Raw genomic sequence first — 54125 nt, forward strand, 5'->3', positions numbered from 1 at the left:
GTGCGCAACGCGCTCTACATGGCCACGCTCGTCGGCGTCAGGCGCAACCCTGTTCTCCAGGCCGTCTACGACGGCCTTGTGCTGAAGGGGCGTCCCAAGAAACTCGCCCTGATCGCCTGCGCCCGCCGGCTCCTCACCATCCTCAACGCCATCCTGCACACCAGGACACCCTGGCGGAGCCCCCTATGACACGCTTGTCAAACAAGACGGTCGCTCCGGTTTTCCAGGCTTTCGCTAGATGACCGGCGGGCCGCCTTCGCGGCCTCGGCACGAGTCAATCGCTCGTGCCGTTGGCATGATGCGCCGGGTTTATCGCGTGATTCAGACCTTCGGCGCCTGCCCACCTGCGGTCATCACGCTCATGTCCAGGCCCAATCGTAGACGTTCCACGTGATGTCCGTGACGTACTGGTTCGGAGTCGGACCCTGCAATTGCTTGCGCTTCAGATGCCCCTGCACCGACCCGCCCTGCGCGGCGAAGGGCACCTCCTCATGCAGGATGGCCTGGATCTGCTTGTAGGTGGTGATGCGGTCCGCCTGCTCGGTCTGCGTCACGCCGAGTTCGAGCAGGCGATCGACCTCCGCATTCTCGTACTGCACGTAGTTCGATCCCTGGCGGTGCTTCACGGGGATCATCTTCGAATGACAGCGCGCGGTGTAGTCGGGATCGAGGCCGACGGTCGGATCCCAGGCGACCAGCAGCGTGTCGAAGCGAGACTGCGTGGTGTATTCGCCCCACACGACCGAGGCCGGCATGTTGCGGATTTCCATCTCCACGCCGATCGCCTTCCAGTTCTGCTGGAACAGCGCCTGGCAGCCCTGGCGCGCGACATTGCCCGCGGTGGTGGACATGGTGAATTTCAGCTGCACGCCGTCCTTGGCGCGGATTCCGTCCGCGCCCTTGCGCCAGCCGGCTTCGTCCAGCAGGCGCTCGGCACCGGCCGCATCGTTGGTGTAGTCGCGCAGGTCGCGATTGTAGGCCCAATGCGTCGGCTGCAGGTAGGACAGCGTGCGCGGCCAGGTGCCGAAGTAGATGTCGTCAATCGACTTCTGCATCTGCGTCGCCATGGTGAGCGCCTTGCGGACGCGCGCATCGGCGAACTGAGGTCTACCGCAATTGTAGTAGATGAACTGCACGTTGGGCGTCGGATTGAGCAGGAAGTCGCGATCGGGGAAGGCGCGCGCTTCCGTAAATCGATCGGGCGGCACGCCACCGAGTGCGAAGTAGTCCACCTCCCCTGTCCGCGCCTGGCCATAGGCCGCCATCTGGTCCGGTACGAATTTGTGGATGAACTGCCGCACCTTGGCCGGGCCACGATGATAGTTCGGGTTGCGCTCATAGATCATGTGACTGCCGGCGGTGCGAGTGCGCAGGATGTAGGCGCCGGTGCCGATCGGCTGGCTGTTGAAGGCCGCGGTCTGGATGTTCGCCTCGCGCCCCAGGATGTGCTGCGGGACGATGTGCATGTTCTGCCATGCCCAGAGGAAGGGCAGGAAGGGACGCGACAGCTCCATCTCGATCGTGAAGTCGTCCTTCACGCGGAAGGCCTTGATCAGGTCGAAGCCCGACCGGCTGCGCACCGCGACCGCCGGGTTCATGATGGTCTGGTAGGTGAACTCGACATCCTTGGCGGTGAAGGGCTGGCCGTCGGACCATTTCACATCGCGCTTCAGGTTGACCGTCCAGGTCAGGCCGTCCGCGGAGATGCCGCCATTCTGCCGCGACGGCACCTGGACCGCCAGGTTCGGTATGAAATCGCCCTTGTCGTTCACGTCCCACAGCGCATCGAAGATGCACGCCTCGGGCACGTTCTCGGTGCCGGCATTCACATACAGCAGCGGGTTGAACTGCACCGGTTCCTGCGTCATCGCAAGGATGATGCGGTCGCGATTGATCGACTGCCCCCAGACGGTGGGCGCGGCGAGCATCGTCGCGGCACCGGCGGAACCGGCCAGCACGCCGCGGCGGGTGATCCTGATGGTCATGTCGCGAGCCTCCTTCTTGTCGTTGATTACGGATCCATGCGCAGGCGTGGGTCGAGCGCATCGCGCAGCCCATCGCCCAGGAAGTTGAAGCCCATCACGGTCAGGGTGATCGCCGCACCGGGCAGGATCGCCAGCCAGGGCACGGTGTCGAAATACCCCTGCGCGTTGGTGAGCATATTGCCCCAGGAGGCAAGCGGCGGCTGCACGCCGTAGCCGAGATAGGAGATGTAGCTCTCCATCAGCACGGCGGAGGCGACCTTCAGCGTCGCTGCCACCAGGATCGGCGCGGCGGCATTGGGCAGCAATTCGCGAAACATGATGCGCGCCCGGGATGCACCGAGCGCGCGCGCGGCCGCGACGAAATCCTGTTCCTTCAGATGCAGGATCTCGGCGCGCACGATGCGGCTGACCTCCATCCAGGATGTCAGGCCGATGATCAGTGAGATGGACAGCAGCGTCGGCGGCACGAAGGCGGCGACCACCAGCAGCAGGAAGACCTGCGGGAAGCACAGCATGGTGTCGACGAAGCGCATCAGCGCGGTATCGACCAGGCCGCCGATGAACCCCGCGGTGATGCCGATCAGCGCGCCGGTCATCACCGTGGTGATCATCGCCACCAGGCCGACCGTCAGCGAGACCCGGCCGCCATAGAGCAGGCGCGACAGCGTATCACGGCCGAGCTCGTCCGTCCCCAGCGGGAAGCGCCAATCGGCGAAGGGTGGCCGGAAGCGGAGCCCGGTTTCCAGCAGTGTCGGGTCCTGCGGCGCGAGCATGGGCGCGAACAGCGCCGAGGCCAGCAGCAGCGCCACCACGAAGCCGCCGGCCAGCGCCAGCCGATGATGGCGGAAGCGCGACCAGATGCGCCCGGCCTGCCCTTGCGGCGCGGCGGCGGTCGCGCTCATGACAGCCGCACCCGTGGATCGACCGCGGCGATGGCGATGTCCGCGAGCAGATTGCCGACGATGACGAAGATGGCGGTGAACATCATCATCCCCATCAGCACCGGATACTCCTTCATGTTCAGCGCATCGACGAACAGCCGCCCCATGCCGGGCCAGCCAAAGATGGTCTCGGTCACCAGCGCGCCGGAGAACAGGAAGGGCAGTTCCACACCCAGCAGCGCGATCAGCGGCTTGGCGGCGTTGGGGAAGGCATGGCGCAGCAGCCGCGCGGCCGGCGGCACACCCTTGGCGCGCGCGGTGCGCATGAAATCCTGATGCATCACCTCGAGGAAGGCGGAGCGCGAATAGCGGCTCCAGGTCGCGGTGATGACCAGCGCCAGCACCATGGTCGGCAGTATCAGGTGGCGCAGCAGGGACAGGATGTTGCCTTCCTCCCCCAATTCCCACATGCCGCCCGACGGCAACCAACGCAATTCGATGGCGAAGATGAAGATCGCCATCAGCCCGAACCAGAAGGTCGGGAAGGACAGTGCGAACAGCGCGCCGGTCGTCGCCAGCACGTCGAACACCGAATACCGCTTCACCGCGCCGAGCACGCCGACCGACAACCCGAGCACGATGGCCACCGACAGCGCCGAGCCCATCAGCAGAAGCGTCGCCGGCAGCCGTTCCAGGATCACGTCCAGCACGGGCCGCCCGCCGAAGAAGGTATAGCCCCAATTGCCGGAAAAGATGCCTGACGCCCATTTGACGTACTGGATGTGCAACGGCTGATCGAGGCCGAAAATGATCTTGATGCGCTCGATATCCTGCACCTGGATCGTCGGGTTCAGCGTGTAGATGGCGAGCGGCCCGCCCGGCGCGAGATGCATCAGTCCGAAGCCGATCACCGACACGCCGATCAGCAGCGGGATCGCCTGCAACAGGCGGCGCGCGACGAAGCCGATCATGGCGTCACCAGATGGCAGGCCACCGCATGGCCCGGTGCGATGATGCGCGATGCCGGCGCTTCCTGCCCGCAACGCGCGATCGCCATCGGACAGCGCGGATGGAAATGGCAGCCACTCGGCGGGCGCGCGGGGCTCGGCACGTCGCCCTGCGGCACCTGGCGCGCGCGGCGGCGACCCGGCACCGGTTCCGGCACCGCGGACAGCAGCGCCTGGGTGTAGGGATGCCGCGCATTGAAGAACAGCGCCTCGCGCGGCGCGGTTTCCACCACCCGGCCGAGATACATCACCGCCACCCGATCCGCGACATGGCTGACCACGGCAAGGTTGTGCGAGATCATGATATAGGCGAGCCCGAGTTCCGCCTGGAGCCGCTTCATCAGGTTGATGATCTGCGCCTGGATGGAGACGTCGAGCGCGCTGACCGGCTCATCGCCGATCACCAGTTCCGGCCGCAGCGCGAGCGCGCGCGCAATGCCGATGCGCTGGCGCTGGCCGCCACTGAATTCGTGCGGGTAGCGTCGGGCGGCTTCAGGCGGCAGGCCCACGGTGCGCAGCAATTCGGCGACGCGGTCGGGACGGTCCTTCGCGTCGCCGATGCGATGGATCTCGAAGGGCGCGGCGAGGATGCCGCCCACGCTCATCCGTGGGTTGAGGCTGGCATAGGGGTCCTGGAAGACGATCTGCATGCGCCGTCGAAACGGTGCGAGCGCGCGCGGCGTATGCTTCGCGATGTCTTCTCCGCCGAAGCGGATCGACCCGGCGGTTGGTTCGACCAGGCGCAGGATCGCCTTGCCCGTGGTGGTCTTGCCGCAGCCGCTTTCACCGACCAGCGCCAGCGTCTCCCCGCGCGCCACTTCGAGGTCCACGCCATCCACCGCGCGCACCGTTCCTGTGCGCCGGCGCAGCAGGGCGGAGCGGATGGGGAAATGGACTTCAAGGCCCGCGACCCGGAGCAGCGGTTCAGCCATGGACGGGATTCCAGCAGGCGACGCGATGGCCCGGCGTGATCTCGGCCAGCGGGGGCGGCTCGGCCGCACAGCCGGAAATGGCACGGCCGCAGCGCGGCATGAAGGCGCAACCGATCGGGCGGTCGGCCGGGCCGGGCACCATCCCAGGAATTTCCGGCAAGGTCGGCGACGGCGTGCGCTCAATGCGCGGGATGGAGGCGAGCAGCCCGCGCGCATAGGGGTGACGCGGCGCAGCGAACAGCGCGGCAACGGGCGCTTCCTCGACGATCCGCCCGGCATACATCACCGCGACGCGGTGCGCCGTCTCGGCAATCACGGCCAGGTCGTGGGTGATCAGCAGGATGGCGCTGCCCATCTCCCGCTGCAATTCGGCAAGCAGTTCCAGGATCTGCGCCTGCACCGTGACATCAAGCGCGGTGGTCGGCTCATCCGCAACCACAACCAACGGGCGACAGGCGAGCGCAATGGCGATCATCGCGCGTTGCCGCATCCCCCCCGACAGCAGATGCGGATAGGCGCGCGCCACCCGCGCCGGGTCGGGGATGCCGACCAGGCGCAGCATCTCCTCCGCCCGCGCCGCGGCGGCCCGCGACGGCAAGCCAAGATGGCGGATCAGGGGCTCGGCGATCTGCCGCCCCACCGTCATCACCGGGTTCAGCGAGGTCATCGGTTCCTGGAAGACCATCGAGATCGCGTGGCCGCGCAGGGCGGACATCTGTGATTCGGTCAGCCGCATCAGGTCCGTGCCATCAAGCAGCACTTCGCCCCGCGGCAGGTGGTCCAGCGGTGGTTCCAGCAGGCGCATCAGCGTCAGAGCCGTCAACGTCTTGCCGCTGCCGCTCTCACCCACCAGGCCTAGCGTCTCGCCGCGATGCAGATCGAAGGAGATGCCGTCCACCGCGCGCAGCACATGCGGCGGCACCGGAATGTGCAGTGTCAGGTCGCGGACGCTCAGCAGCGGTGTCCCGACGGCCGCCCCCCTATGGTCCGGGAGGGTCGCCGCGTCACTCACGAGATCACCAGGCCAGAACCGGCGCCGGCTTCAAGCAGCCAATGGAAGAACGGTTCCGCCAATGTCGAGAAGACGGTGAGGTCAAAGCTCGGCGCGTCGTCGGTCTGATGCAGCAGACAGCCGATCTGAGCGATGGTCGTGCTGGCGGCGCGACCGGGGCCGAAGACGCGCGGATGCAGGTCGATGCGGCAGCCGCGCGCCAGGACCTCCCGTGCGGGAGGGCCGGCGATGGTAATGGTGGTGCGGCCGTGGCTCTGGTCCTCGACGGCGGCGAGGCCGGCGAAGGCCACGGCGGCGCGGTCGGCAAGGCCAGGTTCCGCCGCGGTCAGCAGATAGGCACCGGGCTGGACCCAGATGATGGTGACCGCACCGCCTGTCGTCGCATGGCTCGGTGCGGGGGGCGCCGTACCGAAGGCCTGCACCATGGCAGCGGCGAAAGCGGCGTCGGCGCCACGCCGAACCATCAACTGCACGATGTCGCGTCGCGGCAGGCTGACGCGCAGCGATTGGGGGCCCGCGGCGCCGCGCAGCCCCGGCATGGCGATTGCGGCGAGCGGATGCATCGGTTCAGGCGCGGACACGGAGGTTCTCCGGATCATAACCATGTGGGGAGACGACCCTTACCGGCACCTCCTCGCCCAGCAACGGATTGGCCGCGAGGATCGTGCTGCCGATGCGCGCTTCACCCTCGCGCAACATGCCGAGGCCGATCCAGCCCGGATCCACGACGGATTGCGTCGCACTGGTGATCCAGCCCTGATCGGTGCCATCCACCAGAAGATGCGATCCGGCACGTATCTGCCTTTCGGGATCGGCGCTGCGTAACCCGACCAGCCGGGGGCGCGACGGATCGGTCAGGCCGGGGCGCTGCGCCAGGACGCGGCCGATGAAGTCGCCCTTCTTCTTGAGCATGCGCCCCAGGCCGAGGTCATGTGCGGTGGTCTGGCCATTCAGTTCAGACCCCGCGACATGCCCTTTCTCGATGCGCAACAGGCCAAGTGCTTCGACGCCATAAGGTTCGATGCCGTGCGCAGCGCCTGCCGCCATGGCGGCCTGCCAGACATGCGCGGCGTAGCCGGCGGGCATGGCGATCTCGTAGGCCAACTCACCGGAGAAGGAGATCCGGAACAGCCGCGCTTTCACGCCCGCAGCGACGCAGTCGGCCACGGCCATGAAGGGGAAGGCATCGTTCGACAGGTCGATGCCTTGCACGATCCCGGCAATGACGTCACGCGCCTTCGGTCCGGCGATCGCGATCGCTGCCCATTGGTCCGTCACGCTGGCGAGGCTGACGTCGAGGTCCGGCCAGGCGCTGGCCAGGTGGAATTCCAGATGCTGCATCACCGGCCCGGCCTGCGCCGTGGTGGTGGTGACGAAGAAGCGCTCGGGCCCGATGCGGCTGGTCGTGCCGTCGTCGAACACGATGCCATCCTCCCGCAGCATCAGCCCGTAGCGCGCACGCCCGACCGGCAGCGTGGAGAAGGTGTTGGCATAGACGCGATCGAGGAAAGTCGCCGCACCCGGCCCCTCCACCGCGATCTTGCCGAGCGTCGAGACATCGCAGATGCCCACACGGTCGCGCACCGCACGCGCCTCACGCTTCACGCTGGCCCAGGCATCGACGTCCTCGGGCTTCGGGTAATAGGCCGGCCGCTTCCAGATGCCGGCATCCATCCAGACGGTGCCGTGGGCATCGTGGGTCGCGTGCAGCGAGGTCCGACGCACGGGTTGGAAATGCTGGCCGACCTCACCGCCCGCCATGGCACCCCAGGTGATCGGCGCCGTGTAGGGGCGGAAGCGTGGCAAGCCGACCTTGGCGACGGGTTCGCCCCGTGCCTCGGCGAGCACCGCCGCGCCGACGATGCCGCCAGTCTTGCCCTGGTCCGTGCCCATGGCGTGGGTGGTGTAGCGCTTGGCGTGCTCGATATGGCTGAAGCCCTCGCGATGGGCGAGCCGTATGTCATTCGCGGTGACGTCGTCCTGGAGGTCAACGAACGCCTTGCCGCCACCCTTCACCTCCCAAACCGGATGCGGGCGATGGTCGGGCGCGGCGGTCTCCGGCAGCGCGACATCCGGTGCCGCCGTGAAGCCTGCGGCGACGGCCGCGTCACGCCCTGCGGCCGCGCCATCCGCCGCCGCGGCGCCGATCCCGTTCACGCCACGGCAGGCGCCGGCGCTGCGTTCGCGCTGCACCGGCATGCGCGGGATGAAGGTGTGCAACGCCTCATCCCAGGCAAGCGTCGCGCCCGACATGGAGGCGAGATGCACCGCCGGATTCCAGCCGCCGGAGATCATCAGCAGATCGACAGGCACGGCATCGTTCCGCCCGCCGCTGCCCGCCGCGCCAATGGCGATGCCACGCAAGGCGTTGCCGCCCACCGTGCCGCTGACCACGCTGCCGGACTTGACGGTGAAGCCGGCCTCTCGCGCGCGCTGCATCGCCGGGCTGTCACGACGCGGGTCGATGATGGCGGCGATCCGTGCACCCGTTTCGGCCAGCGCGAAGGCGGAATCATAGGCGCCGTCATGCGTCGCGAAGAGCGCGGCCGCTTCCCCCGCCCGCACGCCATAGCGGCGGACATATGTGCGGGCAGCGCCAGCCAGCATGACGCCTGGGCGGTCATTGCCGGGGAATGCGATCAATCGTTCATGCGCGCCGGTGGCGAGCACCACTTCCTTCGCACGGATCGTCCAGTATCGCTGGCGCGGCGTATGCGGTGGCGGCTGCGGCAGGTGGTCCGCGGTGCGTTCCATCGCGCCCAGCACGCCCTGGTCGTAGAAGCCGAAGACGGTGGTGCGCGGCATCACCGTCACGTCCGGCATGGCATCCAGCGCCGCGATGGTCTCACGTCGCCAGGCATCGAGGCCCGGTTCATTCAACAGGTCGCCGCCCAACAGGAAATCCTGCTCCGCCAGGATCACCCGCGCGCCGGTCGCTCCCGCCGCCCGCGCAGCCGCCAGCCCCGCCGCGCCGGCGCCGACCACCAGCACGTCGCAATGGGCGTGCGCCGCTTCGTAGTGATCCGGATCAGGCAGGCCAGATGCGCTGCCGAGACCCGCGGCCTTGCGGATCATCGGTTCATAGACCCGCTCCCAGAAGGCGGCGGGCCACATGAAGGTCTTGTAGTAGAAGCCCGCGCCGAGCCAGGGCGACAGCAGCCCGTTCACCGACATCCAGTCGAAGGCGAGCGAACCGCGCCGGTTCTGGCTGGTCGCGCTCAGCCCATCGAACAGTTCGGCCACCGTCGCGCGGGTGTTGGGTTCGCGCCGCGCGCCTTCGCGCAAGTCGACCAGAGCGTTCGGCTCCTCGACGCCGGCGGAGAAAATGCCGCGCGGTCGGTGGTACTTGAAGGATCGGCCGACCAGCCGCTCCCCATTGGCGAGCAGCGCCGAAGCGAGCGTGTCGCCGGCATGCCCTTCCAGGCGACGACCATCGAAGGTGAAGGCCAGCCGGGTCGCGCGATCGACATGGCCGCCGGCGGCAAGGCGGTGCGGCTGCGTCATGCCTGCGGCACCTCCAGCGTCTCCGTCGCGGTGGCGACGGCGCGGATCTCATGCGTCACGGTGTGGCGCAACACCTTGAGGAATGCGCGGCAGCCGCTGTTGTGCTGCCACCATTCCACCTGCCAGCCCCGCGGATTGGCGCGCAGGTACAGGTAGTCGTGGAAGGCGTCGACGCCCGCGTCGGGCCCCGGGCGGGTCACCGTTGCATCGCCGCGATAGGTGAACTCGACCTCGTCGCGCGGGCCGCAATGGGGGCACGGAATGCGCATCTACTGCGCCCAGAAGAAGGGGCCGTTGCCCCGTTCGTCGAGCATGCGGCCCTCGCGGAAACGGTCCAGCGTATGTGCGGCGTTGAGCCGGTGCGGCTCATCCTTCGCGATGGTCCAGGCGTGGCACCAGCCCGACCCCGGCGTCGCCTTGAACCCGCCATAGCACCAGCCAGCGGTCATATAGAGCCCCTGCACCGGCGTCTTGCAGATGTAGAAGGACCCGTCCGGCGTCATGTCCATCACCCCGGCCCAGGACCGCAATCCGCGCAGCCGGCCGAGTGCCGGGATCATGCTGACACCGGCGGCGTAGACGTGTTCGGCTTCCCGCAGCGTGCCGCGCTGGCCATAGGACGGGTATCCATCCAGCCCGCCGCCGAAGACCAATCCGCCCTTGTCCGACTGGCTGACATAGAAGTGCCCGGCACCGAAGGTAACGACGCAGTCGATCAGCGGCTTCAGCCCCTCACTGACGAAGGCCTGGAGGAGATGCGTCTCGATCGGCACGTCGAAGCCGGCCATGGTCGTCAGCGTGCTCGTGCTGCCGGCGACGGCCAGCCCGACCTTCGGCGCGCGGATCTCGCCGCGCGTCGTGCGCACGCCGTGGATGGCACCACCTTCCACGATCATGCCGGTGACTTCGCAATGCTCGATGATGTCGACACCGCGCGCATCCGCCGCATGGGCGAAGCCCCAGGCCACCGCATCATGCCGCGCCGTGCCGCCGCGCCGTTGCAGCAGTCCGCCCATCACCGGGTATCGCCCGTTGTCGAGATCGACGATCGGGCACATCGCCTTCACGCCGTCGCGATCCAGCAACTCGGCATCGATGCCGTTCAGTCGCATGGAATTGCCGCGCCGCATGGCCGCATTGCGCTGCGCATCGTTGTGGAACAGGTTGATGACGCCGCGCTGGCTCATCATCACGTTGTAGCCGAGCGACTGCTCCAACCCCTCCCACAGCTTCAGCGAGTGCTCGTAGAAGTTGTTGTTCTCGGGCAGCATGTAGTTCGACCGCACGATGGTCGTGTTGCGCCCGGTATTGCCCTGGCCGATCAGCCCGCGCTCCAGCACGGCGACGTTGCGGATGCCATGCACCTCCGCCAGGTAGAAGGCGGTGGCGAGGCCATGCCCGCCCCCGCCGACGACGATGACGTCATAGGCCGGCTTCGGCGCCGCCTTGCGCCAGGCAGGCTTCCAGCCGCTGTTGCCGCGGAGCCCCTCACCAAGAATGCGTAGCGCCGAGTACCCTGCCATCGGGATCCTTCGATCATGGCCGGCTCAACGTTAGGGTCGTGAATTCGCCGCTGGCAAGACAGTGAGGGGTGACGCGCTGCGCATTTCCGGCAAGGATGCCCTCAATGGAAGCAGGAACGCGATGCCCTTGAGGCATCCGCGCCGGGAGGAACAAGGATGACCGCATTCCGCAGGGGGCTGTTCTGCGCCGCCGCATTTGCCCTCGCGCCGTTCGCGACCCAGGCGCAGACATATCCCGATCGCCCGATCGCCATCGTCGCGGGCGCTGCGGCCGGCGGGCCGACCGATGTTATTTCCCGTATCGTGGCCGAGGCCATGGCGCGCCACTTGCCGCAGCCCGTGGTGGTGGAGAATACGCCACCCGCCAATGTCGGCGCGCAGCGCGTCGCTCAGGCACGACCCGACGGCTACACGCTGCTGATGTCGAATGTGGGCCTCGCCGCCGGCGCCACGCTGTTCCGCCGGCTGTCCTTCGATACCGCGACCGCCTTCGCGCCGCTCGGCCTGGTGTCCGATGCCGCGATGACCATCATCGCGCGCCCCGAGTATCCGGCCGAGGACATGCGCGGCCTGCTTGCCGACATCAATCGCCGTGGGGAAGCCCTGAACATCGGCACGGCGGGCCTCGCCTCGGCAGCCAATCTGTGTGCCCTGCTGATGCAGCAGCAGGCGCAGAGCCGGATGACCATCGTCGCCTTCCGCGGCACGGCCCCGGCGATCACGGAACTGATGGCCGGGCGCCTTGACCTGCTGTGCGACCAGGCGACCAACACCGCGCCCTTCATCCGCGAGAATCGTGTCCGCGCTTTCGCGGTGACCAGCCCGGCCCGGTTGGCGGGGCTGCCGACCATCCCGACCACCGCCGAGTCCGGTGCGCCGATCATCGCCATGAGCACCTGGCATGGGCTGTTCGCCCCGGCCGGCACGCCGGAGGCGATCCAGCAGCGCATCAACGCCGCGCTGGTCGCAGCCCTGCAGGATGAGCGGCTACGCGCCCGCTTCGCCGAATTGCAGACCGATACCGCAACGCCGGAACGCGCCAGCATCGCCTTCCATCGCCGCTACCACCTGGAGGAGATCGAGCGCTGGCGCCCCATCATCCAGGCTGCCGGCGCCTACGCGGATTAGCCGTCGTCGCCGCGGATCCCGGCTGCGGCGATCACCTGCGCGAAGCGGGTCTCGGAGTTGGCGAGATTCGCTTCGAAGGCCTGCGAGGTCGTGGCGCGGATGACGAAGCCGAGCGCCTGGAGACGGTCACGCACCACCGCTTCGGCCAGTGCGATACGCCACGCCTCCTCCAGCGCAGCGACAGCAGCGTCCGGGGTGCCTGCGGGGACCAGGACGCCTTGCGTGCTCGGCACATCGAAGCCTGGTGCGACAGATTCACTGTAGGACGGCACGTCCGGCATCGCCGGATCGCGTTCGCGCGTCGAGACTGCAAGCGGGATCAGGCGACCTTCCCGCACATGCGTCGTCACCGCCGGCAGGGTGATGATCATCGCATCGACCTGGCCGGCCAGCAGATCCAGAGTCGCCGGCCCGCCGCCACGATAGGGCACATGCGTCACGCTGACGCCAAGCTCGCGATTGACCATCTCGCTGATGATGTGCGCGATGCCGCCGATGCCTGGCACGGCCAGCGTCACGCGGTCCCCGCGCGACCGAAGCGCGGCAAAGTATCCCTGCACGTCGGTGATGCCCGAACGCGGATGGGTCACCAGCAGCTGCGCCGCGCTGACCGTCATGGTCACGGCACGCAGGTTCGGCCGCGCCTTGCCGTGGCGCGCGCCGGCCAGGATATCCTGCAACACAAGCCCGTCGCCGGAGGCAACGAGCATGTTGTGTCCATCCGGTGCGGCGCGACCCATCTGCAGGGCCGCCACGCGACCGGCACCGCCGCCCTGATTTTCGACGATCACTGACTGACCGAGCAGCGCCGTCAGCGGACCCTGCGCGGCACGGGCATGGATGTCGAGCGTACCGCCCGGCGCGGCGGCCACCAGCACGCGCATGGGCTGGGATGCGCGCCAATCCGCCGCAGTCGCCGGCGACGCCAGCAGCGCTGCGCCCCCGGCCGCCAGCAATTCCCTGCGCTTCATGGTGCCTTCCCCCCGAAACATACCGGCCGGGATGCGTCCTGGCATCCCGGCCGGGCCTGTTTCAGGCCTGCTCGAGCCGCTCGGTCACCCGCGGCGGCGACATCGGCAGCGCGTAGAAGCGCTTGCCAAGCGCGTCATGGACGGCATTGGCGATCGCCGCGAGCGGCGGCACGATCGGTGCCTCGCCCACGCCGCGCACGCCCTGCGGGTGCTTGGAGTTCGGGATCTCGATGACCAGCGCCTCGATCATCGGCACGTCGGAGCAGACCGGCATGCGATAGTCGAGGAAGCCGGCGTTATCGACGCGGCCGTTCTTGTCGTAGAGATATTCCTCCGACAATGCCCAGCCGATGCCCTGCACCACGCCACCCTGGATCTGCCCTTCGACATAGCCGGGGTGCAGCGCGCGCCCGACATCCTGCGCGGCGGTGTAGCGCAGCACACGGACAATGCCGAGATCGACGTCCACCTCGACATCCACGCAATGCGTGGCGAAGCCGGGATCGGCGCCGGTGGTGTTGAGCTGGACCTGGGTGCCGATCGGCCCGCCCATCTCGTTCGCCTTGGCGGCGAGATCCTTGAGGCTCAGTGGCGGGAACTTGCCCGCATTGTCGCCGGCCGGCAGGGCCATGCCGTCTTCCCACTTCACCGCCTCGGCATCGATCTTCCAGATCTTCGCCGCGCGATCCTTCAGCTGGCCGATCACCTTCTCGCAGGACGCCGTCGCCACCATCGCGGAAGCGAAGGTCACGCGGCTGCCGCCCGTGAGGTTCGAGAAGCCGATGGTCTGCGTGTCGCCGATGATGACGTTGACGCGCGAATGCTCGATGCCGAGCAGCTCCGCGACGACGTTGGCGATGGACGCACGGCTGCCGCCGACATCCGGATGGCCGGTGGTGACAACGACGTTGCCGTCCTCGGTGATATTCACCTGGACGGAGGATTCGCCGCCGGCATTGTACCAGAAGCCGGAGGCGACGCCGCGGCCGCGCTTCACGCCCGGCGCGGGATTCTTGTCGAGCGGCGCCTTGTAGTGCGGGTGCTTGCGGATGGCGTCCACCGTCTCGATGAAGGTGACGTCACCGAAGACCGGCCCGTAGATCGCCTTGTCGCCCGGCTTGGTGCTGTTGCGGATGCGCATGTCGAGCGGATCGAGGCCAAGCTTCTCGGCGATCTCGTCCAGCACGCATTCGGTCGCGAAGGCGCCGAGCGGCGCGCCGGGCGCCCGATAGGCCGCGACCTTCGAACGGTTCGACACCACGTCATAGCCGGTCGACAGGATGTTCGGGATCGCATAGGCGGCGAAGGAACACCCCACCGGCCCGCGCAGCGGCGAACCCGGCAGCCCGCCGGCCTGCAGGTAGAAGGTCCCTTGCGCTGCAACCAGCGTCCCGTCCTTCTTCGCGCCGATCTTGACGGTGGACAGCGAACCCGGCGCCGGGCCGGTCGCGCGCATCACATCATCGCGCGACATCACGATCTTCACCGGGCGGCCCGACTTCTTGGACAGCATCACCGCGACAGGCTCGAGATAGACGATGGTCTTGCCGCCGAAGCCGCCACCGATCTCGGCCGGGAAGGCGCGGATGTTGCTCTGCGGGATGTCCGTCAGCAGCGAGGTCATCGCCCGGACCATGAACTGGCCCTGCGAGGACGACCAGATCGTCACCCGCCCATCCGCCGCATAGGACACCGTGCAGGCGTGCGGTTCGATGTAGCCCTGGTGGACCGGGCGGGAGGTGAAGGTGCGCTCGACGATGATGTCGGCCTCGGCGAAGCCCTTCTCCACATCGCCGGTCTTCAGCACCATGGTGCCGGCGATGTTGGACGGCTTGCCCTCATGCCGCACCCAGTCGTGCAGGATCGGCGCGTCGGGCTTGATGGCGTCTTCGATCTCGATCGCGTGCGGCAGCACCTCGTAGTCCACGACGATCAGCTTGCAGGCCTCGGCGGCCACATCCTCGCTGATGGCGGCGACTGCGGCGACCGGATGGCCGTGGAACAGCGCCTTTTCCTTCGCCAGGATGTTGCGCGCCATCCAGCGCATGTCCTGGATGCCGAGCATCACGGACTTGTCGATCGGGAAGTCCACCAGGTCCTTCGCCGTGACCACGGCCTTCACGCCGGGCAGCGCCTCGGCCTTGGAGGTGTCGATCGACCTGATGACCGCATGCGCGTGCGGGCTGCGCAGAACCTTGCCCCAGATCATGCCGGACACGCTGTTGTCGGCGGCATAGGCGGCGCGGCCGGTGACCTTGTCGGCACCGTCGGGGCGGATCGTGCGGGCACCGATCCACTTGTTGGACATGTCGTTCATCGCGCGGCCTCCCTCATGTCAGCGGCCGTCTCCATGACGGCGCGCACGATCTTGTCGTAGCCGGTGCAGCGGCAGAGATTGCCCGCCAGGTAGAAGCGCACCTCATGCTCGGTCGGATCGGGGTTCTTCTCGAGCAGCGAGCGCGCCGCCATCAGCACGCCCGGCGTGCAGATGCCGCATTGCAGCGCGGCCATCTCCAGGAACTTCTGCTGCAGCGGATGCAGCGTCTCGCCATGGGCCATGCCTTCGATGGTCGCGATCTCATGCCCCTCGGCCTCGGCAGCGAGCATCAGGCACGAACAGACCAGCCGGCCATCGACGGTGATCGAACAGGCGCCGCAATCGCCGGTGCCGCAGCCTTCCTTGGTGCCGGTCAAGCCGAGCGGCCCGCGCAGCACATCCAGCATGCTGGCCGAAGGATCGCAGAGGAACTCCATCGGCTCCCCATTGATCGACGTGGTGACATGCATCTTGGACATGGTCTCAGTTCCCCCCGGCGCGTGCGGCGGCGATCGCCACCACGCGCTTCAGCAGCACCCCCGCCACCTTGGTCCGGTAGGCAATGGTGCCGCGCTTGTCATTGATTGGCTTGCAGGCGGCGCGGCAGGCCGCCGCGGCCGCTTCCACCGCCGCATCCTCGAGCCGCGATCCGATCAGCGCCTTGGCCGCATCCTCGACCAGCAGCACGGTTGGCGCCACGGCACCGAGGCCGACACGGGCGGCCTTCACCACGCCGCCCTCCATCGTCAGGCTCACGCCGAGGCCGACCACGGCGATGTCCATCTCGGTACGCGGGATCATGCGCAGATAGGCGTCCGACGCCCCCTTGGGCCGCGCCGGCAGGGTGAAGGACACGACGATCTCGCCCGGGGCCAGGTTGGTGCGCCCCGGCCCGGCCGGCACCGCTTCCACCGGCATGTCCCGACGCCCGTTCGGGCCTTGCACGGTGACCACCGCGCCAGCCGCGACCATGGCCGGCACGCTGTCGCCCGCCGGGGAGGAATTGCACAGGTTGCCGCCGGGCGAGGCACGGCCCTGCACCTGCTTGGACCCGATCAGGTTGATCGCCTCCAGCACGCCGGGCCAGGCCTTGCCGAAGGCCTTGTGTTCGCCAAGCACGGCACCGGAGACCGCCGCGCCGATGCGGAAGGCGCCGCCGCCAAGGTCCTCGATTGCCGTCATCTCGGCGATCTTCTTGATGTCGATGATGGTGCCAGGTTTCGCCACGCCGTTGCGCATCTGCACCAGCAGGTCGGTCCCACCCGCCAGGATGCGCGCCGCGCCGGCGGCTGCGGCATAGGCGCCCACGGCCTCATCGAGCGTCTTCGGCGCCAGGTATCGGATATCTGTCATTCCTGCTTCCCATCCCGTTGCATCCCGTTGGCCCGGGAATGCCAGACATGGCCGTGCGAGGTTCACAGCCAGCGGGGAAAGGCTAAGCCGCCACGGCGCCGCAGCATAGCCCCCTGCATGTCCCGGTTGACACCGCCCGGCCAGGGGCTAGGCCTTGCAGGTCAGCAGAGGGAAACGACCATGGCACGCCATCTCAAGCGCAGCCGCGATGCCGAGGCGCGGGCCGAGGACGACGCGAAGGTCCGTGCCACGGTCGAAGGCATCCTCGCCGACATCGCCGCGCGCGGCGATGCTGCGGTGCGGGAGATGTCGATCCGCTTCGACAAATGGGACCGCGCCGATTTTCGCCTGACGGACGCCGAGATCCGCGACTGCCTGGCGCAGCTGTCGCCCCGCGACCTCGACGACATCCGCTTCGCACAGGAACAGGTCCGCAACTTCGCGCAGCACCAGAAGGACGCTTTGCGCGATATCGAGGTGGAAACGCTGCCGGGCGTGGTCCTTGGCCACAGGAACATCCCCGTGAACTCGGTCGGCTGCTACGTGCCGGGGGGCAAGTATCCTCTGCTGGCGTCCGCCCACATGTCGGTGGTGACGGCCAAGGTCGCCGGTTGCCAGCGCATCATCACCTGCGCGCCACCATTCGAGGGCCGGCCTGCGCCGGCGATCGTCGCGGCACAGCACATGGCCGGGGCGGATGTCATCTACTGCCTCGGCGGCATCCAGGCAGTCGGCGCCATGGCGCTTGGCACGGCCAGCATCGAGGCCGTGGACATGCTGGTCGGGCCGGGCAACGCCTTCGTCGCAGAGGCGAAGCGACAATTGTACGGCCGCGTCGGCATCGACCTGTTCGCCGGACCGACCGAGACGCTGGTCATCGCCGATGAGACGGTGGACGGCGAACTCTGCGCCACCGATCTGCTCGGCCAGGCGGAGCATGGGCCGAACTCCCCGGCCATCCTGCTGACCAATTCCGAGAAGCTCGCCCGTGAGACGATGACCGAGGTCGAGCGCCTGCTGACCATCCTTCCCACCGCCGCCGTCGCCCGGAAAGCCTGGGAGGACTACGGCGAGGTGATCGTCTGCGAGGATGAGGACGAGATGGTCCGCGAGGCGGACCGCATCGCCTCCGAGCATGTGCAGGTCATGACGCGCGACCCGGACTATTTCCTCGCGAGGATGACCAACTACGGCGCGCTGTTCCTCGGGCCGCGCACCAACGTCTCCTTCGGGGACAAGGTGATTGGCACCAACCACACCCTGCCCACGAAGAAGGCAGCCCGCTACACGGGCGGCCTGTGGGTCGGCAAGTTCCTCAAGACCGTCACCTATCAGCGCGTCCTCACCGATGAGGCATCGGCGAGGATCGGCGAATACTGCTCGCGGCTGTGCATGCTGGAAGGCTTCGCGGGCCATGCCGAACAGGCCAATATCCGCGTGCGCCGCTATGGCGGGCGCAACATCCCCTACGCCACCGCGGCGGATTGAACCGATGCGATTGCCGAAGACGCCGAGCCTTCGCCTGGACGGCCGACGCGCGCTGGTCACCGGCGCCGGGCGCGGGATCGGCCTGGCCGCCGCCGCGGCGCTGGCGGAGGCGGGCGCGCATGTCACGCTGGTCGCGCGCAGCGCTGCCGAGATCGAGGACGCCGCGACCGCAATCCGCGCCGCCGGCGGTGCGGCGGACGCGTTGACGCTCGACGTGCTGGACGTGGTGGCGGCGCGGAATGCCATCGCCGCGGCCGAACCCTTCGACGTGCTGGTGAACAATGCCGGCACCAACCGGCCCAAGCCCTTCACCGATGTCACGCTGGACGACTACGACGCGGTGATGGACCTCAACCTGCGCTCGGCCTTCTTCGTTGCCCAGGCGGTGGCGATGCGGCTGGTCGCTGCAGGCCAAGCGGGGTCCATCATCAATATCTCATCGCAGATGGGCCATGTCGGCGGGGCGAACCGGACCATCTACTGCGCGTCGAAATGGGGCATGGAGGGGATGACCAAGGCGATGGCGATCGATCTCGCCACGCATAGAATTCGCGTGAATACGGTCTGCCCAACCTTCATCGAGACACCACTCACCCGGCCCTTCTTCCAGGATGCCGCCTTCAAGGCGAACGTGCTGTCCAGAATCAAGCTCGGCCGCATCGGCCAGGTCGAGGACCTGATGGGAGCGATTCTGTTCCTCGCCGGCGACGCCGCGGGGCTAATGACGGGTTCGTCGATCGTGGTCGATGGCGGCTGGACCGCCGAATAGGGAGAACAACGCCGTGAACCACTGCATCGTCGAGGATGAAGGCCGGCTACGCATCGTCACGCTGAACCGGCCCGAGGTGATGAACGCCCTGCACAGCGAGGCGCATCAGGAGCTCGACCAGGTCTGGAACGACTTCGCCGCCAACCCCGATCTCTGGGTCGCGATCGTCACCGGCGCGGGCGACCGCGCCTTCTCCGCTGGCAACGACCTGAAGGTACAGGCGGCCGGCAAGCGTGGGCCGTCGCCGGCCTCGGGCTTCGCCGGACTGACCAAGCGCTACGACCTCGACAAGCCTGTGATCGCCGCGGTGAACGGCATCGCCATGGGTGGCGGCTTCGAGATCGCGCTGGCCTGCGACCTGATCATCGCCGCGGAGAATGCCATCTTCGCATTGCCGGAACCGCGGGTCGGGCTGATCGCCGGCGCCGGTGGCGTGCATCGGCTGCCGCGCATGATCGGGCAGAAGCATGCGCTGGGGATGATCCTGACCGGGCGGCGTGTCGGCGCGGAAGAAGGCCGAGCGCTCGGCTTCGTCAACGAGGTGGTGCCGCAGGGCCAGTCGCTGGAAGCCGCGAAGCGCTGGGCCGGGCTGATACTGGAATGCTCGCCGCTTGCGGTGCGCGCCTCCAAGCAGGCGGTCTATGCCGGGATGGACAAGCCGACCCTGCAGGAGGCGATCGGCACAATCTACCCCGCGCAGCAACGCAACATCGACAGCGAGGACTACATCGAAGGCCCCAGGGCCTTCGCCGAGAAGCGCAAGCCGGCCTGGAAGAACCGCTAGATCCGCTCTCGTTCGCCTTGGCTCACCACGGCGGCTCCAGCCTTCTGTTTTTTCGAGCATCTTCACCCGATCAGGTGATTCCACCTGATCGGGATCTGCTCTAGCGGAACAGCCGCCCGCAGGCGATCGACGCCGTCGGCACATCGAGCCGCCGCAGCGCCGCCCAGAGCGAGGCCTGGTTGGAGGTGATCACCGGGCAATCGAGCGCCTGCTCCAGCGCCGCGATCTGGTCGAGCACGAGCAGGTTGGTGCAGGAGATGAAGACCGCGTCGCAGCCGGCGATGGCGTCGCGGTTGCGCAACACCAGCGCCGCCACGTCCTGCGAGGAGATGGCGCGGATCTCCTCGCTCAGCGCGCAGCGGAAGGAATCATAGGCAGGCACTTCGAAGCCATGATGCGCGAGGAACTTCACCTCATGCTGATTCATGTCCTCGGGATAGGGCGTGACCATGAAGACACGCCGCGCGCCGACCGCGCGCAGCGCCTCGAGCACGGCGGTGGAGGTGGTGAAGGCCGGCACGCCGATCAGGCCAGTGATGCGTTCAGCGATCTTCGCCTCATTGCCGAAGCCGTCGAGGAAGGACCCGCTGGTGCAGCCATACATGACGACATCCGGCCGCGCATAGGCGAGGTCGGTCGCGGCGCGCATCGCACTCTCGCCCATGGCGAGCAGCGATTCCTTGGTCAGCCGTGCCTCGGGGCGCGACAGGCGATTGTGGCTGGTGACCACGCCGTCGGGCAGATAGCGGGGCAGTTCCCGTTCCAGCGCGACATTCGCGGGCGGAGCGATGACACCGATGCGTTTGACCTCGTTGTCCATCGCCCCCTCCGTGATTCAGCGCGCGGCGCGGCGTGCCGCGGTGGCCGCCGGATCCGGCTCTCCGGCGGCGGTGAGGATCACGCCGTAGGCGGCCTCGGCCTGTTCCGGATCGATGAGGCCGTAGCGCACGTCGCGCGCCACCTGCAGCGGATCACGGGTGAACGGGTCGCCGTACCCGCCGCCACCCGGCATCTCAACGATCAGGCGGTCGCCGGCCGGGATCACCTGGAAGCCCTTCACCTTCAGCGCCGTGCCCGAGCCGAGCGACAGCCGCCCCAGCCCGCCCGCCGCGCCGCCGGACCGTCCGCGCGCCGGGTATTCACCGCGTTCGAACCGGGCCTGGATGCCGAAGGCGACCGCGTCGCGGTTCTCGATCTCCATGCGCTGGCCGAGGCCGCCACGCTGCCGGCCCGGTCCACCGGACCCCTGCCGGAACTCCTTCTTCCACACCACCAGCGGCGTGATCGCCTCGGTGATCTCGACCGGCACGTTGCGCACGCCCGACGGAAAGGGCGTGGCCGACAGCCCGTCCTGCCTGGGCCGTGCGCCGGCCCCGCCCGAATGGAAGGTGGTCACGTTGAAGGCGCGCACGGCGGAGCCTTCCGAGCCGGTCAGCCCGTGGCCGGCGAGCAGGGAGAGATTCCACAGGCTGGAGGTGCCTTCGGCCGGCACCGTGTCCGGCATTGCCTGGTCGAGGCAGCCATAGACGACATCCGGCAGCATGTGCCCGATGACCGACCGCGCATAGACCGCGGCCGGGTGCGGCGCATTGACGATGGTGTTCTCCGGCGCGGTGACGATCACTGCATCCAGCGTGCCGGTATTGTTGGGGATCCACGGCGCCAGCGCCGCCTTCACCCCGAACGCGGTATAGGCATCCGTGTAGCAGATCGGGCAGTTGATGGCGTAGCGCGACAGGCCCGAGGTGCCGGTGTAGTCCACCAGCACGCGGTCGCCTGCGATGGTCAACGTCGCGGCAAGCGTCACCGGTGCCTCGAAGCCGTCGATCGTCATGGCGGCCGACCACGATCCTTGCGGCAGTTTCGCGATGATGTCGGCCATGGCGCGGCGGCTGCGGGTGATGATTTCTTCGCCAAGCTTCTCGAGGTCGCGCAGCTTGAACTCGCGCATCATCTCGACGAGCCGGGTGCCGCCCTTTTCGTTGCAGGCGATCAGCGCATAGATGTCGCCGACCACCTGCACCGGTTCGCGCACATTCGCGCGGACCATTCCGAGCAGGTCGTCATTCATCTGCCCTTCCCGCGCCAGGTACATCAGCGGGATGTAGAGCCCTTCATGGTAGATCTGCCGCCCTTCCGCGCTGACTCCGAGGCCGCCGATATCGACCACATGCGTCGTGCTGGCGAACAGCGCGACCGCACGGCCGTCAAGGAAGATGGGCGTGACCACCGTCAGGTCGAACAGATGCCCGGTGCCCTTCCAAGGGTCATTGGTGATCAGGATGTCGCCATCCTTCAACGTCGCGGCCGGGAAGGCGTCGAGGAAATGCACGACCGAGCGCGCCATCGAGTTGATGTGCCCGGGCGTTCCGGTGACGGCCTGCGCCAGCATCCGACCCTTCATGTCGAAGACGCCGGCGGAGATGTCGCCGGCCTCGCGCGCCGCGGTGGAAAAGGCGGTGCGCACCAGCGTCTGCGCTTGTTCCTCGACCACCGAGAGCAGGCGGTTCCAGAGGATCTGGATCTCGATCTCGCCGATCATGTTGCTCATCGGGCGATCCTTTCGATCAGCAGGTGGCCGGCGGCATTGGGGCCGGCGCGGAAGCCATCGGGCACCAGGGTCGAAGTCTCGGCCTCCACGATCACCGCGGGGCCGGCGATGCGCGCACCGGGCAACAAGGTGGCGCGGTCGTAGATCGCGGCCTGTACCGGGCCGCCGGTGCCGGGGTCGATGATGCGGCGGGTGCCGGCAGGTGGTGGCGCTGCCGCGGGTGGTGGATCGGCAATGCGCGCGGGCAGCGGCTTCGCCTCGGCCAGCGAGAGCGTCCAGGTCAGCACCTCGATCTCCAGCTTCGGGATGATGCGGCCGTACAGCGCGTGGTAGGTCGCCTCGAAGGCGGCACGGAAGGCGGTGGTGCCGTCGCCATCCGTGTAGGGTCCGTCCTGCAGCGTGACCGCCACCTCATGTCCCTGGCCGCGATAGCGCATGAAGCCGGTGCGGGTTTCCTGCACGGCGGCGTCCGGTGCGCCGAGGCGGACGACCGCCTCGGCCTCGATGCGCATGGCGTCGTACAGCCCGTTCACCAGCGTGGCGTCGAAGGCGTTGAGGCTGACAAGGCGCGTGCGCACCACCTCATAGCCGATCGGTGCGCCAAGGAAGCCATGCGCGGAACCGACACCAGCACCGACCGGCACCAGCACGCGATCCATCCCGAGCTTCGCCGCCATGCGCGCGGCGTGCAACGGTGCGGCGCCGCCGAAGGCGATCATGGTGCGTCCCGTGGTCTCCTTGCCGTTCTCGACGGCGTGGACGCGGGCGGCATTCGCCATCGTCTCCGTGACGATCTCGGTGATGCCAAGGGCGGCCGTCTCCACCGTCATCGACAGAGGCGTGGCGACGGTCGTCGCGCAGGCGGTGCCGGATGCGGCCGGATTCAGCGTGATCTGACCGCCGGCGAACAGCGCGGGATCGATCCAGGACAGTACCAGGTCGGCATCGGTGACAGTCGGCATGGTGCCGCCGCGGCCATAGCAGGCCGGCCCCGGCATCGACCCCGCGCTGTCCGGCCCGACCGTGATGCGGCCGAGACCGTCGACACGCGCGATGGACCCGCCGCCGGCGCCGATCTCGACCATGTCGATCACCGGGATGCGCACCGGGATGCCGCTGCCTTTGACGAAGCGCGCGGCGCGGGCGATCTCGAAATGCCGCGCCTGCTGGGGCTTCATGTCGTCGATCAGCGTGATCTTCGCCGTGGTGCCGCCCATGTCGAAGGCCAGAGCGCGGTCGATGCCGTTCTCGGCGGCGAGGATCTGCGCGAGGATCGCACCCCCCGCCGGGCCGGATTCCACCAGGCGGATCGGGAATCGTCGCGCGGTCTCGATGGTCGTGATGCCGCCCGAGGACATGATGAGCAGCAGCGGGCAGGTGGCGCCGAGCGCCTTCAGCCCGTCCTCGAGCCGCCGCAGGTAGCTCTCCATCAGCGGCAGCACATAGGCGTTGGCGACGGTGGTCGAGGTGCGCTCGTATTCGCGGATCTCGGGGCAGACCTCCGACGAGATCGCGATCACCTCGGCCGGCAGATACCGCGACAGGATCGCCCGGGCGCGGCGTTCATGTGCGTCGTTCTGGTAGGCATGGAGGAAGCAGATCGCGAGTGCCTCGACGCCTTCAGCCTTCGCCGCAGCGCCGATGCGATCGAGCGATGCCTCATCCATCGGCAGAAGCACCTCGCCATCGGCGGCGACCCGCTCGGGCACTTCGAAGCGCATTGGGCGCGCCACCAGGGGTTCGGGCCGCTCCATGTACAGGTCGTACTGCTCGAACCGGTGCTCATAGGCCATTTCAAGGGAATCGCGAAAACCCTCGGTGGTCACGAGCGCCGTGCGCGCGCCCTTGCGTTCGATCAGCGCATTGGTGGCCAGCGTGGTGCCATGGATCACCAGCGCCAGGTCGGCCGCGGCGATGCCCGCCTGCGCCAGGATGGTGGCGGTGCCTTCCAGCACCGCGCGTTCAGGTGCATCGGTCGTGGTCAGCACCTTCGTGGACAGCGACCTGTCGGGCAAGGCGAGGACGAGGTCGGTGAATGTGCCGCCGATATCGACGGCCAGGCGCGCGGTCTTGGTCATTCTGTCCCTTGCAATGATGCGGCTGGCGCTGCGGGCGAGCGGAGGAAGGCCCCGGCGTCAGTCAACGGCACTTATACTGGCCGCCTGGACGACGGCCCTCCAGGTCTCGAGTTCGGTGCGCACGAAGGCGGCGAATTCGGCGGGCGGCATCGGTGCGGCATCGAAGCCGATGCGACCAAGCATCTCGGCGACCTCCGGACGCGCCAGCACCTTGGCGATCTCGGCGGCGAGGCGTGCGCGGATCGGCTCTGGTGTCCCCGCCGCAGCGATGATGCCGTACCAGTTGGAGATGTCGAAGCCCTGGACCGCCGTGCCGACCGACGGCGTCTGCGGCGAGGTCGCCCAGGATGACGCCGAGCTGACGGCGAGCAGGCGCAATTGCCCCTGCTGCACCATCGGCCAGGCCGAGGCATCGCTGAAGAAGATGTCGACATTGCCGGCGACCAGGTCGGTCAGCGCCGGCCCGGTGCCGCGATAGGGAACATGGACCATCCGTACGCCGAGACGCAGGTTCATCAACTCGCCCGCGAGATGCGTGCCGGTGCCCACGCCGCCCGAGGCAAAGCGGATCGCATCGGGTTCGCGCTTCAGCAGCGCGACGAAGGAGACGAGGTCAGTCGCCGGCAGGGTGTTGCGGGCAACCAGCAACAGCGGGCTGCGCGTGACCATGCTGACATAGCCCAGTGCGAGCGGATCATAGGGTGTCGGCCGCACGACAGGCCCGGCGGTCATGTTGCCGGGGCTCACCATGGACAGCGCATAGCCGTCCGGGGGCGATTTCGCGACGGCGTCCACACCGATCGCGCCGCCGGCGCCGGCGCGGTTCTCCACCACCACCGGCTGCCCAAGCAGCGCCCCGAGCGGATCGGCGACAATGCGCGCCACCGCGTCCACGCCGCCGCCGGGTGCGAAAGGCACGACCAGGCGTATCGGACGTGTCGGATAGGATTGCGCCTGGACGGCCGGGGCAATGCCGAGTGCCAGGCCGGTACCGAGAAGGTGGCGGCGCGTCGCGGAAAGGCTCATCGGTTGGGGTCTCCTGTGCGATGGGCCGTGACGAAGGCTTGTCCCGAAGCGTCGTCCCGGTCGTTGGATGCCAGGCACGCATTGCGCGGGAGCGTAGATCAGCATGGCGAGGCGGGGAATGGGGTCAGGCGCCTGGCGCGATGGAAAATGCGAACGTCTCGCATCGCGACGCCGGCGCGTCTTCGCCCTTTCCTCCATCGCGAAGCGGAGCGACGATGGGGGACAAGCAATAGCCATCGCGAGGTGCCTCATGTCGCTCACCAACCAGCCGGATCCCGAGGAACGCAAGCGCGTCGTCGCGCAGGACCTCGCTCATGTGATGCACCCGATCGTGCAGCACCGCGCGCTGGAAAAGACTCAGATCGTAGTCACCGGTGGGCAGGGTTCGACCATCGTCGACGCTGATGGGACGACGTATCTCGACGCCATGGCCGGGCTGTGGTGCGTCAACATCGGCTATGGGCGAACCGAACTCGCCGAGATCGCTGCCGAGCAGATGCAGCAGATCGCCTACTACCCGCATACGGCGATGAACCTGCCCGCCGCACGGCTCGGCGAGCAGATCGGCGCGCTGATGGGTGGCGACTACCACACCTATTTCGTCAATTCGGGCTCGGAGGCGAACGAGGCGGGCTTCAAGGTCGCGCGGCAATACGCCAAGCACGAGTTTCCCGGCCAGTTCCGCTTCAAGACCATCGCCCGGCACTATGCCTATCACGGCACGACGCTGGCGACGCTCGCGGCCGGCGGCATGGGCGAGCGCAAGATGAAGTTCGAGCCCTATGCGGGCGAGTTCATCCATGTGCCGGCGCCGACCTGTTATCGCTGCCCCCTCGGGCTGGAATATCCGTCCTGCAAGACCGCCTGCGCGACCGCGTTCGAAGCCACGATCCTGGCCGAAGGGCCGCAGACGGTCGCCGAGGTCATCGTCGAGCCGATCATGTCCGCGGTCGGCGTGGCCGTGCCGCCGGATGACTACCTGCCGAAGGTCGAGGCGATCTGCCGCAAATACGACGTGCTGCTGCATGTCGATGAGGTGATCAACGGCTTCGGTCGCACCGGGAAGATGTTCGCCCACCAGCATTACGGCATCAGCCCGGATATCATGGCCGTGGCAAAGGGCATCGTTTCCGCCTATCTGCCGATTGCCGCGACCGTGGTGAAGAACCGCGTCTTCGAGAGCTTCCTCGGCGAGGTCGCGGAAGCGCGCCAGGTGATGCAGGTGAACACCTATGGCGGGCATCCGGTGGCCGCGGCGGTGGCGGTGCGCAACATCGAGATCATGCTTGAGGAGAAGCTGCCCGAGCGCGCCGCGGCGATGGGCGCCTATCTGATGGACGGCTTCAAGGCCACGCTGTTCAAGCACGCCATTACCGGGGACGTCCGCGGCAAGGGCCTGCTGATCGGCGTGGAACTGGTCACCGACCGCGAGAGCAAGGTGCAGTTGGAGGGCGCTCTGGTGCAGGGCGTGGTGGATTTCTGCAAGGCCAATGGCGTGATCGTCGGGCGGTCCGGCGGTGGGTCGCGGCATTCCAACACCATCGTGTTCTCGCCGCCGCTGGTGATCACCAAGTCGGAATGCGACACGCTGATCGAGGTGATGGACAAGGCCCTGGCCGCAACCGTCGCGAAGATGGCCGGCAAGGCCTGAGCCGGACACGCTGCGCCCCGGGGCCTCTGCCCCGCGGGTGATGCGCCGGCCGCCGCCGCGATCACCGCGGCCCCGGCGCGGCGGCGCTTGGCGCGCGTGGCTCCGGGCCGTGGTGCGCCGTGGCAGGTCTGCTTCGCGCGGTCGGGGATGGACCCGGGCCGCCCTGCAGACCCCCGCTCCGCCGACTCCGATGGCGACGATGGTCGAACCGGGGCGGCTTCGTGGCATCCCCCCCTCGCCATGGCGAGGCGTGCGACTAAGATGAAGCGACCGGCCGAACGGCCGATTGCAGGGGGCCACCACGGCATGATTCGCGCCGCCATCATCGGGCTTGGGGCATGGGGTCAGAACCTCGTGCGGAATGTGCCGAAGACCAGTCCGCATCTCCGCTTCACCGCCGCGGCGACACGCACGCCGTCCAAGGCTGCCGGGTTCGCCGCCGAGCACGGCCTGCGCATGCTGGATGACTACGGCGCGGCGCTGGCCGACCCCGACGTCGACGCGGTGGTGCTGGCGACCCCGCACACGCAGCACACCGACCAGATCGTCGCCGCGGCGGCGGCCGGCAAGCATGTCTTCACCGAGAAGCCGCTCGGCGTGAATGCGGCGGCGGCCGCGCGCGCCGCGCAGGCCTGCGCCGATGCCGGGGTGACGCTGTCGGCCGGCTACAACTGGCGCTTCCAGCCCGCCCTGCAGCGCATCCGGACCCTGTTGGCGGACGGCACGCTCGGCCGGCTTCTGCACATGGAAGGGAATTTCTGCGGCCCCAGCGCCTACCGCTTCCCGCAGGGGCATTGGCGGCATGACCGCAACGAAGGCCCGGCCGGCGGCATGACCGGGCGCGGCGTGCATGTGGTGGATGCGATGCTGTCACTGGCCGGACCGATCGCGCAGGTGACGGCGCAGAGCTTCCGCCTGGTGCAGGATTTTGGCATGGACGACACCACGTCGATGCTGTTCCGCTTCAAGGGTGGCGCGACCGGCTACCTCGGCACCGTGATCGCCACGGCGGAGACGTGGCGGCTGCAGGTGTTCGGCTCGGAGGGGTGGGCCGAGGTCGGGGATGTCGAGCATCTGACAACCTGGGACCTGAAGCTGTGCCGCATCGACCGCGCCAATATCGGCGTAAAGCAACGGCCGCAGGTGATCTCCTTCCCCAAGACCAGCACCGAATGCGCGGAACTCGAGCATTTCGCACAGGCCGCCGCGACCGGGCGCCCGCTTGTGCTGCCCGGCGGCGATGCGGTGCACAACGTGCAGGTGTTGGAAGCGATCCTGGAATCGGCGCGCACCGACGCGCCGGTCCGGCTGGGCTGAACGGGAGCGCGTGGCGATGAACGGTGTGACGCGACGACAGGTCATGGCCGGGCTGGCGGGGCTGGCCGGCATCACACCGGCGCTGGCGCAGATGCCGGCGGACTGGCCCTCGCGACCGATCCGCGTCGTGGTGCCATCTTCTCCGGGCGGGCCGCCCGACCTGATCCTGCGCGCCATTCTGCCGAAGATGCAGCCGCTGCTGGGCCAGCCCATCATCGCCGAGAACCGTGCCGGCGGCGGCGGGCTGGTCGGCACGACCTTCGTGGCCCGGCAACCGCCGGATGGCTACACTTGGCTGTTCACCACGGCGTCGCACACCAACATCCCGCCCTTCAACGACAACGTCACCTACGATCCGGTCCGCGACTTCACCCATGTGACGCTCGCGGCGCAGAATTTCGGCCAGGCGCTGATCGTGCATCCTTCCGTCGCGGCCACGACCCTGCCGGAACTGATCGCCCTGGCGAAGCGCGATCCCGGCAGGCTGACCTACGTCAATGCCGGCAACGGCACGGCAAGCCACATTCCCGCCGAGCTCATGAAGACGATGACCGGGACGGACATCCTCTCCGTGCCCTATCGCGGCGTGGCCGAGGGCATGACCGACCTGCTCGCCGGGCGTGTGGACATGTTCTTCGTGGGCACGCAGATCGCGCTCCAGCATGTGCAGTCCGGAGCGGTGCGCGCGCTGGGCATCACCGGCGCGCGGCGCTGGACGGGCATGCCGGAGGTGCCGACGCTGCAGGAACAGGGCCTGGCCGGATTCGATGTGGTGAACTGGTTCGGCCTGTGGTTGCCTGCCGGCGCGCCGGCGCCGATGGTGGGCCGCATCCACGCGGCGGTTGCCACAGCCGTGGCGGATGCTGAGGTGCGGCAGCAATTCGCGTCCCTGGGCCTTGAGGGCGTGGCGATGCCGCCGGATCGCTTCGCGGTCTTCGTTGCCGACCAGGCGCGCATCGCGCAGGAGATCGGCCGGCGCGTGAACGCGCCGCGCTGAGACGCGATGGCACTGTTCTACCGCGCCGCATGGCGCGTATCTGACATGGGGATCGTTGCGGCATGCCTTCTTCGGTGATTGTTCTGGGTGCGGGCATGGTGGGCGTCTCGGTGGCGCTGCATCTGCGCCGGCGCGGCCATGACGTGCTGCTGGTGGATCGGCAGGAGCCCGGGCTCGGTGCCTCCTTCGGCAATGGCGGTCTGATCCAGCGGGAGGCGGTGCACCCGCATCCCTTCCCGCGCGACATGTCCGAGATCCTGCGCATCGCGCGCAACAAGTCGATCGACGCCTACTACCATTGGGGGGCGCTGCCGGGTCTCGCCACGCCGCTTCTGCGCTATTGGTGGAACTCGGAACCGCAGCGCTATGCACGCATCGCCGAGGCCTATGCGAAGCTGATCGAGACCTGCCTCGACGAGCACTACGCGATTGCCCGCGGCACCGACGCCATGCCGCTGCTGCGCCCGATCGGCTGGATCCGCATGTTCTCCGATGAGGTGAGCTTCAATCACGCCTTGGCCCAGGCCGAGGAAGGCAAGCGGCTGCACGGTGTCAGTTTCGCCGCCATGGACGGCCAGGCATTGGCCGCCGCGGAACCCTCGCTGCTGAAGGCACGCCACGGCGCTATCCATTGGACCGACCCGGTGTCGGTCAGCGACCCGCATGGGCTGGTGATGTCCTACGCCGCGCGATTCAAGGAAGCGGGCGGGCGCTTCCTGATCGGCGACGCGACCTCGATTGGTCGCGTCGGCAATGGCTGGCGCGTGCAGACCAGCGACGGGCCGGCCGAGGCCGAGCAGGTCGTCGTCGCCCTCGGCGCCTTTGCGAACAAGGTGACGAAGCCGCTTGGCTATGATCCGCCGACCTTCGGCAAGCGTGGCTACCACAAGCACTTCCGCCTGCAGGGCAATGCCGTGCTCAATCGGCCGGTGCTGGACACCGAAAGCGCGTTCCTGCTGGCGCCGATGCGCGCCGGGGTGCGGCTGACGACCGGTGCGGAGTTCGCCGGCATCGACGAAGCACCGACGCCGGTCCAGCTCGCACGGGCCGAGCCGGTGGCGCGCACGCTGCTGCCGCTGGGCAACGCGGTGGAGCGCGAACCCTGGATGGGCGTCCGCCCGTGCACGCCGGACATGCTGCCGATCATCGGCCAATTGCCCGGCCAGCAGGGCGTCTGGTGCGCGTTCGGCCATGCCCATCAGGGCTTCACGCTGGGGCCAACCACCGGCCGGTTGCTGGCCGAGATGATGGATGGCGAGACGCCGTTCATCGATCCCGCGCCCTATCGCGCCGATCGGTTCTGAGATGCGCATCGCCGTCCTGCAATTCGCACACGAAACCGTCACCTTCCTGCCCTTCGACACGACGGAGGATGATTTCCGCTACCCCGGTTCCCCCGCCGCAGGCGAGGCGCTGCTTGCAACCGACCCCAAGGGATACATGGGCGGCTTCGTGCAAGTGGCGCGCGAGTTCGACGGCGTGGAACTGGTTGGCATCGAGTCACCGCTGTGGCCCAGGACCGGGACGGGTTCGGGCTGGATCACGAACGCGGCCTTCGAAATCTTCGTGAACCGGCAGATCGAGGAACTGATGGCACGGGGGCCGTTCGACGGCGCCTACCTCGCGCTGCATGGCGCCATGGGCGTGCGTGGCGTCCCGCGGCCGGAAGCCGAGATCGCCAAGCGCGTGCGCGCCGTGCTGGGGCCGCAGGCACGCATCGCCGCGACCTTCGATCCGCACGGCAATGAAGACGCCGAGTTCCTCGCCCATGCCGACATGGCCTTCTGCGTGAAGTACTTCCCGCACTACGACATGCATCTGCAGGGGCAGCGCGCGGCGCGCATGCTGGTGCGCTCGATTCGCGGCGACTTCCGCGCCACAACCACAACACTGAAGCTGCCGATCCTGACGCCAACCGTGCTGCAATGGACTGGCGCGCCGCCGTGGTCGGACCTGGTGCAGCGCGCCTTGACCTGGGAAGCGCGCGAGCCGGATGTCTTCGTCAACGTCTTCTTCGGCTTTCCATGGAGCGACGTGCCCGATGGCGGCATGACCTTCCAGGTGCTGACCAACGGCAAGCCGGACCTCGCGCAACGCATTGCGCGCGACATGGCCGGCTGGGCGTGGCGGCGACGCGATGCACTGGCCACCAGCGCGACCGTGCATCGCATCGCCGATGGCGTGGCCCTGGCAAGGCAGGCGGTGGCGGAAGGCCGTGTGCCGGTGGTGCTGGCCGATCACAGCGACCGATCCGGCTACGCCACTTGGCTGTTGCGGGAGATTGTCGCCCAGGGCCTGTCCCGCACGCTGGTCGCGACGATCGCGGCACCCGAGGCGATCGCGGCGCTGGCCGGCGCGAAGCCGGGCGATCCGGTGGAGGTGGAGATTGGCGGTCGCGTCGATCCTTCCGCCGGCAAGCCGGTGCGCATCACCGGCACGGTGCTGGTGGTCGCCGATGCCACGACGGCACGGGCAACCGGCAAGGGGCAATCCTGGATCGCCGTCCGCTTCGGCGAGGGCAATGTCGTCGTGCTCAGCCCCTTCCTGGTGCAGATCATGCTGCCGGAGGAATTGTGGGGCCTCGGCCTGTCATCGGCCGACTACGACGTCATCGCGATCAAGTCGCGCGTGCATTTCCGCCGCGGCTTCGACGACAGCGGCTTTGCTCCGACCATCCTGCTGGTCGAGCCTGACGAGCCATACCTCGGCACCGTGCGGCTCGACGCCTTGCCGTATGAGCATATGCGGATCGCCGACTACTACCCCTATGGCGGGCCGGCCGACCGGCTGGCGGATTAGTGCAGATCCCGATCAGCTGGAATCACCTGATCGGGTGAAGATGCTCGAAAAACAGAAGGCCGGAGCCGCTGCCGTGAGCCAAGGCGAACGGGAGCGGATCTAGACGCTGGCGGCTTCGGCAAGCTGCCAGTCGCGGAACAGCCGCAGCGCCGGCAGATCGGCCGAGGCCTCCGGATAGGCCAGCACATACCCCTCCCCGGCATCGAGCGACCGCTCGAAGGGCACCACCAGCCGGCCGCTCGCCAATTCCTCCGCCACCATGAAACGCGGCATCAACCCGACGCCCATGCCCTGCGCCGCGGCCTCCGCCACCATCGCATGATGATGGAAACGAGGGCCGCGGAAGCCATCCACATCGGTCGCGCCCATCATCGCCAGCCAGTCCGACCAGGCGCGTGGCCGCGTCGAATGCTGCAGCAGGGTTTGCCGCGCCAGGCCAGCCACCGTCGCCATTCCCCCGCCATCCATCAGCGACGGCGCGCAGACCGGCACGCGCAGATCAGCCACCAGCCGATGGCTGGCGATGCCCGGCCGGGCGCCGGCATCCAGCATGATCGCCGCGTCCACATCCTCCGCTGCGAAGTCGAGCGGTGTCGGCCGCGTCGTGTAGTTGCGGAAACTCACCACGATGCGGCGATGCGCCGCGAGGAAGCGCGGCAGGCGCGGCATCAGCCAGCGCGTGCCGAAGGTCGGCTGCACCGCGAGCGTCAGCGTGCCGCCCGCCCCCTGATGCGCCAGCACTTCCAGCGTAGCGCTTTCGATCCGTGCCAGCGCCGCGCGAACCTGCGGTGCATAGGATGCGGCCGCGCCGGTCAGCACCAGGCGCTGCCGCACCCGCAGGAACAGGCGCACGCCCAACAGCGCCTCCAGCCCCGCCAATTGCCGGCTGACCGCGCTCTGCGTCAGGTGCAGTTCCTCCGCGGCGCGGGACACCGACAGGTGGCGGGCGCAGGCCTCGAAGGCCTGCAGGGCGGCCGTGGGTGGCGTGTGGCGGCGCATGGTCCGATCCCAGGTTCATGCCAATTCGTCATGAAGGCATGACGGAGTATCGGTTGCCAGCCCCGGCAATCCGCCGAACACTCCCGACAGCATGGAGCGGGATCGAACCTGCCGATGCGGCGGACGCATGAACGGCACCGCCTGATCACCGCCGGGACCAACCTGGCGGCACGGGGACGCTGGGCCGGACGGTAAAGCAAGGAGGCCTCATGACCGACACGTTCCGTCCCCTGCCACGCCGCACCCTGCTCGGTGCCGCCACAGCGCTTGCCGCAGCACCTTTCGCCCCCGCACGCGCCGCCTGGACGCCCCCGCAGCCGATCCGTCTGTTCATCGGCTACCCGCCCGGCGGGGCGGTGGACATCCTGTTCCGCGTGGTGGCCGAGGGCATGCAGCGCGTGCGCGCTGTCGCGACGGTGCCGGAGGTGCGCAGCGGCGCCTATGGCTTCATCGCCGCCCAGGCAGCGGCGCGCGCCGCGCCGGATGGGACCACCCTGGCCAGCGCCATCATGGGCATGATGAGCGTCGCCCCCGCCATCCCGGGTATCCCCATTCCCCTCGATCTCGATCGTGAACTGACCCCGGTCGTGAACCTCGCCGGCACGCCGATGGCGCTGGTGGTGCGGCCCGATGCGCCGTTCAACGACATTGACGGTCTGATTGCCTATGCGCGGCAGAAGAATGGCACGGCGACCTTCGCATCATCGGGCAACGGGTCGATCAACCAGCTTGGCGCGCTGCTGTTCGCCAATGCGGTCGGCGTGACGCTGAACCACATCTCCTATCGCGGCGGCGCGCCGGCGCTGCTCGATGTCTCGGCCGGGCGCGTGGACATGATGGTGGCCAATGTCGCCGAGGTCGCCGGCAGCATCCGCGGCGGCCAATTGAAGGGCCTTGGCGTCACCGCGGCAGAACCGACGCCGCTGATGCCGGAACTCGCGCCACTGGCCGGTCGCTTCCCGACGCTCGAGATCAACAACTGGTTCGGCCTGGTGGGACCGGCCGGCTTGTCGGCCGAGATCGTCGCCGGCCTGGTCGACATCTTCCAGGCCACGCTGCGCGATCCGCAGACCACGCGCACGCTGATGGAGCGCGGCCTGATCCCGATCGGCGAGGCCGGGCCCGCCTTCGCCGAGCGCATCCTCCGCGACCGCGCCCGTTGGCGCCAGGTGGTTGAGACCAACAACATCCGCGGCGACTGATCCCCTTCCCGCGCTTCATCGTTTCATCATCGCGTCCAAGGAACACCATGGCTGCGTCGCTTTCGCTCGGCATCGACATTGGCGGTACCTTCACCGACCTCGTCATCCTGGATCCCCAGGACGGACGGGCGGTGATCTGGAAGGAGAGCACGACACCCGACGATCCCTCCCGCGGGGCAATCACCGGGCTGAACCGGCTGCTAGAAAAGGGCGGCATCGCGCCGTCCTCCATCGGCCGCGTCGTGCATGCCACCACGCTGTTCACCAATGCGCTGATCGAACGCAAGGGTGCGGCCACCGGCCTGCTGACCACCGATGGCTTCACAGACGTGCTGGAGATCGGGCGGGAGCGGAAATACGAGCTGTACGACCTGTTCCTGGAGATGCCGGCGCCGTTGGTGCCGCGGCCCTGGCGGCGGCCGGCGCTGGAACGGCTCGGCCCGGATGGCAGCATCGAGCGTCCCCTCGATGTAGACGCCGCGCTGCGTGAGGTCGAAGCCCTGGTCGCGGCGGGCGTGACCAGCCTCGCCATCTGCTTCCTTCACGCCTACGCCAACCCGGTGCATGAACGGATGGCGGCGGAAGCGATCGCGCGACGGTTCCCGACCTTGTCGCTGTCGCTGTCCTCGGAACTCGCGCCGGAGATCCGCGAGTATCCGCGCATGGTGACGACGGCAGCGAACGCCTATGTGCGGCCGATCGCCGAGACCTATCTCGACACGCTGGAAGCCGCGCTGAAGGGCGCCGGCATTCCTGGTGGTCTGTTCCTGATGCTGTCCAACGGTGGGTTGACGCATGTGGCGGAAGCCAAGCGCGCACCGGTGCAGTTGCTGGAAAGCGGCCCGGCCGCGGGCGCGCTGGCAGGCGCCTGGTTCGGGCGGCATGCGGGGCTCGATCGCGTGCTGGCCTTCGACATGGGTGGCACCACGGCGAAGCTTGCCCTGGTCGATGACGGCGATCCGCTGGTCGCCTGGGGCTTCGAGGCGGCGCGCACCAAGCGCTTCCTGCGCGGGTCCGGCCTGCCGGTGCAGATCGCGACGGTGGAACTGATCGAGATCGGCGCCGGTGGCGGTTCCATCGCGCGGCGCAGCGAACTCGGCACGTTGCATGTCGGGCCGGAAAGCGCCGGGGCGCAGCCCGGGCCGGTCTGCTACGGCCGCGGCGGGGTGAACCCGACGGTGACCGACAGCGACCTCGCGCTCGGCTATCTGAATGCGGATTTCTTCCTCGGCGGCGCGATGACGATTGATGCCGGGGCAGCGGGCGCCGCACTCGGTGACCTGACTGCCACTCTTGGCCTGGACGCGACGCGCGGCGCATTCGGCATCCATGACGTGGTGAACGAGAACATGGCCGGCGCCGCGCGCGTGGCGATCGCCGAGCGAGGCCGCGTGCCGCAGGACTACGCCTTGCTCGCCACGGGCGGCGCGGCGCCGGTCCATGCCTGGCATGTCGGGCGCAAGCTCGGCGTGACGCGCGTGGTCTGCCCGCCGGGGGCCGGCGCGGGCAGCACCATCGGCATGCTGATGGCGCCCGCGCGGATCGACCGTGTGGCCTCGTTCAACCAACGGCTGGGCGAGGCTGATTGGCGCGAGGCGGCACGCATATTCGCCACGCTGGAGAAGGATGCGCTCGCCATCGTGGCCGAGACCGGCGCTGATCTCAGCCGCCGCGACGTCCACCGCCTCGCCGACATGCGCTATGTCGGCCAGGGATCGGAGATCACCGTCGCGCTGCCCGAACCGTTGACGGCGGAAGACGTGCTCGCGGCCTTCGAGGCCGCCTACCGCACCCTGTTCGGCCGCACGCCGCCGGGTGCCAATGCGCAGTTCGTCGCGCTGCGTCTCGCGGTCTCTGCACCCATGCCCGGCGCCGGCGGGATGCTGCGGCTCGATGGCCTCGGCGGCGGCGAGGTTGCGCTGAAGGGCCATCGCGGCGTGCATTTCCCTGATGCCGGCGGCGCCATCCCCACGCCGGTCTATGACCGCTACGCTCTGCCCATCGGTAGCACCCTCGAAGGCCCGGCGGTGTTCGAGGAAAACGAGAGCACCTTCATCGTCGGCCCTGGCGCACGCATCGTCGTGCTGCCCGACGGGTCCATCCTGGCGGAGCGCATCGCATGACCACCGCACGCAATTTCGACGCGGTCGAACTCGAACTGCTCTGGCGCCGGCTGATCTCGCTGGTCGATGAGGCTGCGGCGGCGCTGGTGCGCACCTCCTTCTCCACCCTGGTGCGCGAATCCTACGACTTCTCCTGCGTCGTCACCGATGCCGCCGGCCAGTCCCTAGTGCAGGCGACGGAGAGCATCCCGTCCTTCATCGGCACGCTGCCGGAGACGGTGAAGCACTTCATCCGCTTCTTCCCAATCGATTCGCTGGCCCCGGGCGACGTTCTGATCACCAATGACCTGTGGCTCGGCACCGGCCATCTGCCCGACATCACCGTCGCCAAGCCGATCTTCCGCGATGGCCGGGTCGTCGCCTTCAGCGCCAGTACGGCGCACGCCCCCGACATCGGCGGCAAGATCCGCAGCCCGGAGCCGCGCGAGGTGTTCGAGGAAGGCCTGCAGATCCCGCCGTTGAAATTGATGCGGGCGGGTGTCACCGACGACACGCTGGTCGCCATGATCCGGCAGAATGTGCGCACACCGGAACAGACAATGGGCGATCTCTGGGCGCAGGTCGTGGCGCTCGACCTGATGGAGGAACGCTTGCATGTCCTGATGGAACAGGCGGCGCTGGCGGACCTCACGGATCTCGCTGCCGAGATCCATCGCCGCTGCGAGAATGCGATGCGCAGCGCCATCGCCGCGCTGCCGGACGGCACCTATCGCAGCAAGCTCAAGACCGACGGCCTGCTGGACACGCCGATCACCATCAAGCTGGCGCTGACCATCAAGGGTGACACCATCACCGCCGATTTCACCGGAACCGATGCGCAAGTGGATCGGGCGATCAACTGCGCGCTCTGCTACACCTATGCGATGGTAATGTACGGGGTGAAGGTCTGCACCAGCCCCACCCTGCCGAACAACGAAGGCGCCTGGCGGCCGATTTCCATCGTCGCCCCGCCCGGCTGCATCGTGAACCCGCAATTTCCCGCACCGGGCGGGTCGCGCATGTTGATCGGGCACTATCTGCCGATGCTGGTCTTCGGCTGCCTCGGCCAGATCGTGCCGGAACGCGTCATGGCCGCCTGCGGATCGCCGATGTGGGGGATGAACCAGTCCGGCCTCAATGCGGCCGGCAAGCCCTACGCCAACATGTTCTTCTTCAATGGTGGCATGGGCGGCAATGTGCAGGGGGATGGCATCTCCTGCCTGTCCTGGCCGTCCAACGTGTCCTCGACCGCCGTGGAGATCAGCGAGCACATCGCCCCGCTGCACATCCATCACAAGCGTTTGCGCCCCGACAGCGGCGGACCAGGACGGCATCGCGGAGGGCTCGGCCAGGAGATCCTGCTGGAGAGCCGGTCACCCACGCCGATCGCCGTGTCCTTCCTCGCCGAACGCACCATCTTCCCCGCCTTCGGTATCGAGGGCGGACAGGACGGCGCGCCCGGCGTCCTGAAGATCAACGGCGAGAAGGTCGATCCGAAGCGGCAATACGTGCTGAAGGCGGGGGATACGGTGTCTTTGGCCACGCCAGGCGGCGGCGGGCATGGCGATCCCGCTCAGCGCGCGACGACGGCACTGGCCGCAGACCTTGCGCATGGGTTGGTCACGCAACGGGCCGGCTGACGCAGATGCGGCGGCAGGACCATGCCCTGCCGCCGCACAGCCTCATGGCTCATGCAGGCTCGGCGTGCACGGCATGGGTTGCGACCTCTGCCGCCGGCCGCCGCCGCGCCATGGCGCGCGCGACGACGTAGAAGACCGGCGTGAAGATCAACCCGAACACCGTCACGCCCAGCATGCCGTAGAACACCGCCGTGCCGAGGCTCTGGCGCATCTCCGCCCCCGCCCCGGTCGCGATGGTCAGTGGCAGCACGCCCAGGATGAAGGCGAGGCTGGTCATCAGGATCGGCCGCAGGCGGGTGCGCGCGGCCGCGACCGCCGCATCCCAGCGCGTCGCCCCTTCCTCCTCCGCCGCACGGGCGAATTCGACGATCAGGATCGCGTTCTTCGCCGCGAGGCCCACCAGCACGACCAGTCCGACCTGCACCAGCACGTTGTTGTCGAGCCCGGCATGACGCACGCCCAGCAGCGCCGCCAGCACCGACATCGGCGCGATCAGGACGATGGCGAGCGGCAGCAGCCAGCTTTCATACATCGCCGCCAGCACCAGGAAGACGAAGACCACCGCGAGCCCGAAGGCGATCGGCGCGGTGTTGCCGACCAGCTTCTCCTGCAAGGCGATCTCGGTCCATTCATAGCCGAAGCCCTCGGGCAGGTTCTCGGCCAGCACGCGTTCCATGATGGCGATGGCCTGGCCGGTGGACACGCCGGGCAACGCGGCGCCCTGCAACTCGACCGCCGGGAACAGGTTGTAGCGCGGCATGCGGTACGGCCCCGAGGTCTCGTGGAAGGTCGCGATGCTGCCGAGCGGGACCATGGCCCCCGCATCGGAACGCGTGCGCAGCCGGGCGATGTCCTCGACCCCCGTGCGGTATGGCGCATCCGCCTGCGCCGTGACGCGCCAGGTGCGGCCCAGCAGGTTGAAGTCGTTCACGAAGGCCGAGCCGAGATAGACGCCCATCGCCTCATGCACGCGGCTGACCGGTACGCCGAGCATCTCGGCGCGCGCGCGGTCGATCTCGGTGCGGATCTGCGGCGTGGCCGTGTTGAACAGGCTGAAGGCGAAGGCGATGCCGGGCGTCTGGTTGGCCGCGACCATGACGGACTGCATGGCGCGTTCCATCTCCCGCGGGCCGCGCCCTGCGCGGTCCTGGATCATCAGCTTGAAACCGCCCCCGGTACCGATGCCCGGGACGGATGGCGGCGCCAGTACGAAGACCATCGCGTCCGGGTCAGTCATCAGCCGCCCCTGCAGGTCGCCGAGGATGCCCGCCAGGGTCAGCCCATGCGCAGCGCGATCCTCGAAGGGCTTCAACGTCGCGAAGACCACGCCGGCATTGGGTGCGTTGGTGAAGGTCGCGCCGTCGAAGCCGACGAAGGCGACCGCGCTCTCCACCCCCGGCGTCGCCAGGATGGCATCCGAGGCGCGGCGGATCACAGCATCTGTGCGGCTGAGATTTGCCCCCGGCGGCAACTGAAACGCCGCGATGACATAGCCGCGATCGAGCGGCGGGATCAGCCCCGTCGGCGTCGAGGTCACGGTCCAGCCCGTCGCCGCGAGCAGCCCGCCATAGATCAGCATCAGCAGCACGGGGATGCGGATCAGCCGCCGCGTCAACGCGCCGTAGCCGATGGACAGCCGGTCGAACAACCAGTTGAAGCCGCGCGCGAAGGCGCCGAAGGGGCGCAGCAGCAGTGGGCGCTTTCCCTCATGATGCCCATGTGGCTTCAGCAGCAGTGCCGCCAGCGCCGGTGACAGCGTCAGCGACACCAGCGCCGAGAGCAGCGTCGCCACCGAGATCGTCACCGCGAATTGCTGGTAGAAGGCGCCGGAGATGCCCGGGATGAAGGCGGTCGGCACGAAGACCGCGACCAGCACCAAGGCGATGGCGATCAGCGCGAAGCCGACCTCGTCCATGGTCTTGCGTGCGGCTTCCAACGGTGAGAGCCCGTCGGCCATATGCCGTTCCGCGTTTTCCACGACCACGATGGCGTCATCGACCACGATGCCGATTGCCAGGATCAGGCCGAACATGGTCAGCGTGTTCAGCGTGAAGCCCAGCGCCAACAGGATCGCGAAGGTGCCGATGATCGACACCGGGATGGCCGCCAGCGGGATCACCGCCGCGCGCCAGTTCTGCAGGAACAGGATGACGACCAATACGACCAGCAGGATCGCCTCGATGAAGGTGTGCAGCACCGCTTCCATGCTCTGGGCGATGAAGCGCGTCGGGTCATAGACGATGCTGTAGCCGATGCCGGGCGGGAAGCTGCGCGCGGCTTCCGCCATGGTCGCGCGCACCGCCGCCGCGGTTTCCAGCGCGTTGCTGCCCGGGCGCTGGAACACGCCGATCGCGGTGGCGAGCTGGTTGTTCAGCAGCGCATTCACCGAATAGTCAGCGGCGCCGATCTCGATCCGCGCCACGTCGCGCAACCGCAACAGGGCGCCGTGATCACCGGTGCCGATGACCTGCTCGCCGAATTGCTCAGGCGAGGCAAGCCGGCCCTGCGTCAGCACGGAGAATTCAAAGGCGCCGGCATTCGCCGCACGTGGCGCCTGGCCGAGCGCACCGGCCGCGACCTGCACATTTGCGCGGCGCAGTGCGTCCACCACCTCGCCGGCCGTCAACCCACGCGCGGCGATGCGGTCGGGGTCGAGCCAGACGCGCATCGCATAGTCGCGCGCGCCGAAGACCTGCGCATCGCCCACGCCGTCGATGCGCGCGATCCGGTCCTTGATGTTCAACGTCGCGTAGTTGGAGATGTATTCATGGTCGCGGCTGCCATCCGGGGAGGTGACATGCACCACCATCAGGAAGTCCGGGCTCGCCTTGCGCACGGTGATGCCGAGGCGGCGGACTTCTTCCGGCAGCCGCGGCTCGGCCACCGCGACGCGATTCTGCACCAGCACCTGCGCCTGGTCGGCGTCGATGCCCTGGCGGAACACCACCGTCACCGTCAGGCGCCCGTCGCCGGTGGATTGGGAGGAGACGTAGAGCATGCCTTCCACGCCGTTCACCTCCTGCTCGATCGGGCCGGCGACGGTCTCGGCGATGGTCTCGGACGAGGCGCCGGGATACATCGCGGTGATGGTCACGCTGGGTGGTGCGATCTGCGGATATTCCGAGATCGGCAGCCGGAAGGCGGCGATGGCGCCGACCAGCGTGATGGCGATGGAGATGACCGCGGCGAAGACCGGGCGGTCGATGAAGAAGCGGGCGAGACGCATCGGGGCATGCCTTCGGCGTGGCCGCGAGCGCTGCGCGCAGCCTGGGTGCGGGAAGTAGCGGTTGGGTTACTCGGCGGAGGCGAGCGGGCTCGGCCCGATCCGCCCCTGCTCGGCGGTCACCCGCGCGCCGGGACGGGCGCGATGCAGGCCGCCGATGATGACGCGATCCTCGGGGGCGAGGCCGCTGCGCACCACGCGCAGGCCCTCGCTAAGCGGGCCAAGCCGCACCTGCCGTGGCGTCACGGTGCCATCCGCGGCGACGGTCAGCACCATCCGCCCGGCCTGGTCGGCCATGACCGAGGCATCAGGCACCAGCAGCGCCGGTTCCTCGCCGGTCGAAAGCCGGATGCGCGCGAAACTGCCGGGCGTCAGGAACAGATCGGGGTTTGCCACCACAGCGCGGGCGCGGATGGTGCCGCTGCGCGAATCGAAGGTGCTGTCGACGAAATCGACATGGCCTTCGCGGGTGAACTCGGTCTCATCCAGCAAACGCAACTGCACCGGCAGGCTGGCGCCGCGCAGACCGGCGCGGGCCGAGCGCGCCTGGCGCAGATACTCCGCCTCGCTGGGATCGAAGGTGACGTAGACCGGATCGAGCGCGAGCAGCGTCGTCAGCAGCGTCTGGCCCTGCTGGACCAGGTTGCCGGCATCGACGCGACGGTCGCTGACGCGGCCCGGGCGGGGCGCGCGGATTTCGGTGAATTCCAGGTCCAGCGCGGCCTGGCGTTCGGCCGCCTGGGCGGCGGCGAGGCCGGCCTGGGCCTCCCGCAGCGCGGCGCGGCGCGAATCGAGTTCCGCCTGCGGGGCGATGCGGCTGGCGGCGAGCGGTTCGTACCGTGCCACCTGCTGTTCGGCGAGCAGCAGCCGCGCCTCGTTGCGCGCGATCTCGGCCCGCGCATTGTCCAGCGCGATGCGGAAGGGGCGCTGGTCCAGCGTGAACAGCAGGTCACCGGCCCGCACGATGGCACCATCGGTGAAATGCACCTGGTCCACCTGGCCGGTGACGCGGGGGCGGATTTCGACCCGGGCGGAGGGTTCGATCCGTGCCGTATGCTCCTGCCACTCGGTGACAGGGCGCGACAGAGGCGCGGCGACCGTCACCGGGGGCGGCGCCGGCTGGGCCAGGGCGACGGGTGCGGCCGCCGTCAGGGCGACGCCGACGGCCGCGCCCTGGAAGCGGGCCAGCCATGACATCCAGAGGCTTTCGCTGGGCTCAGGGGCCTTGCGCAGGGGGGTGGTCATGGCCTATCTCCGCAAATGATACCGACCGGTTCGTCCCCCTAAGTAGAGTGACCGGTCGGTATCATCAAGTGTCTTTTTTGTGCGCCGCCACAGGGCCACGCACAGGAGGGTTCATCACCATGGCCGGCACCACTGCCGCCAAGCCGAAGGCCGCCGAACGGATCCAGGACGCGGCCCGGGAATTGTTCGAACGCCAGGGCATCCGCGCCACCGGCGTCGAGGAAGTCTGCCGCGTGGCAGAGGCGACGAAGATGAGCCTCTACCGCACCTATCCCAGCAAGGATGCGCTGGTCGCCGCCATCCTCGCCGAGGATGCCGCCGAGCATGACGCCTGGATCGAGGAAGCGATGGCGCCGGCTGCCACGGCGGCGGAGCGCCTGCATGCGCTGATCGAGGCAACCGCGGTCGAGGTCGCCGAACCCGGCGTCTGCGGTTGCCCGATGCTGCTGGCGCAGGCTGAGTTTCGCGACCCGACCCACCCGACCTACCAGGTCGTCGCCACGTTCAAGCGTGGCTGCCAGGAACGGGTGCGCGCCCTCGCCGAGCAAGCCGGTGCGCACGATCCGGAGTTGCTGGCGGACCAGCTCTCCGTCGCGATCGAGGGCGCGATCGCCGCGCGCAGCTATCTGGGCGAGGCGCGCGCCGCCGACGCACTGCGCAGCAGCGGCGCCCTGCTGATCGCCGCCGCGCTGCCGCAGAAATAGTCCGCCGGCCGACCTATTCGGCAGCAGCCGCTGCCGAACGCACAGCCGGATGCGCCGGCCGCGGCAGGCCGAGGTTCTCGCGCAGGGTCCGCCCGGCATACTCGGTCTGGAACAGACCACGACGCTGCAGCTCGGGGATCAGCAGCTCGAACACCTCCTCGACCGGTGCGGGGAAGAAGGGTGGCAGGATGTTCCAGCCATCACAGGCGCGGTTGGTGAACCAATCCTCCATCTCATCGGCGATGGATTGCGGCGTGCCGACGATCACATGATGCCCCGACGCCGAACGCTGGTGGATCAGCTGGCGGATGGTCATCGACTTGCCCTCCAGCTGCTTCGCCAGGCGCGCATGCGCACTCTTCACGCTGTTGGTGTCGGACAGCAGTTGCGGCACCGGCCCGTCCAGCGGATAGCCGCTGAGATCACCGAAGGACGGGATCAGCGCTGCAAGCCCGAGCTCGGGATGGATCAGTTCCTGCAACTGCTCAGCGCGGTCGCGCGCCTCCTGCATGGTGCGGCCCATGATCGGCATCATGCCCGGCATCACCAACGCGGTGTCCGGCGACCGGCCATGGGCGGCGATGCGACCCTTCACGCTGGCGTAGAAGGCGATCGCGTCGTCGCGCACCTTCTGCATGGTGTAGACCATCTCGGCCGTGCGCCCGGCGAGGTCCTGCCCCGGCCCCGACGACCCGGCCTGCACCAGCACCGGATACCCCTGGATCGGCCGCGAGGCGTTGAGCGGGCCTCGCACGGTGAAATGCTCGCCGCGATGATGCGGCGTGTGCATCTTCGCCGGATCGAAATACTGGCCGGTCGCCTTGTCGCGGATGAAGGCGTCATCCTCCCAGCTGTCCCAGAGGCCTTTCACCACCTCGACGAATTCCTCAGCGCGGCGGTAGCGCGCGGCGTGCTCCATGTGCTTGTCACGCCCGAAATTCAGCGCCTCCTGCTCGGACCAGGAGGTGACGACGTTCCAGCCGACGCGCCCCTCGGTGATGTGGTCCAGCGAGGCGAACAGCCGCGCGATGGTGAAGGGCTCGTAATAGGTGGTTGAGGCGGTCGCGATGAAGCCCATCCGCTCGGTCACCGCCGAGAGCGCGGAGAGCAGCGTCATCGGTTCGAAGACATCGATGCGGCTATCGTAGCTGAGCTGCGCCTCGTCCTTGGCCGAGCTGCGCACCGCCAGGCCATCCGCCCAGAACATGAAGTGGAATTTCGCGCACTCAGCCGCGATGGCGAGCCGCTTCCACAGCCTGATGTCGAGTGCGGCGCCAAGATGCGCGTCGGGCATGCGCCAGCCGCCGCCATGCGCCCCATTCGCGACCAAGTTGAGGCCAAGCTTCATCTGCCGTTGGGTCATCGGGGGCATCTCCTCACTCGGCCGCGGCGGATTGCGCCGCGCGCTCGGCGGCATGGCGGTTCACATGCGGTTTCAGGCCGAGATTTTCGCGCAGCGTCGTGCCTTCATAAGCGGTGCGGAACAGCCCGCGCCGCTGCAATTCGGGCGTGATGAACTCGACGAAATCCTCGCAGCAGCCGGGCAGGTAGGGCGGCAGAACATTGAAGCCGTCGCAGGCCTCGGCCTCGAACCATTCCTGCATGCCGTCGACGATGTCGGCAGCGGTGCCGATCAGGTAGAAGCCGCCGCCGACCACCTGCTGGTACAGCTGGCGGATGGTCAGGTTCTGCGAGCGCGCGCGCTGCATCAACCGCTCGGTGCTGCTGCGCATCTCGCTGGTCCGCTGCGGTTCGGGCACCGGCCCGTCGATGTCGTAGCCGGTGAGGTCGCCGAGCGCAGCATAGACCCGCGCCAGGCCGACCAGCGGATCGGTCAGTTCCTGCAGCATATCGAACTTGGCCTGCGCCTCCGCCCGCGTGGCGGCGACGATGGTGCGCACGCCGGGCATGATCTTCAACTCGTCGCGATCACGGCCATGCTTCGCCATGCGGCCTTTGACGTCGTCGTAATACGTCTTGGCCGCGGCCATGGAATCCGCGGCCGCATAGACCACCTCGGCGGTCGCCGCGGCGATCTCCTTGCCCGGTTCGGAGGCCCCGGCCTGCACCAGCACCGGGCGTCCCTGCGGCATGCCGGCGACGTTCAGCGGGCCGCGCACCTGGAAATGCTTGCCGCGATGGTTCAGCAAATGCATGCGGCTTTCGTCGTAGAACACGCCGCCTGCCTTGTCGTAGATGAGCGAATCCGGTTCCCAGCAATCCCACAGGCCCTTGACGACCTCGACGAACTCGGCGGCGCGCTCGTAGCGCGTGTCGTATTCCAGGTGCTGTTCGCGATTGAAGTTCTTCGCCTCCGCCTCGGACCAGGAGGTGACGATGTTCCAGCCCGCCCGGCCGCCGCTGATCACATCGAGCGTCGCGAATTTCCGCGCCACGTGATACGGCTCGTTGTAGGTGGTCGAGGCGGTGGTCACGAGGCCGATATGCTTCGTCAGCACCGCCAGCGCCGGCAGCAGCGTCAGCGGCTCCATCTCCACCAGTTCGTAGCCGGAACGCGCCAGCGAACCGCGCGGTTCGTCGCGTTCCCGCAGCCCGATGCCGTCGGCGAAGAAGATCATGTCGAACAGGCCGCGCTCGGCCGTCACCGCGTTCCGCGCATAGTGCTCGAAGCGCAGCGTGCCGTCGGCGGGGACATCCGGATGCCGCCAGGCTGCCGGATGGTACCCGAGCCCGCGCATCGACATGCCGAGCTTCATCATTCCACGCCGTGCCATGCTCACACCCTTCCTCACGGCGCGGATGCGCCAAGGGCGACGCCAGGCGCCGCCCGATTGCCGAACAGGGATGCGACAGCCACCGAAGCGGCCAGAGGGTGAGGCGTTCAGGATGCACAGCCGAGGCTGTATGCGCAAGTGCTATGCTGCGTCCGGTAGCGCCAGCAGCCGGGCCATCGTCGCCCCCTCCCGAACCATCTCGGCAAAGCGCTCCACGGCGCGGGACCGCGAGACGCCGGACGGGAAGACCATCGCCGCGCCATACTCCACCCGCGGCTTGAAGCGTCGCACCGCCACGGCCGGGTCGCGCGCCGCCGCACCGGTGAAGGGGTCCACCAGGGCGACGCCGACGCCCTGGCCAACCAGCCTGCACAGCACGTCGGAGGACGTCGATTCTGCCAGCACCGGCACCAGGATGCCCGCCAGCCGCAGCATGGCGTCGAGCCGCACCGCGATCTGGCTGCCCGAGCCCAGGCTGAGCAGCTTCTGGCCGCGCAGATCCTCCAACTCGATCACCGGCCTGGCCGCCAGCGCATGGTCCGCCGGCAGCGCGCAGACCGCCTCCAGCCCGGCTAATGGCTCGACATCCAGGCCCGGATAGTCAGGCGGGGCATAGGCCAGGCCCATGTCGAATTGCCGCAGGGAGACACGTTCCAGCGTGGTCCCGGAGATATGGTTGTGCAGGGCCACATAGGTATCCGGATGCTCGCGCAGGAAGCGCGCCACCAGGCCCGGCAGGAAGCCATGCGCCGGCCCGGCCATTGCGGCGATGCGCAGGCTGCCGTGCCAGGCGCGCTTCATCTCATGCGCCGTGCGTTCGATGCGGCTCAGGCTGACGAAGCTGCGTTGCACCTCCTCGAACAGCAAGGTCGCTTCCGCGCTGGGGGCGATGGTGTTGCCGCGGCGCAGGAACAGCCGGATCTGCAGCACCTCCTGCATGTCGCGCATCAGGCGGCTTACCGCCGGCTGGGTCAGGCCCAGCATGTCGGCCGCGCCGGAGATCGAGCCGCGCAGCATCACGGCCCGGAAGGCCTCCACCTGGCGCTGGGTCAAGCGTCGTTGCATGGCCTCAACATAACATTTACGCATACACCATGCCGAATATGGCATTTGACCGCAAATCCGGGCGCTTCCTAGGCTGCGCTTGACGCCGGTCAATCGGCGCATCGGGAGAGTGCCTCACGCGGCCCAGTGGTCTGGGAGTGCGCCGTGATCGACTACGCGATCTATCGCATATCGGTGCTGGTGCCGACGCTGCTCGCAGTGTCGCTCGCGGTCTTCCTCGTGCTCCATCTGGTGCCCGGTGATCCTGCGCGGAACGCCGCCGGCCCGGATGCGGAGGAGGAGGACATCGCCCTCATCCGCGAACATTACGGTCTTGATCAACCGCTGTGGAAGCAATACGGCACCTATCTGTTGCGCGTGGCGCAGGGCGATCTGGGCGAAAGCTTCCGCAGCCGCCGCCCCGTGCTGGATGAGGTGCTGCGCCGCCTGCCGGCGACCGTCGAACTCGCCGGCTTTGCCATGCTGTTCGCCGTGCTGGCCGGGGTGGGCCTCGGCATCGTCGCCAGCATGCGACCAAATTCCTGGGTGGATCAGACGATCGGCGCGCTGTCGGCCTTCGGCATATCCGTGCCTGTCTTCTTCCTTGGCCTTCTGCTGATGCTGTTCTTCGCCGCGAAGCTGCAATGGCTGCCGCCGAGCGGGCGCGGCAGCTGGGCGCATCTGGTCCTGCCGGTGATCACCCTCGGCCTGCCCTATGTCGCGACCTTCGCGCGCGTCGCCCGGTCGACGATGCTGGAAGTGCTGTCTGAGGACTATATCCGCACCGCCCGCGCCAAGGGGTTGATGCGCGGCGCCGTAATCTGGCGGCACGCGCTGATCAATGCGGCCATCCCGTTGGTGACGCTGCTCGGCGTGTATTTCGGCCGGCTGCTGGGCGGGGCGGTGATCGTCGAGACGATCTTCGCCTGGCCCGGTCTCGGCCGCTACATGGTGGACGGCATCATACAGCGCGACCTCCAGGTGGTGCAGGGCTGCATCTTGTTCTTCGCCACCGCGATCGTGGTGGTGAACCTGGTGGTGGACCTGCTGTATTCGGTGCTCGACCCGCGGATCGCGCGCGGATGAGGCCGGTTCTGGACTTCCTCCGCTTCCTCCTGGCCACGCGGCGCTACATGGCGCTGCTCGGGCTTGCCGTCATCGTGGTATTCGCCGGGGCTGCCCTGTTCGCGCCGCTGCTGTTCAGCTGGACGACCGCCACCCTCGTCAACCTCAGCCATGCCCTGGCCACGCCGTCCCTCTCCCTGCCGCTCGGCGCGGATGAGATGGGGCGCAACATGGTGGCCCGGCTGGTCTGGGGCGCGCGCGTGTCGCTGATCGTGGCCGGTGTCAGCGTCGGCATCGCGCTGATCGCCGGACTGGTGATCGGCGGCCTGTGCGGATACTACGATACGCGCGCGAGCTTCATCACCATGCGCGCCATGGATGCGGTGATCAGCTTCCCACGTATCCTGGTCGCGATCATGCTGATCACCATCCTCGGCCCGGGCATGGCGAGCCTGACGTTGGCGATCTCCATTTCCTCCGTGCCGGTCTTCGTTCGGCTGTTCCGCGGACCGGTGCTGTCGCTGAAGTCGCGGGATTTCGTGCTCGCCTCGCGTTCGCTCGGCGCGGGCGACATGCGGCTGCTGTTCCGGCACGTGCTGCCGAACATCTCCTCCCTCGTCATCGTGCAGGGCAGCATCTCGCTGGCCGAAGCGGTGCTGATCGCCTCCGGCCTGTCCTTCCTCGGTCTCGGGCCACAGCCGCCAGTGCCGGAATGGGGTGCAATGATCGCGCAGTCGCGGTCCCACCTGTTGTCCACCCCGCATGTCGTGCTGGTGCCGGGCATCGCGCTGTTCCTGCTGGTGCTGGCACTGAACCTGGTGGGCGATGGCCTGCGCGACTTCACCGACCCGAAATCCGGCCGCAGCGTCCCCGGTGCGGCCCCATGAACCCGACCCAACAGCACAGAGGCGAGCCATGATCCCGACCCTCGACCGGCGCAGCCTCCTGGTGGCGACGGCGCTTGCCGCCACCGCACCGCACGGCGCCGCCGCACAATCGGCCCGCGAGACGCTGACCTTCATCGAAGGCTCGGATTTCGATTCGCTCGATCCGGCGATCAGCCGGACCCGCTCGGCCGAGATCCTGCTGACGCTGATGTTCCAGCGCCTGGTGCGCTGGAAGGACACCGCGCTGTCGGGCTTCGAGGGCGACCTCGCGGAGTCCTGGACCACCAGCACCGATGGGCTGAACTGGACCTTCCGCCTCAAGCCTGGCCAGCGCTTCCACGACGGCACGGCTGCAGACGCCGAGGCGGTGAAGGTGACCTTCGACCGGCTGCGCGACCAGCGCTTCGGCTCGCCCAACCGCTCCCTGTTCATGGTGATCACCGACATCAAGGTGGAGAACCCGCTCACCATCACTTTCACCACGGCCGAGCCGATGGCCGGCATGCTCGAAGTGCTGTGCGAATCCTCTGCCTCGATCAGCAGCCCGGCGGCCATCCAGCGCCACGGCCGCAACTATGGGCGCAACCCCGTCGGCAGCGGCCCCTATCGCTTTGAGGAATGGACGCCCGGCGAGCGCTGCGTACTGATCGGCGCGACACCCGAGGCGCGGTTCCGCCGCATCGTCTACCGCCCCGTGCCCGAAGCCGAAGCGCGGCTGATCGAACTCGAAGCCGGCAGCGCCGACATCGCCACCGGCATCTCCCCGGAAGCGACGGCGCGGGTGCGCGCCAGCCCGCGCCTGAAGCTCGCGGTCATCCCGAGTTCCTTCCAGGTCTTCTTCGAGCTGAACCACAAGCGGCCGCCCTTCGACAATCCGCGCCTGTGCCGCGCCATCAACCACGCGATCGACCATCGCGCGATCGTCGAGCGCATCCTCGGCGGCTTCGGTTCTGTCCCGGATGCGCCGGTGGCCCCCGGGGTGCAGAGCTACCAGGCGCAGACGCCGTATCGCTTCGATCCGGATTTCGCCAAGGCCGAATTCGCCGCGGTCTTCCCCGGCGGCTTCACCGAGAAGATCGTGATGTGGACGTCCTCGGGCCGCTACCTGAAGGACCAGCAGGTGGCCGAGGCGGTGCAGGGCTACCTCAACGCCATCGGGCTGCAGACCGAATTTCGTGCCTGGGAATGGGCGAGCTACCAGCAGACGCTGTATCGCCGCCAGCAGGGCGGCACCGGCTTCGGCAGCAGCGCCGCGCATATGTGGGTGCTCGGTACCTCGATCCCGACCGCCGATTGGCGGCTGAGCCGGCGGCTGGTGACGGGGCAGAGCGCCAATCTCGGCGGCTACAGCAATCCGCGTATCGACGCGCTGTTGAACGGCGCGCGGAGCGAACTCGACGAGGCCAAGCGCATGGAGGCCTACCACCAGGCGAACCGCATCCTCTGGACCGAGGATCCGCCAAATCTGTTCCTCTACAACCAGCAGCAGATCATCGCGATGCAGAAGACCATCGAGAATTTCGACGCCTTCGCCTTCGAGATCCCGCTGCTGAACCAGGTGACCAAGGCGTAGCGCAGGCTGCGCCATGGCCGGGAGCGCTGCCGTCCCCGAGGGTGAGAGCGAGGGGACGGCAGCGGCTTCAACGCCGTGGCCGAGACGCCAAATATGATTGGGAATGTGATGAACGCCGTCACCGACCATGCGGCCGACACGGCGCTGCACACACCGGTATTGGAAGTCACGGGACTGCGCACCCGCTTCGGCCTCGTGCGTGCCGTGGACGGCGTTTCCTTCGCCGTGGCGCAGGGGGAGACGCTGTGCATCGTCGGTGAGTCCGGCTCCGGCAAAAGTGCTACGGCGCTGTCCATCATGGGCTTGATTCCCGCCTCGGCCGGCATCGTGGAGGATGGCTCGATCCGCCTCGCCGGCCATGGCGAATTGCGCGGCCTGCCCGATGCCGCCATGGCGGCGATCCGCGGCCGCGCCATCGGCATGATCTTCCAGGAGCCGATGACCTCACTCAACCCGGTGTTCCGCGTCGGCACCCAGATCGCCGAGGTGATGCGGCGGCACGAGGACATCTCGCGCTCCGCCGCCCGCGACCGCGCGGTGGAGCTGCTGCGCCTCGTCGGCGTCCCTTCCCCGCAGATCCGGGCGCAGGATTATCCGCACCAGCTATCGGGCGGCATGCGGCAGCGCGTGATGATTGCCATGGCGATCGCCTGCGATCCGATGCTCATCCTGGCCGACGAACCCACCACCGCGCTTGATGTCACCATCCAGGCGCAGATCCTCGCCCTGATCGACGGGCTGAAACAGCGGTTGGGGTCAGGCATTGTCTTTATCACCCATGATCTGCGCGTGGTGGCGCAGATCGCCCAGCAGGTCTGCGTCATGTATGCCGGCGTGGTGGTCGAACGTGCCGCGACGCGGGCGCTGCTGCGCGAACCTCTGCATCCCTATACGGCGGGGCTGATGGCCTCGGTGCCCGGTACGCGGCCGCGCGGCGCGCTGCGTCGGCTGCCGGCCATTCCCGGCACCGTGCCGAACCTGGCGAAGCTGCCGGTCGGGTGCCGCTTCCGCAACCGCTGCCCCAGCGCATTCGCCCGTTGCGCCGAGGCCGAGCCACCGCTCATCGCCCCGGCCGGCGGCGACCCGGATCGATTGGTGCGCTGCTGGCTGCATGCCGAAGGGGCCGCCGCATGACGCCGCTGCTCGAAGTCGATGATCTCTGCGTTCATTTCCCCGTCCATCGCGGGCCGCTGCGCCGCCATGTCGGGACGGTGCGCGCGGTGGATGGCGTCTCCCTGCAGGTCTTCCCGGGCGAGACCCTCGCGCTGGTCGGCGAATCCGGCTGCGGCAAATCCACGCTCGGTCGCGCGGTGCTGCGGCTACAGGATGCCACGGCGGGGCATCTGCGCTTCGAGGGCCAGGATCTGATGCGGCTTGGCCGCAACGAGATGAAGGCGGCGCGAAAGCGTATGCGCATGGTCTTCCAGGACCCGCATGCCTCGCTCAACCCCCGCCTGCGCGCCGCCGAGATCATCGGCGAGGCCTTCGATATCCATGGCTGCACGTCCATGGAGCGAAACGCCGGCGTCACCGAATTGTTGAAACTGGTCGGTCTCGGCCCGGAGCACGCCACGCGCTTCCCGCATGAATTCAGCGGTGGCCAGCGCCAGCGCCTCGGCATTGCCCGCGCCCTCGCGTTGCACCCGAGCTTCGTCGTCTGCGACGAACCGGTCTCCGCACTCGACGTGTCGGTGCAGGCGCAGATCATCAACCTGCTGATGGAGTTGCAGGAGCGGTTGAACCTCTCCTACCTGTTCATCTCGCACGACCTGCATCTGGTCGAGTTCATCGCCGACCGCGTCGCCGTGATGTATCTCGGCCGCATCGTCGAGACGGCGCCGGCCGCAGCGCTCTATGCCGCCCCGCTGCACCCCTATACGCAGGCGCTGCTGGCGGCCTCGCCCTCGATCGATCCGGACCGGCGCGAAGCGCATGTGGTGATCGAGGGCGAACTCCCCTCGCCGCTCAATCCACCCGGCGGCTGCGCCTTCCATCCCCGCTGCCCCTTTGCGATCGAGCGCTGCCGTGCGGAGATGCCGCCGCTGCTCTCCTTCGGCGGGGGACGCGAAGCACGCTGCTGGCGCGCGGCCGAATGGGCCGCCGCGCCGGCAGCCAACGCCGAGGCGTTGAGCGGCTGACAAAGTCCGGCCCATGCCTTCCTGCCGCGAAGAATGTGAAACGAGTGACGATGACCAGCCCGAAGCAGATCTCCCTTGGCCTTTCGATGCGCTACCTCGGCTATCATGCGGCGGCCTGGCGGCATCCATCGGCGGACCCCGACGCGGCCTCGAAGTTCAGCCACTACCGCTACCTTGCGCAAACCGCCGAAGCGGCGAAGTTCGACATGGTCTTCCTGGCCGACGGCGTCGGCATGCGGGCGAAGGACGAACCTGCCGGCGCGCTGCGGCGGTCCCACCAGACCTTCGAGCTCGAGCCCTTGACGCTGCTTTCGGCGCTGTCCTCGGTCACCTCGCATATCGGCCTCGTGGCGACGGCCTCCACCACCTACAACGAGCCCTATCACATCGCCCGCAAATGGGCCTCGCTCGACCATCTGAGCGGGGGACGGGCGGGATGGAACATCGTTACCTCCTGGTCCGAGGCGGAGGCGCACAACTTCAACCGCGACAAGCACATGGAATACGACCTGCGCTACGAACGCGCGGCCGAATTCGTCGAGGTGGTGAAGGGCCTGTGGGACAGCTGGGAGGAGGATGCGCCGCTGTTCGACAAGGACAGCGGCATCCTGTTCGACCATGCGAAGCTGCATGTGCTCAACCATGTCGGCAAGCATTTCAAGGTGAAGGGTCCGCTGACCATCAAGCGCACGCCGCAGGGCCGGCCGTTGCTGGTGCAGGCGGGCGCGGCGGAACAGGGCCTCGAGATCGCCGCGCGCAGCGCCGATGTCGTCTATTCGGCGCCGCTCGATCTCGCCGCGGCGCAGGCCTACTACGCCAACCTGAAAGGGCGCCTGGCGAAGCATGGAAGGGACCGCGACAGCCTGAAGATCATGCCCGGCGTCACGCTGTTCATCGGCCGCACGCGGGATGAGGCGCGCGAGAAATACGACCTGCTGAACAGCCTGGTGCCGCCGCAGCTCGGCCTGTCCTATCTTTTTGCGCAGATGGGCGACCTGTCGGATTTCCCGGTCGACGGGCCGGTGCCGGAACCGCGCCACATGCTGGTGAAGAGCATGGCGAAGAACCTGCTCGCGCTCGCGCGGCGGGACAACCTGACGATCCGCCAGCTCTACACCACCATCGCCGCGGGCTTCGGCGGGCGCGTGCTGATCGGCACGCCGAAGGACATCGTCGACGACATGCAGGCCTGGGTCGAGGGCGAAGCGGCAGACGGCTTCAACCTGTGCCCGCCGGTGCTGCCGCTCGGCCTCGACGAATTCGTCGAACTGGTGCTGCCGGAACTGCGCGCGCGAGGGATGTTCCGCAGGGAATATGCGGGGCCGACGCTGCGGGAGAATCTTGGACTTGCGCCGCTACGGACGACCCTCAGCTAGAGCGTTTTTCGATCAACTTGATCGATAGCCGGCGTTGCGGAAGAAATTGGTGCATTCGGTTAGATTGAAGGCGTCGATCAATCTGCCGATGGAAGACCAAAGCCCTTCGATGGTTCGCT

The 54125-nt window shown here is 68.2% G+C and carries 42 protein-coding genes and 2 pseudogenes; 20 read left to right on the top strand and 24 right to left on the bottom strand.

The window, feature by feature from the left end:
- Nucleotides 1–189 (top strand): annotated as a pseudogene (locus AAFN86_RS27015) (IS110 family transposase); the annotation flags it as partial.
- A 170-nt stretch (nucleotides 190–359) separates the two neighbouring features.
- Here the strand turns inward: AAFN86_RS27015 and AAFN86_RS27020 are convergent.
- From AAFN86_RS27020 to AAFN86_RS27060, 9 genes are read right to left on the bottom strand one after another with little or no spacing between them, the layout of a single operon-like run.
- Complete coding sequence (locus AAFN86_RS27020; protein ID WP_347546726.1) at nucleotides 360–1985, bottom strand: peptide ABC transporter substrate-binding protein; 1626 nt, start codon at nucleotides 1983–1985, stop codon at nucleotides 360–362.
- Nucleotides 1986–2011: 26 nt separating this feature from the next.
- Nucleotides 2012–2887, bottom strand: coding sequence for an ABC transporter permease (locus AAFN86_RS27025; protein ID WP_347546727.1), 876 nt, complete (start codon nucleotides 2885–2887; stop codon nucleotides 2012–2014).
- On the bottom strand, nucleotides 2884–3837 hold the full coding sequence (locus AAFN86_RS27030; protein ID WP_347546728.1) for an ABC transporter permease: 954 nt from the start codon (nucleotides 3835–3837) through the stop codon (nucleotides 2884–2886). The genes AAFN86_RS27025 and AAFN86_RS27030 overlap by 4 nt, the downstream gene beginning before the upstream one ends.
- On the bottom strand, nucleotides 3834–4805 hold the full coding sequence (locus AAFN86_RS27035) for an oligopeptide/dipeptide ABC transporter ATP-binding protein (RefSeq protein WP_347546729.1): 972 nt from the start codon (nucleotides 4803–4805) through the stop codon (nucleotides 3834–3836). The genes AAFN86_RS27030 and AAFN86_RS27035 overlap by 4 nt, the downstream gene beginning before the upstream one ends.
- Nucleotides 4798–5817, bottom strand: a complete 1020-nt coding sequence (locus AAFN86_RS27040; protein ID WP_347546730.1) for an ABC transporter ATP-binding protein — start codon at nucleotides 5815–5817, stop codon at nucleotides 4798–4800. Before AAFN86_RS27040 ends, AAFN86_RS27035 begins: the two co-directional genes overlap by 8 nt.
- The gene (locus AAFN86_RS27045) at nucleotides 5814–6398 is read right to left on the bottom strand and encodes a sarcosine oxidase subunit gamma family protein (RefSeq protein ID WP_347546731.1); all 585 of its coding nucleotides are present in this window, start codon (nucleotides 6396–6398) and stop codon (nucleotides 5814–5816) included. The genes AAFN86_RS27040 and AAFN86_RS27045 overlap by 4 nt, the downstream gene beginning before the upstream one ends.
- Nucleotides 6385–9321 (bottom strand): sarcosine oxidase subunit alpha family protein, encoded by a 2937-nt coding sequence (locus AAFN86_RS27050; RefSeq protein ID WP_347546732.1) that lies wholly within the window; start codon nucleotides 9319–9321, stop codon nucleotides 6385–6387. Before AAFN86_RS27050 ends, AAFN86_RS27045 begins: the two co-directional genes overlap by 14 nt.
- Entirely contained in the window at nucleotides 9318–9590 is a 273-nt protein-coding gene (locus tag AAFN86_RS27055) for a sarcosine oxidase subunit delta (RefSeq protein ID WP_347546733.1), read from the bottom strand. The genes AAFN86_RS27050 and AAFN86_RS27055 overlap by 4 nt, the downstream gene beginning before the upstream one ends.
- Nucleotides 9591–10844: a sarcosine oxidase subunit beta family protein gene (locus AAFN86_RS27060; protein WP_347546734.1), complete on the bottom strand. Its 1254-nt coding sequence runs from the start codon at nucleotides 10842–10844 to the stop codon at nucleotides 9591–9593.
- A 156-nt stretch (nucleotides 10845–11000) separates the two neighbouring features.
- Between AAFN86_RS27060 and AAFN86_RS27065 the strand changes: the two genes are divergently transcribed.
- The gene (locus AAFN86_RS27065) at nucleotides 11001–11972 is read left to right on the top strand and encodes a tripartite tricarboxylate transporter substrate-binding protein (RefSeq protein WP_347546735.1); all 972 of its coding nucleotides are present in this window, start codon (nucleotides 11001–11003) and stop codon (nucleotides 11970–11972) included.
- Here AAFN86_RS27065 and AAFN86_RS27070 read toward each other — a convergent pair.
- The 4 genes from AAFN86_RS27070 to AAFN86_RS27085 form a co-directional block, all read right to left on the bottom strand.
- Nucleotides 11969–12943, bottom strand: a complete 975-nt coding sequence (locus AAFN86_RS27070) for a tripartite tricarboxylate transporter substrate binding protein (RefSeq protein ID WP_347546736.1) — start codon at nucleotides 12941–12943, stop codon at nucleotides 11969–11971. The genes AAFN86_RS27065 and AAFN86_RS27070 overlap by 4 nt on opposite strands.
- A 61-nt stretch (nucleotides 12944–13004) precedes the next feature.
- Nucleotides 13005–15260 (bottom strand): xanthine dehydrogenase family protein molybdopterin-binding subunit, encoded by a 2256-nt coding sequence (locus AAFN86_RS27075; RefSeq protein ID WP_347546737.1) that lies wholly within the window; start codon nucleotides 15258–15260, stop codon nucleotides 13005–13007.
- Nucleotides 15257–15739, bottom strand: coding sequence for a (2Fe-2S)-binding protein (locus AAFN86_RS27080; RefSeq protein ID WP_347546738.1), 483 nt, complete (start codon nucleotides 15737–15739; stop codon nucleotides 15257–15259). The genes AAFN86_RS27075 and AAFN86_RS27080 overlap by 4 nt, the downstream gene beginning before the upstream one ends.
- A 4-nt stretch (nucleotides 15740–15743) precedes the next feature.
- On the bottom strand, nucleotides 15744–16613 hold the full coding sequence (locus AAFN86_RS27085; RefSeq protein ID WP_347546739.1) for a xanthine dehydrogenase family protein subunit M: 870 nt from the start codon (nucleotides 16611–16613) through the stop codon (nucleotides 15744–15746).
- Nucleotides 16614–16793: 180 nt separating this feature from the next.
- Here AAFN86_RS27085 and hisD point away from each other — a divergent pair, with 180 nt between their 5' ends.
- Genes hisD through AAFN86_RS27100 form a run of 3 tightly spaced genes read left to right on the top strand, consistent with a single transcriptional unit; the run spans nucleotide 16794 to nucleotide 19654 of the window.
- The gene (gene hisD / locus AAFN86_RS27090; protein WP_347546740.1) at nucleotides 16794–18101 is read left to right on the top strand and encodes a histidinol dehydrogenase; all 1308 of its coding nucleotides are present in this window, start codon (nucleotides 16794–16796) and stop codon (nucleotides 18099–18101) included.
- A gap of 4 nt (nucleotides 18102–18105) precedes the next feature.
- Entirely contained in the window at nucleotides 18106–18870 is a 765-nt protein-coding gene (locus AAFN86_RS27095) for an SDR family NAD(P)-dependent oxidoreductase (protein WP_347546741.1), read from the top strand.
- A gap of 13 nt (nucleotides 18871–18883) precedes the next feature.
- Nucleotides 18884–19654 carry an enoyl-CoA hydratase-related protein gene (locus tag AAFN86_RS27100; protein ID WP_347546742.1) on the top strand — a complete coding sequence of 257 codons (771 nt, stop codon included), beginning with the start codon at nucleotides 18884–18886 and terminating at the stop codon, nucleotides 19652–19654.
- 100 nt (nucleotides 19655–19754) lie between these two features.
- On the opposite strand, the gene AAFN86_RS27105 is transcribed toward AAFN86_RS27100, so the two are convergent.
- The 4 genes from AAFN86_RS27105 to AAFN86_RS27120 are packed head-to-tail and all read right to left on the bottom strand — an operon-like array spanning nucleotide 19755 to nucleotide 25309.
- Nucleotides 19755–20474, bottom strand: a complete 720-nt coding sequence (locus tag AAFN86_RS27105; RefSeq protein WP_347546743.1) for an aspartate/glutamate racemase family protein — start codon at nucleotides 20472–20474, stop codon at nucleotides 19755–19757.
- A gap of 15 nt (nucleotides 20475–20489) precedes the next feature.
- Nucleotides 20490–22205 (bottom strand): hydantoinase B/oxoprolinase family protein, encoded by a 1716-nt coding sequence (locus AAFN86_RS27110; protein WP_347546744.1) that lies wholly within the window; start codon nucleotides 22203–22205, stop codon nucleotides 20490–20492.
- Nucleotides 22202–24283 (bottom strand): hydantoinase/oxoprolinase family protein, encoded by a 2082-nt coding sequence (locus AAFN86_RS27115; RefSeq protein ID WP_347546745.1) that lies wholly within the window; start codon nucleotides 24281–24283, stop codon nucleotides 22202–22204. The genes AAFN86_RS27110 and AAFN86_RS27115 overlap by 4 nt, the downstream gene beginning before the upstream one ends.
- A 57-nt stretch (nucleotides 24284–24340) precedes the next feature.
- Complete coding sequence (locus AAFN86_RS27120) at nucleotides 24341–25309, bottom strand: tripartite tricarboxylate transporter substrate-binding protein (protein WP_347546746.1); 969 nt, start codon at nucleotides 25307–25309, stop codon at nucleotides 24341–24343.
- Nucleotides 25310–25559: 250 nt separating this feature from the next.
- Here AAFN86_RS27120 and AAFN86_RS27125 point away from each other — a divergent pair, with 250 nt between their 5' ends.
- The 5 genes from AAFN86_RS27125 to AAFN86_RS27145 all read left to right on the top strand — a co-directional run bounded on the left by AAFN86_RS27125 (nucleotide 25560) and on the right by AAFN86_RS27145 (nucleotide 32073).
- Entirely contained in the window at nucleotides 25560–26960 is a 1401-nt protein-coding gene (locus AAFN86_RS27125; protein WP_347546747.1) for an aminotransferase, read from the top strand.
- 306 nt (nucleotides 26961–27266) lie between these two features.
- Complete coding sequence (locus AAFN86_RS27130) at nucleotides 27267–28277, top strand: Gfo/Idh/MocA family oxidoreductase (RefSeq protein ID WP_347546748.1); 1011 nt, start codon at nucleotides 27267–27269, stop codon at nucleotides 28275–28277.
- Nucleotides 28278–28293: 16 nt separating this feature from the next.
- Nucleotides 28294–29274 (top strand): tripartite tricarboxylate transporter substrate-binding protein, encoded by a 981-nt coding sequence (locus AAFN86_RS27135; RefSeq protein ID WP_347546749.1) that lies wholly within the window; start codon nucleotides 28294–28296, stop codon nucleotides 29272–29274.
- Between the two features lie 62 nt (nucleotides 29275–29336).
- Nucleotides 29337–30578: an FAD-binding oxidoreductase gene (locus tag AAFN86_RS27140; protein ID WP_347546750.1), complete on the top strand. Its 1242-nt coding sequence runs from the start codon at nucleotides 29337–29339 to the stop codon at nucleotides 30576–30578.
- 1 nt (nucleotide 30579) lies between these two features.
- On the top strand, nucleotides 30580–32073 hold the full coding sequence (locus AAFN86_RS27145) for a M81 family metallopeptidase (protein WP_347546751.1): 1494 nt from the start codon (nucleotides 30580–30582) through the stop codon (nucleotides 32071–32073).
- 99 nt (nucleotides 32074–32172) lie between these two features.
- Here AAFN86_RS27145 and AAFN86_RS27150 read toward each other — a convergent pair whose 3' ends face one another.
- Nucleotides 32173–33072 carry a LysR substrate-binding domain-containing protein gene (locus AAFN86_RS27150; RefSeq protein ID WP_347546752.1) on the bottom strand — a complete coding sequence of 300 codons (900 nt, stop codon included), beginning with the start codon at nucleotides 33070–33072 and terminating at the stop codon, nucleotides 32173–32175.
- A gap of 209 nt (nucleotides 33073–33281) precedes the next feature.
- Between AAFN86_RS27150 and AAFN86_RS27155 the strand changes: the two genes are divergently transcribed.
- The 3 genes from AAFN86_RS27155 to AAFN86_RS27165 are packed head-to-tail and all read left to right on the top strand — an operon-like array spanning nucleotide 33282 to nucleotide 38016.
- Nucleotides 33282–34274, top strand: coding sequence for a tripartite tricarboxylate transporter substrate binding protein (locus tag AAFN86_RS27155; RefSeq protein WP_347546753.1), 993 nt, complete (start codon nucleotides 33282–33284; stop codon nucleotides 34272–34274).
- A 47-nt stretch (nucleotides 34275–34321) separates the two neighbouring features.
- Nucleotides 34322–36397 carry a hydantoinase/oxoprolinase family protein gene (locus AAFN86_RS27160; RefSeq protein ID WP_347546754.1) on the top strand — a complete coding sequence of 692 codons (2076 nt, stop codon included), beginning with the start codon at nucleotides 34322–34324 and terminating at the stop codon, nucleotides 36395–36397.
- A complete protein-coding gene (locus AAFN86_RS27165) occupies nucleotides 36394–38016 on the top strand; it encodes a hydantoinase B/oxoprolinase family protein (RefSeq protein ID WP_347546755.1) in 1623 nt (540 codons plus the stop codon). The genes AAFN86_RS27160 and AAFN86_RS27165 overlap by 4 nt, the downstream gene beginning before the upstream one ends.
- Before the next feature lie 49 nt (nucleotides 38017–38065).
- On the opposite strand, the gene AAFN86_RS27170 is transcribed toward AAFN86_RS27165, so the two are convergent.
- Both AAFN86_RS27170 and AAFN86_RS27175 read right to left on the bottom strand, forming a co-directional pair.
- Nucleotides 38066–41242, bottom strand: coding sequence for a multidrug efflux RND transporter permease subunit (locus tag AAFN86_RS27170; RefSeq protein WP_347546756.1), 3177 nt, complete (start codon nucleotides 41240–41242; stop codon nucleotides 38066–38068).
- Nucleotides 41243–41308: 66 nt separating this feature from the next.
- The gene (locus tag AAFN86_RS27175; RefSeq protein WP_347546757.1) at nucleotides 41309–42484 is read right to left on the bottom strand and encodes an efflux RND transporter periplasmic adaptor subunit; all 1176 of its coding nucleotides are present in this window, start codon (nucleotides 42482–42484) and stop codon (nucleotides 41309–41311) included.
- Between the two features lie 119 nt (nucleotides 42485–42603).
- On the opposite strand from AAFN86_RS27175, the gene AAFN86_RS27180 reads away from it, so the two are divergent.
- On the top strand, nucleotides 42604–43188 hold the full coding sequence (locus AAFN86_RS27180; protein ID WP_347546758.1) for a helix-turn-helix domain-containing protein: 585 nt from the start codon (nucleotides 42604–42606) through the stop codon (nucleotides 43186–43188).
- Nucleotides 43189–43201: 13 nt separating this feature from the next.
- Here the strand turns inward: AAFN86_RS27180 and AAFN86_RS27185 are convergent, their stop codons facing one another.
- The 3 genes from AAFN86_RS27185 to AAFN86_RS27195 all read right to left on the bottom strand — a co-directional run bounded on the left by AAFN86_RS27185 (nucleotide 43202) and on the right by AAFN86_RS27195 (nucleotide 46988).
- A complete protein-coding gene (locus AAFN86_RS27185) occupies nucleotides 43202–44551 on the bottom strand; it encodes an LLM class flavin-dependent oxidoreductase (protein WP_347546759.1) in 1350 nt (449 codons plus the stop codon).
- A gap of 13 nt (nucleotides 44552–44564) precedes the next feature.
- The gene (locus AAFN86_RS27190; RefSeq protein WP_347546760.1) at nucleotides 44565–45923 is read right to left on the bottom strand and encodes an LLM class flavin-dependent oxidoreductase; all 1359 of its coding nucleotides are present in this window, start codon (nucleotides 45921–45923) and stop codon (nucleotides 44565–44567) included.
- Between the two features lie 141 nt (nucleotides 45924–46064).
- The gene (locus tag AAFN86_RS27195; RefSeq protein WP_347546761.1) at nucleotides 46065–46988 is read right to left on the bottom strand and encodes a LysR substrate-binding domain-containing protein; all 924 of its coding nucleotides are present in this window, start codon (nucleotides 46986–46988) and stop codon (nucleotides 46065–46067) included.
- Nucleotides 46989–47132: 144 nt separating this feature from the next.
- Here AAFN86_RS27195 and AAFN86_RS27200 point away from each other — a divergent pair, with 144 nt between their 5' ends.
- From AAFN86_RS27200 to AAFN86_RS27225, 6 genes are all read left to right on the top strand, one after another.
- A complete protein-coding gene (locus tag AAFN86_RS27200; protein ID WP_347546762.1) occupies nucleotides 47133–48053 on the top strand; it encodes an ABC transporter permease in 921 nt (306 codons plus the stop codon).
- On the top strand, nucleotides 48050–48919 hold the full coding sequence (locus AAFN86_RS27205) for an ABC transporter permease (protein WP_347546763.1): 870 nt from the start codon (nucleotides 48050–48052) through the stop codon (nucleotides 48917–48919). The genes AAFN86_RS27200 and AAFN86_RS27205 overlap by 4 nt, the downstream gene beginning before the upstream one ends.
- A 28-nt stretch (nucleotides 48920–48947) precedes the next feature.
- Nucleotides 48948–50492, top strand: coding sequence for an ABC transporter substrate-binding protein (locus AAFN86_RS27210; protein ID WP_347546764.1), 1545 nt, complete (start codon nucleotides 48948–48950; stop codon nucleotides 50490–50492).
- Nucleotides 50493–50600: 108 nt separating this feature from the next.
- Nucleotides 50601–51626 (top strand): ABC transporter ATP-binding protein, encoded by a 1026-nt coding sequence (locus tag AAFN86_RS27215; RefSeq protein WP_347546765.1) that lies wholly within the window; start codon nucleotides 50601–50603, stop codon nucleotides 51624–51626.
- A complete protein-coding gene (locus tag AAFN86_RS27220; protein ID WP_347546766.1) occupies nucleotides 51623–52630 on the top strand; it encodes a dipeptide ABC transporter ATP-binding protein in 1008 nt (335 codons plus the stop codon). The genes AAFN86_RS27215 and AAFN86_RS27220 overlap by 4 nt, the downstream gene beginning before the upstream one ends.
- 50 nt (nucleotides 52631–52680) lie before the next feature.
- Complete coding sequence (locus AAFN86_RS27225; protein WP_347546767.1) at nucleotides 52681–54006, top strand: LLM class flavin-dependent oxidoreductase; 1326 nt, start codon at nucleotides 52681–52683, stop codon at nucleotides 54004–54006.
- Nucleotides 54007–54018: 12 nt separating this feature from the next.
- Here AAFN86_RS27225 and AAFN86_RS27230 read toward each other — a convergent pair.
- Nucleotides 54019–54125 (bottom strand): annotated as a pseudogene (locus AAFN86_RS27230) (IS630 family transposase); the annotation flags it as partial.

Origin of the sequence: Roseomonas sp. CAU 1739 (assembly GCF_039839775.1) — a bacterium.
GTDB lineage: Bacteria > Pseudomonadota > Alphaproteobacteria > Acetobacterales > Acetobacteraceae > Neoroseomonas.

Coding starts and splice junctions, on each gene's coding strand:
- AAFN86_RS27020 (WP_347546726.1), bottom strand. CDS start 1,985: ATGACCATCAGGATCACCCGCCGCGGCGTGCTGGCCGGTTCCGCCGGT.
- AAFN86_RS27025 (WP_347546727.1), bottom strand. CDS start 2,887: ATGAGCGCGACCGCCGCCGCGCCGCAAGGGCAGGCCGGGCGCATCTGG.
- AAFN86_RS27030 (WP_347546728.1), bottom strand. CDS start 3,837: ATGATCGGCTTCGTCGCGCGCCGCCTGTTGCAGGCGATCCCGCTGCTG.
- AAFN86_RS27035 (WP_347546729.1), bottom strand. CDS start 4,805: ATGGCTGAACCGCTGCTCCGGGTCGCGGGCCTTGAAGTCCATTTCCCC.
- AAFN86_RS27050 (WP_347546732.1), bottom strand. CDS start 9,321: ATGACGCAGCCGCACCGCCTTGCCGCCGGCGGCCATGTCGATCGCGCG.
- AAFN86_RS27055 (WP_347546733.1), bottom strand. CDS start 9,590: ATGCGCATTCCGTGCCCCCATTGCGGCCCGCGCGACGAGGTCGAGTTC.
- AAFN86_RS27060 (WP_347546734.1), bottom strand. CDS start 10,844: ATGGCAGGGTACTCGGCGCTACGCATTCTTGGTGAGGGGCTCCGCGGC.
- AAFN86_RS27065 (WP_347546735.1), top strand. CDS start 11,001: ATGACCGCATTCCGCAGGGGGCTGTTCTGCGCCGCCGCATTTGCCCTC.
- AAFN86_RS27070 (WP_347546736.1), bottom strand. CDS start 12,943: ATGAAGCGCAGGGAATTGCTGGCGGCCGGGGGCGCAGCGCTGCTGGCG.
- AAFN86_RS27075 (WP_347546737.1), bottom strand. CDS start 15,260: ATGAACGACATGTCCAACAAGTGGATCGGTGCCCGCACGATCCGCCCC.
- AAFN86_RS27080 (WP_347546738.1), bottom strand. CDS start 15,739: ATGTCCAAGATGCATGTCACCACGTCGATCAATGGGGAGCCGATGGAG.
- AAFN86_RS27085 (WP_347546739.1), bottom strand. CDS start 16,613: ATGACAGATATCCGATACCTGGCGCCGAAGACGCTCGATGAGGCCGTG.
- hisD (WP_347546740.1), top strand. CDS start 16,794: ATGGCACGCCATCTCAAGCGCAGCCGCGATGCCGAGGCGCGGGCCGAG.
- AAFN86_RS27095 (WP_347546741.1), top strand. CDS start 18,106: ATGCGATTGCCGAAGACGCCGAGCCTTCGCCTGGACGGCCGACGCGCG.
- AAFN86_RS27105 (WP_347546743.1), bottom strand. CDS start 20,474: ATGGACAACGAGGTCAAACGCATCGGTGTCATCGCTCCGCCCGCGAAT.
- AAFN86_RS27110 (WP_347546744.1), bottom strand. CDS start 22,205: ATGAGCAACATGATCGGCGAGATCGAGATCCAGATCCTCTGGAACCGC.
- AAFN86_RS27115 (WP_347546745.1), bottom strand. CDS start 24,283: ATGACCAAGACCGCGCGCCTGGCCGTCGATATCGGCGGCACATTCACC.
- AAFN86_RS27120 (WP_347546746.1), bottom strand. CDS start 25,309: ATGAGCCTTTCCGCGACGCGCCGCCACCTTCTCGGTACCGGCCTGGCA.
- AAFN86_RS27125 (WP_347546747.1), top strand. CDS start 25,560: ATGTCGCTCACCAACCAGCCGGATCCCGAGGAACGCAAGCGCGTCGTC.
- AAFN86_RS27130 (WP_347546748.1), top strand. CDS start 27,267: ATGATTCGCGCCGCCATCATCGGGCTTGGGGCATGGGGTCAGAACCTC.
- AAFN86_RS27135 (WP_347546749.1), top strand. CDS start 28,294: ATGAACGGTGTGACGCGACGACAGGTCATGGCCGGGCTGGCGGGGCTG.
- AAFN86_RS27140 (WP_347546750.1), top strand. CDS start 29,337: ATGCCTTCTTCGGTGATTGTTCTGGGTGCGGGCATGGTGGGCGTCTCG.
- AAFN86_RS27145 (WP_347546751.1), top strand. CDS start 30,580: ATGCGCATCGCCGTCCTGCAATTCGCACACGAAACCGTCACCTTCCTG.
- AAFN86_RS27150 (WP_347546752.1), bottom strand. CDS start 33,072: ATGCGCCGCCACACGCCACCCACGGCCGCCCTGCAGGCCTTCGAGGCC.
- AAFN86_RS27155 (WP_347546753.1), top strand. CDS start 33,282: ATGACCGACACGTTCCGTCCCCTGCCACGCCGCACCCTGCTCGGTGCC.
- AAFN86_RS27160 (WP_347546754.1), top strand. CDS start 34,322: ATGGCTGCGTCGCTTTCGCTCGGCATCGACATTGGCGGTACCTTCACC.
- AAFN86_RS27165 (WP_347546755.1), top strand. CDS start 36,394: ATGACCACCGCACGCAATTTCGACGCGGTCGAACTCGAACTGCTCTGG.
- AAFN86_RS27170 (WP_347546756.1), bottom strand. CDS start 41,242: ATGCGTCTCGCCCGCTTCTTCATCGACCGCCCGGTCTTCGCCGCGGTC.
- AAFN86_RS27175 (WP_347546757.1), bottom strand. CDS start 42,484: ATGACCACCCCCCTGCGCAAGGCCCCTGAGCCCAGCGAAAGCCTCTGG.
- AAFN86_RS27180 (WP_347546758.1), top strand. CDS start 42,604: ATGGCCGGCACCACTGCCGCCAAGCCGAAGGCCGCCGAACGGATCCAG.
- AAFN86_RS27185 (WP_347546759.1), bottom strand. CDS start 44,551: ATGACCCAACGGCAGATGAAGCTTGGCCTCAACTTGGTCGCGAATGGG.
- AAFN86_RS27190 (WP_347546760.1), bottom strand. CDS start 45,923: ATGGCACGGCGTGGAATGATGAAGCTCGGCATGTCGATGCGCGGGCTC.
- AAFN86_RS27195 (WP_347546761.1), bottom strand. CDS start 46,988: ATGCAACGACGCTTGACCCAGCGCCAGGTGGAGGCCTTCCGGGCCGTG.
- AAFN86_RS27205 (WP_347546763.1), top strand. CDS start 48,050: ATGAGGCCGGTTCTGGACTTCCTCCGCTTCCTCCTGGCCACGCGGCGC.
- AAFN86_RS27210 (WP_347546764.1), top strand. CDS start 48,948: ATGATCCCGACCCTCGACCGGCGCAGCCTCCTGGTGGCGACGGCGCTT.
- AAFN86_RS27215 (WP_347546765.1), top strand. CDS start 50,601: ATGAACGCCGTCACCGACCATGCGGCCGACACGGCGCTGCACACACCG.
- AAFN86_RS27220 (WP_347546766.1), top strand. CDS start 51,623: ATGACGCCGCTGCTCGAAGTCGATGATCTCTGCGTTCATTTCCCCGTC.
- AAFN86_RS27225 (WP_347546767.1), top strand. CDS start 52,681: ATGACCAGCCCGAAGCAGATCTCCCTTGGCCTTTCGATGCGCTACCTC.